Below are 57671 nucleotides of genomic sequence, written 5' to 3' on the forward strand. Positions count from 1 at the left end.
GCCGCCGGCCAGCGCCACCAGCAGGGGCAGCGGCAGGCGCAAGGCGGCATCGGCACGCGAGCTGGCGCGATCCACCGGTTCCTCGATGTGCAGGAGGCCGCAGGCGAGCGCAGCGCCGTCGAGCAGAGCGGTCAGAGAGGCGGCGGCTTCCAGGCCGCGTTGCGCATCCAGGCAGGCGATGAGGCCGAGCGTGGGCCGGGCCTCGCGCAACGGCGCCTGCAGCCAGGCCAGCGCGCGGCTGTGCATCACGTCACTGTCGGCCGCGTGGGACAGCGCGAGGGCGAAAGCCTCGCTCGCGTTGAGTCGAAGCGCCATCACGAGGCGATGCAGGCGGGCGTCGGCCGCGGGTGGACGCGCGCGCCAGTCGGACCACGCGCTCGGCAGGTCGAGCCAGGGCGAGGCGCCGGCCTGCGCCATCAGCCAGTGGGCCTCCGGCGCGGCGTCGGGCAAGGCGCTGCCGGGGGCGAGCATTGCCAGCAGGCGTTGCGCCAGCGGGAGGTCGTCGCTGGCAATGGTGGGCGCCGCGCCGGCCAGGGATTCGTCGCGTTTCATCGAAAGGTCTCGGGTTGCCTGCCGCTGAAATAGTGGAAGCGGACGATGCGCTGCAGCCAGGGCACCCAGCCGGGGTCGATGTCGAGGCCGGCGCGGCGTATGCGCAGGTCGACTTGCGCGAGTGGCAGGTGCACGTCGATGTGGGTGGGGCCCCAGTCGAGCCAGCCGGGGCGCAGGGCGAGGCTGGCCAGGCCGATGCCGCATTGCAGCCGCAGGTGGCGGCGAAGGGTGTTCAGCCAGTGCGTGGTGCGCGCGTGCAGATCGGCGGCGCGGGGGGCGTCGGGTGCGGCGAGTGCGGCAGCGAGCGACCAGGTGGCGTCGTCGCCGTGAAGGTCGAGCCGGGCGGCGATGCGTTGCAGGAGCCGTTGCGCCAGGGGCGCCAGCTCGCTGTCGACCGCGTCGATGCGCATTCGGGACAGCACGGGCACCAGGCACAGCAGGCCGCCGGCCGCAGTGAATTGGCCGATGGCTTCGAGGATGCGGGGGTGCGATGCCTCGCCGTCGTCGTGCAGACGCGAGGGCGGCGGCGAAGGCGCGTCGATGGCGGCCGATGGCGGCGCGTGAAGGCCCCGGGTCGCCGCGTCTGCGGCGGTGAGCGTCACGCCGCTTCGCGGCGCGACGGGGTCGGCGATCGCCGGGTCCGTCACCACGAATGCAGCTTGCATCGACGTATCGTCCGGCGCGGGCGGCGCAGTTTCGAAAGATGCCTGCGCCGCCAGGGACAGCCTTGGTGCGCTCGCTCGGGGTCGGGCGGGCGTGGCAGGCGTCGGTTGCGCGTGAGGTGCGTCTTGCGGAGCCGCTTTCATGGGGGTTGCAAACGCGGCCGTATCAGCTTCGGAGGCCACCGCTCCCGCAACTCGCTCGCGCGACGGCGTGCTTTCGGGACCGGCGGCCATCAGATGCCCCCCGGCCCACGACAGCGGCAGCCTGACCCCATGCTCCCGCAGCAGCGCACCCAGCGCAGGCAACGTCTGCGCGCGCGCCCAGCGGGCATGCCCCGCATCGGCCAATGCCTCCAGCAACGCCGGCACGGTGTTGACCGCGCCCGGCGACAACACCAGCTCCCGCACGATGCGGCGCAGGCGCTCACCCGCGTCGGCATCCGGCGCAAGCACTTCCGCAGGCAGCGCCAGACGCCAGTGCCACGCGGCAGCCCCGGCGCCGCTCGCCAGCCTCACGGCGTAGCAGCGCATCGCCTCGAAGGGGCTCGCGAACCACACCGCACTGGCCTCGGCTGCCTCCGCCGCGTCGCCGTGGACCCAATGCAAACCCGCCGCCTGCACGCACCGCTCGATGTGCAGGGACAGCCGCTGCGCGCCCCATCCCGCGGGCATGCGGCCCAGGTCGAGCCGTCGCACCAGCAGCAGGCGCTCGCCCGTGTCCGGCAGGCTTGCGCAGCGCAGCGCATCGTCCAGCCGCGCCTGCAATTGCCAGGCATGCGATTCGCTGGGAACGCGCATTCGCAGGTGGCGCACGGTGCGGGTCATGGCTTGCCCTTGTGGCTATCGCGCCGCGATCGCCGCGGTGCGCGCGGCCTTGGCGCTGACCACTTCACCGGCGGCGAACTGCACGCGCACGTCCAGCCCCAGGTCCACCGTGGCGCTTACCGTCGACAGCACGCGCGCCGACACCTCGCCGCTGCCCACGTCTTCGATCGCCGCGCGCGCCACCAGGCTGCTGCCGCGATAGAGCATCGCCTGCATGCCCACGCGCAGCTTGTCGCCGGCGTCGAGCGCGACCAGCGGGATGCGCACCCCCGGCCGCACGCCCACCGCGGGCCGCGGCATGCGGCCCGCCACGATGCGGCCGACGGGCGCATGGCTGGCCAGCAGCAGGCACATGCGCACCACGTCGCTGACCAGCGATTGCGCATCGTCCTTCGCCGGGTCGACCTGCGCGAACAGCCAGTCGATGTAGGCCTGCATCTGGCGGCGGTCGGTCGAGTCGATCTCGCTCCAGCGCGGCAGGTTGGCCCCGTTGCGCAGCGACGGCGCGGCGTCGTATTGCGACATCAGCTCGGCCCAGTCAAGCCGGATCGATGCGCTGACGCCGCAGAACTCGGCATGCAGGCAGGCGCAGACCTGCGCGATCGAACCGTAGAGGTCGGCCGCGCGCTGGCTCACGATGCTGCGGCCATGGTCGCCGTCGATGATGTCACCGAGCGAGACCACCTCGGTCGCCTGCGCATGCAGCGCCTGCCAGCTCAGCGATGCGGCGCGCACCAGGTCGATGCTGTTGACCGCGCTGACGCGGGCCGCGAGCAACGGCGTCTGCCTGGCGATGACGTTGCTCACCGACACGCCCAGGGTCGGCGTCGCGCTGCGCAACGCGCCGCCGAGCGAGGCCGTCATCGCCGCGCTGGCATTGACACGTTGCGCGACCAGCGTGGTGCGCAGTTGCGAACTCTGCAGCGTGCGCAGCAGCAGGTCGCTGCGGTCGAGTTGGCGCAGCAGGGTCGGCGCGTGCACGAACCAGCTCGCCGGCGCCTCGCGCACCACGCGCAGCATTTCCTCCAGTTCGTCGGGCACATCGGCATGGTCGCGCAGGCAGGCCGGCACCGGCGCCTCGGCCAGGGCCGGGTCGATGGCGCGGCGCGGCAGTTCCTGCATCGCGGCAGTCTCGCGCGGCCGCATGAAGGCGAGGAAGCGCACCTCCTCGGCCAGCACCTGCGCGCGGCGCGCGTTGACCGCGTCGATGCGGGCCTGCTCCTCCGCAATGAGCGCGCGGGCGACACCCACGTCATGGCGTGCCTCGGCCAGCCGGTCGCCTGCGGCGCCGACACGCAAGGCGGCGTCGGCACGGTCGCCTTGCAGCGCCGTCAGGGCCAGTTCGCAGCGCGTCAATGCGTTGCGATAGCCGTTGATGCGGCCTTCGAGCTGGCGCAGCATCGCGACGGTGTTGTCGGACAGGTCGGAAAGCTGCGAGAACAGCGTCGATTCGTCCAGCGTCAGCGTCGTGCCGGCTGCGTTGACCGGCAGCGGTGGCGAGTCGTCCAGCCTGCCTTGCAGGCTGGGATCGATGCGGAAATCCAGCAGCCGACGGCGCCGGTTCTTCACGTCGTCGTCGGATCCGCCCGTGAGGATGGGGTCCTTCTCCAGCCCGAACACATAGAAATAGTCGCTCACGCCCGGCACCGCGCTGAACAGTCCGGAGGGCGCGCCGCCGTCCTCGGCCATGAACTCGTTGAGCAGGCCCACCAGCTTCAGCACCGTGTCGCGCCGGGTCGCCAGCGCGTAGTCGCGTGCCTCCTGCGAGGCGGAAGCCTTCAGCCGCTCGGCGATGGCGGTGGTGCGGATCGGCGACTTGCCGATCACGGGCGCCGAAAGCACCACGTCGACCGGGCTGGGCATGTTGACCGTGTAGATCGGCTGGTAGGTCGCCAGCGCGGCGATCCGCTGCACCGGCGAGTCGGCCTTGGCGGACAGGTCGGCGCGCACGTTGATCCTTGGGGCGACGTCGACCTTCACCCCGAGATCGAGCTTCCCCGCGAGGTTGAGGTTGACCGCGCTCACCGCGCTCACCGCGCTCACCGCGCTGACCGCGCTGACGGCGGGACTGGAGAAGAAGCGCGATGCGGCCTGCGGCGGCGTCGCGACCAGGGGCGCGGCCGCGGCGGCTGCGGCGGGTGCAGCAGCGGCGCGCAGCACGGTCGCCGTCGTCTGCTTCAGGCCCGCGATGTAGCTCGCGATCTGCGCCTGCGAGGCGACCGCCGTCTCGGCCTTGGCAATGGACGCCAGCGTGGGCGACACGGCAATGCGCAGGGCATCGGTGCTGCTGAGCATCAACTGCCGCACACGGTAGATGTCGGTCTGCATCTTGACGAAGCCGTGGTCGGTCAGGTCGTCGGTGCGGTCGATGCGGGCGCGCAGGTAGTCGACGAAGGGGCCGAGGCCGCGCACCGTCAGTTGTGCGCGCTCCTGCTCGGACAGCACCGACAGCACTGGATCGGCCAGCAGGCTGGCCACCGACTCCACCCGGCCGATGCGCGATGTGTTCGTCGGTGCATAAAGGTCGCGCGCCTCGATCGGCACCCAGGGGCCGGAGGGACGGGCGTTCGGTGGCAGGGTGGAGGCGAACCACGGTCGCTCCACGACGTTGGTGAGGGTGGCGCCGGTGGAGGTCTGCGTCTGCGTGATCGTCGCCGCGCCGGTCGCCGCGAAAGCCGCGCTGCCGCCGTGCAGGGCGAAGGCCATGCCGTCGATGGGTGTGCTTGGTGCCAACCCGACATCGGCTGCAGCCACCACCAGTCGCACCCATTGCCCGGGCAGCGGCAAGCCGCCGCTGCGACGGCGCGAGACCGTGTCGGTGTTGCCCCAGCCGATCAGGTCGGCGCCCCAGAAGGCGCGGTGCTCCCAGGTGCCGGCGGCATGCCACTGCAGCATCACTTCGCGCGGCGGATCGTTCGGGTCGATGTAGACCCAGGCGTAGAGCTGTTCCGCCGCGCCCGGCGTGAAGGGCGGGTTGGCGCCTTCGAAGTAATGCTGGTGGACGCCGACGCCCGAAGGCTCCAGGAAGCCGCCGTTGGCGACGCCGGGCGCCGCCGGCACGCTGTCCGGTATGGCCGGCACCACGCCGCGCGCCGGTTCGAAGGGCGCCCAAAGGTCGTTCTGCGTGAGCAGGTCCCAGGGCTCGTCGCCCTGGCGCCGCGCACCCAGCGGCAGCACGTTGCAGAACCACTTGGGCTGCTGGTTGGCCGTGCGCGTGCCGGCCATGCCGTAGGCGGCGCGGCCGTCGAAGAGCGTGAAGGCCATGCCGTCGATGGCGACGCCGGCCGCGCCGACGAGCGCGGCTTGCACCTCGAGCTGCACCCAGCGCCCGAGGTCCGGCAGCGGGCCCATCAGGCGGTGGCCGGCCGTGTTGGGCGCGCCGTATTGCGGCAGCAGGTCCTCGCCCCAGATCGCCCGATGCTCCCAGTCGAGCCCGCGCACATGCCATTGCAGCATCAGCATGCGCGGCGGGTTGTCGGGGTCGAGGAAGACCCATTGCGACATCGCGTCGGCGGCACCGGGCGTGAGGATCTCCGTCGCGCTGTCGAAGTAGTGCTGGTGCGCGCCCGCGCGCAGCGTGCTGCGGTGGCCGCCACCGACCGGCGGCGGGCCCCAGGGCAGCAGGGTCTCGGTCTCCACGGCGAGCGGGTCGTCGTTGTAGGCCGGCACGGTCTGGGGCTGGCCGGTCAGCACGCGTGTGAGCAGCGCGAGTTCCTGGCGCAGGCCCTGGCGCGCGCCGAGTTCACGCGCGCGGCGCAGCAGGAAGCGGTTGAGCGTGGTGTCGAACTCGGGGTCGATCACATCGGTTTTCAGCAGGCGCGGTTCCCACGAGGCCTGCGGCACGGGCACCAGCATGCGGACGCGGTTGGGCGCCGACAGGTCGATCGTCGCGAGCGCCGCGGCATCGTGGAAGGCGGCATCGAGTTGCTCGATCGGCACCGGCACGGCGTCCAGCGTGCACAGCGGCGGAAAGAAGTCGCTGTGCCATGTGGAAAAGTTCAACGCATTGGTCGGCAGCAGTCCGCAGGGCGGCAGCGTGAGGAAAGGGTCGCCCATCTGGTCGGCCGGCGGTGCCGGGTCGCCCAGTTCCGCGATCTGCTCGGCGAACTGCTCGATGCGCGCCTGCCACAGCGCGGGCAGGCGGCTGTCAGCCAGCAGGGGCGTGCGGCCGTCGAGCGTGGCCCCGGACTGGAGACGGGCCTCGCGCGCACGGCCGCCCTGGCGCACCACGCTGGCGCGGTCGCTGAACAGCGGCATCACGCGGGTGGCATCGGTGGCCGTTGCAGCGGTGTCGAGCGCGATCAGGGCCAGCGGCACGCCGGCATCGGCCCAGGGCAGCACCTCGCCGGGCGCGAGCCTCGCCTCGGCCTCGAAGATGGCATGGGCCAGCGCATTGCGAAAGCGCAGCACGCTGGTCGGCAGCGGCTGCCATTCCTCGGGCCATGGGTACCAGAGCAGGCGCAGGCCGTCGCCGATGCGCACGTCCTCGTAGCTCGCGCCGTCTTCGGCCGAACCGCCGCAGGCGCAGAGGTCGCACGGGTCGTCGGGGTCGATGCTGGAGACATCGACCACCACCGGCTGCGCCACCAGGATGCCGACGCGGGACATGCGGGCGCCGGCCGTGGCGAGCAATTGCGACAGCGGCAGGTCGCCGATGCTGCGCGAGTTCAGCGTGGGCAGCGCGACGGGTGGCGTCGGGTCCGTGGGGTCCGTCGGGTCGGGTGGCGGGGCGGGCGGTGTCGGGCCTGCCGCTGTGGACCACTCGGCCGGGGCCAGCACCGGCAGGTCGGCCAGGCGCAGGGAGATCGGGCGCATCAGCGTCACGTCCTCGCCGCTGGCGGCCAGGGCCTGGCCGGGCTCGATGAACAGGCGCAACTGCGTGCCGCCGCCTTCGGCTTCGGGAACCGCCTCCAGCCGGTGGTTGACCTCGAGGCCGCCGACCACGCCGGCGGTGAACGCCTGCCCGCGTTGCGCGATGCGTCCGGCCGCCCAGGCCTGGCGCGCGGCGAGCGTGGCTGCGCTGAGGGTGCGGCCGGCGAACAGGTGCGGGCGGCGCAGCCAGTCGGTGGCGGCGTCGGACGCGTTGCCGGGCTGCAGCGCGATGACGCGCTCGCCGGGCAGCGGCGTGGCGATGGGGACGATGGTGCTCACCTCAGCCTCCCTTGCGCTTGGCCTTGCGGCCGCTGCGTGATGGCGAATCGCCCGGATCGGGCTTCGGCGTCTCTGCCGACACGGACCGGGCGGCGCGAACCACCGGCGACACCGGGGCGCCGCGGATGACTGGCGAGACGATGGGCGAGACGGGTGTGATGACAGGAGTGACCGGCGTCACGGGGAGGACAGGCGTGACGGGCCCCAGGATCGGCGGACGCGGCCCCGGCACCGGCGTGACGACGGGCGGGCGCGTGGGCGGCGGCGTTGGCGTTGGCGTTGGCGTTGGCGCGGGCGTTATCGGCGGGCGCGTGGGCGGTGGCACCGGGGCCGGTGGTGGCACGGGAGCCGGTGGCGGCACAGGCGCTGGGGTTGGCACTGGAGCTGGCACCGGAGCCGGCGGCACTGGGCTCGAAGGCGTCACCGGCGCCGGAGTCGGCACGGGTGCCGCGGGCGGCACAGGGCTCGGCGCGGGGGGCTCCGGAACCGGCGCAGGCGGCGACGCCGGCCCCCCAGGCGCACCCACCGGCGCATCGAAGACCCGCGCCAGTTCCGCCACCACCTGCGTCGGCGCCAGGGATGCGTTCTGGTCGAGCTTGCGCCACGTCACCCCAGTCGCGATGCGGCGCAGCGTGTCGGGCCGCAACTGGCCTTCGGGCGCAGCCTTCTCGACGCGCTCGAGCCCCTGGCCGGCGCCCCGCGCGGTGAGATCGGCGCTGACCTTCAGGACGGTTGCCAGGTCCAGCGAGGGCCGCGTGCCGGCTTGCGTCGCCGGCGCCGCCGCATCGGCATCGCGCGCGGCCTGGGTCAGCGCGCCGATGGTCGCAGCGCTCAATGCCGGCGACTCGGCCAGTCGCTTCGACGACAGCAGCGAAGTCAAGGTGCCCACCGCCGCCGGCGACGAGCGAGACACGAGGTTGTTGAACGAATCGCTCAGCCCCAGCATGCTCATGCGGGTGCGCAGCGACGTGTCGAGCGTGCGCTCGTCCACGCCGCTCACGGCCTGCCATGCGCCTGTGTAGTCGTCGCGCACCGCGAGATGGCGGCGCCGCACGAACCACAGGTTGGGCAGGCGCGCGAGCCGTTGCCATTCGGCGTCGGAGGGGCTGGTCGGGTCGAGCACCACGACCGGACCGCTCGGCAGCCGCAATTTCTGCAGCACCTCGAAGGGCTTGCGCTGCGAGATCAGGTTCGGCGCCGCCGGCTTGACGACACGGCTGGTGCTGGCCAGGCGCGCGGTGACGGCGCGCCATTCATTGCGCGGCACTGGCGCAAGGATCAGCACGGCCGTGGAATCCAGCGCGTCGGCCGAGGCCTGCAGGTCGATCGGTTGCAGCAGCAGCGCGTCCTCGATCAGCGCGGGCAGCTCGTCCTCCGGCACCGGGCTGAAGTCGACGTCGATCTCCGCCGGGAAGAAGCCCTGCGTGAAGTCGCGGATGTCGATCAGCCCCGCCGGCAGCGGCCCGGCGCCGGGCAGCGCAGGGAACCAGGAGGACGCAGGGAAAGTCCGCCCCCGCGTGTTCTCCACCACCGCGGCCAGATGGTCCTGGTACTGCATGAGGTGTGCAAGCCGCAATGCGCGTGGCGAAAAGCCCAGCCCCGGCAGGTCGCCGCGATCCGCGCCGAGTTCGCGCCGCACCATCGCCTCGTCCACCCATTCGACCGTGTTGTTGCGCAGTGCCACCAGTGCCAGCGGCAGCACGTTGGCCGACAGGCTCGCGCCGCCACCGGCCACGAACACGTCGCGCGCCACCCGGCCACGGCGCGCGTCCAGCGCGTCGGTCGCGCCGTCGTCGGGCCAGGGCACCAGCACGATGGCGGTGGCTTCGATGGTGTCGCCGTCCTCGACGGTGCGTTGCCCGGTCAGCGACGACGGGTAGGCGCCGATCGGGTTGGCGGTGTATTCGACCGGACGCAGCGCCAGCACGAACAGCCCGGTGCGGCTGCGCATCGGCGGGTTGGGGATGCGGCCGAGGCCGAAGCGCGCGGACAGCTGCTCGGCCTGCGCGATGTTGGCCAGCGCGATGTCGAGGTCGCGCGGCAGCAGCACCAGTTCGCCGGCGGGCGTGATGCCGTGTCCGGTTTCGATGTGAAGCGACTGCGAATCGCTGCTTTCGGTCACGCGCAGGCCCTGGGCGACGCCGCTGCCCGCCGCGCGGCCCAGGTCGGCTTCGCGCGTCAGCGTGTATTGCTGCTCGCGGATCAGGTCGCGCGCGGCCAGGAAGCGGCCGTCGAACCAGCGCGGGCGCTCGCGCCGCGGGTCTTCGACCAGTACGCCGGCCGTGCGCAGGCGTTGCACATCGGAGCGGGCCACGAGTTCGCGCGCGGCGCCCTGGGTGAGGTTGGGGAAGGGCATGGTGAGTCCTTAGAGGCCGATGGCGTTGGCCAGCAGGTTGACCGCCGGCAGGAAGCGGCGGCCGAAGTTGTCGACTTGCGGCGCCTCCGCACTGCGCAGCGGCGCACCGGTGGCGACCAGCGCCTGCACCGGGATGAAAAGGCGCGCGAGGAACACCGCGCTGTGGTCGAACACCAGCGGATGCTCGGGCAGGGCGTCGAGCGGGTCGGTGCTGCCGGAGCGGCCGGTCGCGGGGTAGGCGGCGAGCACGGCGTCCTGCGTCGCGGCACGGCGATCGGCCGGCGCCTGGCCGCTGAGATCGGCGCCTTGCAAGGGCAGGCCGGCGTTGGTGTCGGAGAGTCCGGCGCGCAAGGTCACCACCACCTCGTAGGCATCGCGCAGGCGCGACACCGAGACGGCGTCCAGCGCGTCGTACGGCCCGGACGCAAAGCTCGGCGTGTAGCCATGCGCGCAGGCGATGAAGCGCAGGTAGACATCGGCGACGACGGCGGCGGCGGGCAGGGGCGTCGCGTCGGCCTGGCGGCGCAGGCTGGCAAAGCGCGCCAGGTTGTCGTAGCTGGCCAGCCGCATCGCGCCGCCGCCCTGCGTCGCGGACTGCTGCGTGAACCACGGCACGAGGCGCAGGCAGGCAGGTCGCGGCACCTCGATGAGCCGGCCGAGCCGGTCGACCGCCACGCCGGGGTCGACGACGATTTCCTCCGGATGCGGCGCATTGCCGCCGATGACTTCCGGCTCGTAGTGCACGCGCAGCCCGGCCAGGGTGCCGTTGCCGGACAACTGCGCCAGGGCGCGCGCGAGCCGGCCGCGGTGGTAGGTCTGTTCGTCGCTGAAATCGTCTGCGGCGAGCATCATGCCGGTGGCATAGGAAGGTCGCTCGGGCAGCGGGCGGGCGTACAGCGGATCGGCGCTGGGGTCGCGGCTTTGCACGGTCATGGTCATGGCTCCTGGTTCAAGATGGGCGCGGTGCTGCCGCCGACGCGCGGGTCGAGTGCGGGCGACTGGCGCACCAGGTCGCCCATGCCGAGCACGCTGCGCTGCACGCGCACCGGCTGCGGCGCCGCGGGCGGCGCGAGGTAGGTGTCCACGGCGACCAGGCTGGAGACGCCGACCAGCAGCGGCTTCGACGCCGTCACCACGCGCACGTCGACGTGCGCCGGTGCTTCGAGTTCGACGATGCGGCGGATCAAGCCGAGGTCCTGCGGCTCGACTTCCTGGTGCACGAACACCGTGGCGCGGTGGGCCAGGCGGCCGTAGAAGGCGCGCACCGCGTCGTTCTCGGCGTCGGTGGCCTGGTCGTCGCGGAACAGCGCCATCAGCTCGGCCTGCTGCTGGTCGGCGAGGAACAGCGTGTCGCCGACGATGGAATTGCCGCTGTGGCCAAGGCCCGGCAGCAGCGGATCGTCTTCGTCCACGAGGTCGACGCCCAGCAGCGTGGCCAGCAGGCGGCGCAGGCGGAAGTCCTCGATCACGACGATCTCGCCGCCGCTCACGCCGCCGCCACTGGCCACGTCGAGCGCGAACGACAGGCCGCGCCGCGTGCCATGCCAGCGCGCCAGCCGGGGGGCTTCGCGCAGCCAGGCACGGCGGCGGTCGGCGGGCAGGGCGGCATCGAAGGCGACGCCGACCCACGCGCCGAGCCAGTCGAGTTGCGGCTCGGGCACGGTCGCCGGATGGGTCAGCACATGCGCGCTGGCGACGCGGTCTTCCAGCGTGGTCAGCACGCCCTCGTAGTTGGCGACCATGCGCGAGAGGAAGTCGGATGGGGTCGCCTTCGGCCTGTAGACGCCGATGTCGCGTGCGCCCAGCGGGTCGCGCACCAGGTGCCAAGTGGCCTGGCGCGAACTGTCGAACAGGCGCCAGCGCTGCTGCGGCTCGATGGGCGTGGCGGCCAGCGCGCCGGAGATGTCGGGGAGTTGCTGTTGCAGCGCCTGGACGACCGCGGCTGCCGCGGCGCCGCCCGCATCGAGCGACGCGATCGCGCTCGCCGGCAAGGTCGCGAGCCGCTCACCGGCGGCTTGCGCATCGGCGCCGAACTGCGTCTCGCGCAGGAAGCGCGGCAGGTAGTGGTCGACGTAGTCAAAGCGGCCGGCCCAGGCGCGCAGCGCGAGGATCTCGGGCGTGGCGCGGCCGTCGCCGAGCAACGTGCAGCGCACCCACAGGTAGCGTCCGACCAAGCGGCGCACCCGCCGTGTCGCGTCCTGGATCAGCACGCCGAACAGGCCGCGCCGGTCGCGCTCGGCGGTCCAGGATGCCAGCCCGGGGTGGCCGGGCAACTCGGACGGCGCGCGGTCCCATGCGGCGCGCGGCACCGGGCCGGCCATCGTGTCCGGCGCGAGCGCGGCGATGTCGCGGCCAAAGCCGTGCGGCTGCCAAGCGCCTGCATCGTCCAGCGGCGGCGGCGCGGGATCGGCCGTGGCCGCGAGCCAGACGATGAAGCCGGTGCCGGCCGGGATCGAGGCCTCGGCCATCAGGCGGTGCCAGACGGTGTCGGGCTGGCCGCTGTCGAGCCATTGGGCCGCGAGGCCATCGGCGGTGTCGGCCCAGTTCGTGGCCTCGCCTTGGCGCGCGGTGTTGACGAGCGAGAGCGGCAGCAAGGGCTCGGCCTCGTCGTCGTTCAACGGGTAGCGCGGTGGCATTTCCAGCGTATGGGCGAAGGAGGCCTCGACGGCGCCGGTGGCCAACGGGAAGACCTCACCGAGCACGATGCCGCCGTCGTCGAACGAGAGCGCGTCGGTGCGGCCGGGCAGCCGCACGGCGATGGCGCCGTTCGCGAGCCAGGCCAGGCTGTAGGCATAGCGGCCACCTGCGAGGGGCACGGCGGGCGTGAGGGTGCCGCTGGTGGCGTCGATGCTGCGCAGCCGTGCCGCACCATCCGGCCCCCAACTGAGCAGGCGCAACGCGGGGCCGGGGTACGCGGCCAGGGCGATCGGCTGTTCGTCGGCGGGCCAACTGATTTGCGTCAGCCGGCGCAAGGTGGGCGGGAAGCAGTTCTCCAGCTCGGGGCGGAAGACCTGCGGCGCGTATTCGTCGCGTGCCGGCGTCTGCAGCGAAAGCGGCCGGCCTTCGAGCCGCGCCAGCCGTCCGCTGGTGCGCTCCATCAGCAGCACGCCGCCGTCCGCGTGGGCCGCGAGGCGCCAGGGCACGAAGCCCTCCGTCGGGACGCGTGTCGTGGCGAAGCGGCCGCGCAGGTCGTGCATCAGCACGGCGTCCGGCAAGGCGGCGTACAGCACGCCATCGGTGCCGACGCAGATGTCGGTCGGTGCGACGTCCAGCGGCAGCGTGATCGCGTCGCCGGGGAGATGGCCGGTGTGCACGACCACCGCCATGGCCTCGCCATCCCATCGCGCGACGGAGCCGAAGCTGTCGACCGCGCGCGGCACCACGTCCAGCGCGGCCAGCGCCACGGCCTCCGCGGCGGCATCGATCGGCGAGACCACCTCGCGCTCGCTGGCCAGCCGCAGGGCCCGGCAGCCGCTGTCGTAGCGCGTGTGGTCATGGCTGCGCCAGTGACCGGCATTCGCCAGCAGGAAGAAGCGCAGGCCGTTGGCGTCCATGGCGGTTCAGCAGAGTTCCGGCACGACGGGCACCGCGACCTGGTTGGCCTTGGCGAAGGGGTTGGGCAGCGCGGCCAGCGAGGTGGGCACGGCCGTGTCCCCATCGACGACGATCACACCGAGCAATTCGGGCAACTGCCAGCGCGCCAGTTCGAGGCTGCGCGTGCCGTCCGGCTGGTTGCGCGGCAGCAGCGTCCATGCGGGGCCGCTTTCCGACACGCCCTTGCCGAACAGGTTCAGCCCCGACACCTCGCGCACGCCGGCCACGCGCGAGACCTCGACCTCCAGCTCGCGCTCGCGCACATGGCGGCCCAGCGTCCAGCCCTTGCCGTCGGCGCCGCCGGGCGGCAGCGGCCACAGCAGCCGCTTCAGGGCCTGGCGCACTTCGAGCAGCACGGCGTCGCGGCCGAAACCGTCGCGCAGCACCACACCTACAGCGAGTCCGAGCGGGATGTATTCGCAGCCGATCACGTACAGCTCCGACGCGAGCGGCGAGCGTGCGGCCAGGTGGCTGTACGTGCGCTCGAGGAACGGCCTGTCAGGACGCGGGTTGGGTGCCTGCGCGGTCGTCATCGGCTGCTCCGGCAGCACCATCACGCTGACCACGCCGGGCACTTCGAAGCGCCGGTCGCGCGGCTTGAAGCGCGGCATCACCTCGACGCGGCCCATGGCGATGCCGGGCACTTCGAAGGCCAGGCGCTGGTAGTCGAGCGGGGTCACGGCCCGGTCGCGGTGGCGCAGCAGCGCGGGAATACGCGCCTCGGCCTGCGCCATCGTCTCGGCATCGACGCCGCCTTGCATCGGCAGCGGCTGCTGGACCTTCAGGGGCGAGGATCGGCCGCCTTCGATGCGGGTGGCGCTGATGGCGGTCAGTGATTGCGGCGGCAGGTTGCCCACGACGCCGCCACCGAAGCGGCCGAAGGCCAGGCGCACGCGCATCTGGCGCTCCGGGATGCGGCCACGGATGCCGTCGCCGAAGCGCAGCGTGCCGGCGGCGGCATCGAATTCGAAGACCGCGGCTTCACGCGCGACGTTGGGATTGGCATCGATGGTTGCCAGGTCCTCGATGCGGCTCCATGTGCGGTAGCCCTGGCCAGGTTCCTCGACCTCGATCACCAGCGTGTCGGCATCGACCGATCCTTGCGGCAATGAAAAGCTTTGGTCCGCCGCACCGGTGGAACTGCCGAGCACGCTGCCGCGCAGGGTCGTGCGCTGGTCCACTTCGACCGCATTGGCGCCGATCCACGACAGCGCCAGGTGCTCGACCTGCGCACCGGGCCGCGGGCGCAGGCGCAGCCAGCCGACCAGGCGGGCGGCGCGGTCGGCATCGTCGATGCGCGGCGGCGTGTCGCCGACACCGGCGGACGGATTGGCCAGCACGTCGTTGGGCGGCACCCACAGGCGATCCTTGCCAGGCAAGGGCAATCTCAGCGTGCCCGCGCGGGTGAGGCCGGCGGTGGTGTTGCTGTCGGGCAGCGGATCGAGCGTGAGGTATTCGGTGCCGAAGGTGCCGGTGCCGCGCGTCGCCAGTTCCCACAGCACGGGCAGCGGCGCCGGTGCCTCGAGTTCGTCGAACAGCTCGGGCGTGCTGATGGTCGGCACCACGCCGAGCGACAGCAGCGTCGGCGTGCCGGCCGCGCCGCCGAGCGCGTTGCGCACGGATTCGTTGGTGCTTTCCTGTTCGGTGGGCCGGGCCGCGGTGGGCGCGAGCAGCGCGATCCACAGCACCCGGTCGATGCTGCTCGCGAAGACGTCGATGCCGTCGGGCTCGGCGCGGTCGGCATCGAACACGCGATGGGTTTCATACGGCTCGGCCGCACCGTTGACGCGATGGATGCGGGCCAGCCCCGCGACCACGTCGGCCATGCGGGCGCGTTCGCCATCGTCCAGCGCCCGCTTGATGTAGGCCTCGGCCACGATGGGCAGCACGCTGGTCTCAGACAGCGTCTCGAAGGGCGCGGGGCCGCTCAGCGTGGCGCCGGGTTGCAGCGTCTGCACGGTCAGGTCGTTGGGCGGCTGCGCGTAGGCCAGTTGCACGATGCCGCGCGCGGGCAGGGCGCCGCGCATCGGCGCACCGAGCAACTGCTGGAACACCAGCCGCTGCCGCTCCGGCACGAGGTTGGCGCGGTACAGCAGCGCATCGCCGAGCCATGCGAACAGCTCGACCATGGTGCGGCCGGGATCGCCCAGGCGCGGGTTGGTCCATTCCGGCGTGTGGGCCGGGATGCGGGCGAGCAGGTCTTCGACAAGGTCGTCGAAGCGCCGGTCGTCGAGGCGGGGTGGGGTGATTGCCATGGTGGGTCTACCGTGGTTCCTGGGTCATGGTCAGCGCGAGCGTGGCCGCCTCGCCGGTGCGTTGCAGCCGGTAGGCGATCTCGACGCGGATCTGGGTGGGTTCGCCGTCGACTTCGAGCACGTCGACGCGGTCGAGCACGATGCGCGGCTCCCAGCGCGTGACGGCCTCGGTCACCAGCACCTGGATGCGGCGGCGCGTGGCCAGCGTGTTGGGCTCATGCAGCAGGCGATCCAGGCCGGCGCCGAAGTCGGGCCGCATGAGTTGCTCGCCGGGGCGGGTTGCCAGCAGTGCCTGCAAGGTGTCGCGCACGCTGCGCTCGAGCACCGGCCAGTCGAGGCGGCCATGCGCATCGGGAACCGCGAACAGCGGCCAGCCGATGGCGGGGCGGCGGAGGTCGAACTCAGCCATTGCCGTCGCTCCGCTTGGGGAACGGGATGCAGATCTTGATGAACAGCATCCAGCGGAAGAACAGGTCGAACAGGCTCAGGAAGATGTTCAGCGAAATGAACGCGCAGATCGTGATGATCGGGATGTTGAAGCTGCAGATCCAGCCGAGCGTGAGGTTGCCGGTCGAGCCCTTGCCGTCCAGCATGTCCTTCGGGTTGCCCGACATCAGGTTCTGCAGCGAGGGCGGCACGACGAAGGAGACATTCGGCTTGAGGCCGGCGAGGAAGCCGCGATCGGTCGGGTCCGGCATGGCGATCTGCACCGGCGGGGCGCCTGCGCCTTCGTACCACGGGGCGATGACGAAGGCTTCGCTGGGCTCGGCCCAGACGGTGCGGGCGGGGCACGTTCCCTCTGGCTTGAGGCGGACGAAGGCAAGCAAGATGTACTTCGCGCCCGGCTCGTCGTAGCGGCCCGGCGCGCCCTTGACGGTGGCGAAGCGGGCGCGCATGGCGGAGGACAGGCAGGAGCGCAAGGCGCGCTTGTCGGCGTCGGACAGCGCGGGCCAGGCCCGTGGCATTTCGGGCGCCGGTGCGCCGGGGTCGCGTTCGATCACCAGGCGGACTGCGGCGCGCAGGAAGCTGCCGGCGTCGACGAAGTGGTCCGTGGTCTCGCCGTCCCGGCGCTTCAAGGGCAACTGGATGACTTGAAGCCGCGCATAGACGGCCGCGCTGGCCGGGCTGGTGCCGAACGCATCGAATTCGCTGGCCAACTGGCGCAGCAGCGTCACGAAGCGCTTCATCGCGAGGTTGCCGGGGTTGGCGTTGAGCACGGCCCAGTCCGCGTTGCTGATGCCTGGCGGCTGGATGCCACCGGGCTCGCCGAGCGCGTCGACCCAGGCTGTCTTGAGCGCGTTGCCGGCGAACGGGAAGTCCATTCCGTCGCCGCGCAAGGGCTCGACGAGGTGGTTGATGAAGTCGGCCGAGTCGGCGCCGAAGCTGTCGCCGAAGGTCTCGCTTTCTGGCGCTGGCGTTGCAGCCAGCTCGCCACTGCTGGTCGGCACGATGCCGCAGTAGAGCGTCTTGGCCGCGGCGGCGCAGACATCCGGGGGCGCGAGGAACAGCGGGTGGGTCTTTTCCTCCAGCCACGCGTCGGCCGGTTCGAGGGCGAGCTGCGTGAAGGCGCGGTCGAGCGCGGCGCCCAGGCGCGGCGCGGGCAGGCGGCGTTGCATGTCGGGGTCCGCACCCGCAGGGCCGAGGCGTTCGACCCGCGCCCAGCCTTGCAGCACGCCGCGCCGCGACATCCAGCCTTCGATCCAGGCGCCGTGCGCGTCGCTGCGCAGCCGCCGCACGACGAAGCCGGCCGAGGCGATGCGCTTCGGGTCCAGCCGCGGCAGGCCGGGCGTGTCGCACCAGGCTTCGATCAGGGCCAGGTGGAACTGCCGCTGCACCGGCTGGAACAGCTTGAGGACGCCCGACTTGTTGCGCTGCGCCGCGACGAGGCTGCGCAGCGTGGCATGGGCATCGGCATCGCGCAGTTGCGCGAAGGTGCTGGCGAGGAAGTCGTCGTCGCTGCGTTGCAGCAGGAAAGGCGCGCTGCCCCGGCCGGGGACCGGTGGCGGTTGCAGGTTGCGCGGCGCGCCGACCAGTACCGGATGGTGCTGCTGTTGGGGCGGCTGTTGCCGTTGAAGAGCTTGTGCCATGCCGGGCCTACCAGATGTTGCCCGCGCCGGGCGTATAGGCGGTGGAGATCACCGTGTTGCTGATCAGCGTGTCGCACTTGACGACGCCGCTGAAGGTCGACATGCCTGCGTCCACCGTGACCATGGCGGCGCTCACGGCCACCTGCGAGGCCTGCACCGTGACCTTGGCCGACGCGGTCACGGTGATGCCCGCGGTTTCGAGCTTGACGGAGTTGCCGTTGGAATCCTCCAGCGTCAGCGCACCGGGGCCGTCCTTCAGCGTGACGGTCTGGCCGCCGGGGGTTTCCAGCTTCAGCGTCTCCTGCCCACTTTCATCGGTGAGGGTGATGCGGATGCCGTTCTTCGACGCGATGCACTTGGTGACGTTGCGGCCGCCGCTGTCGATCGACGCAGGCGCGGCCGAGGCGCCGTTCCAGAGCCCGCCCACGACCAGCGGAAAGCGCGTGTCGCCGCCGGCGAAGACGACCAGCACTTCATCGTCCACGTCCGGAATGAAGAAGGCGCCGCGGTCGCTGCCGGCAAAGGCCGACACCACGCGCGCCCACAGCGGCGCGTCGTTGTCGGCGCCGTCGAAGGCGAACAGGCGGACCTGCACGCGGTTGGCGCTGTCGGGATCGTCGAGCGACACCACGCGGGCCAGGTGCGCACCCTGGTAGAGCGCGGCGGGGCGGTCGAAGGTGGAATGGCGCATGTTCATCTCAGGTGCCGAGGTACGCGCACTCGGCGCTGAATTCGGTGCGATAGCCGTGCTGCAGGTCGAACAGGTGGCAGGCCTGCGTGACGTAGTAGGTGTTGTCGAAGCGGGTGTCCAGGCCCGTCAGCGTGACGTGGCTGCCGACGCGCAACTTGGGGTTGCCTTCCGTCGTGCCGTCGACTTTCACGAAGCGGCGGGCGCGCTGGTCGAAGGCGGTCTGCGCGACGACGGTGGCTTCCTCGCTGGTGGCGACGCTGACCTGCGCGACGCGTTCATGGCGTGCGCCGAAGGCGTCCTTCAGCAGTTGCGCGCCGGTCTTGCCGGCGCCCGGGCCGAGATGCGCGCCGCTTTCCGCGGTGGACTCGGCGACGCTGCCTTGCCCGGCGTCCCAGCCACGCACGCTGACGCTGGTGGCCTGGTCGGCCAGGTCGGCCCGCACCCTGGCGCGGCCGAGCTGGCCATGCATTTGCAGTTCGATGGCATTGCGCTTCACGTCCTCGCGTGGCGAGACCTGCAGCTCCTCGCCGACGATCTGCAGATCGGCGTCGAAGCGCTCCAGCAGGCGGCGCAGGAAGGCGAGGTCGCTCTCGGCCAGCTGGGCCCAGGTGCCGCTCGGTGATGTCAGGCCGGCGATCACCGGGCGCAGGCCCAGGTCGCTGGCAATGGCCTTGACCACGTCGGCCGGCGTGGCATCGGTCCAGGTGCGGCTGCGGCGGGCGAGGCGGGCGCCCTGCAAGGCGTCTTCGGCCAGCGCGACGATGGTCGGTGGGTCGCCGGTCGCGTATTCGAGTTCCAGCGCGGTGATGCGGCCGCGGAAGATCTCGCAGGGGCTGGCCTCTTCGCCGAGGTACACGATCAAGGAGGCGCCCAGCGCCAGCTTCGAACCCGAAGGAAAGGCCAGGCTCGCGCTGCCATCCGGCGTGCTGGCCCAGTTCGAGAAGCGCAGCTCCATGCCGCTCAGGCCGCTTTCCTGCTCATGCATGCGCATCGACTGGATCAACTCGGCGGCGCGCTCGTCTTCCTGCCCATCGAAGCGCAAGGTCGGCCGCGCGCGGTAGATGGCGGCCTGGCTGACGGATGTCTCGGACATGGTGACGGGCTCCTCAATCGGCGTGCAGGCGGGCCTGGCGCTCGGCCATCAGCGCGAGTGCGTGGCGCATCGTTTCAAGTGGGTCGTGGCTCGCTTGCGCCTGCTGTGTGGGCGCGGTCTCGGCGGGCGCGGATGGCGGTGCGATTTCCGCGGTGACGTCTTCGAAAACGATGGCCATGGTGTTCAACCCTCGAAGTTGATCGAGGCGCGCAGCCCCGATGGAATGTCGACTTGCGCCGTGAGGCCCGCGCCCCCGCCGGCCTGGGCCTGGCCGCCGACGCCGATGGATGCGCCGGCCGAGATGCCTGCGGACAGTCCTCTGGCCGAGCCACCTGCGGTGAGGTTCAATACGGCGCCACTGCCGTTGAGCGACAGCGACGGCGCGGGCGGGACATCGACGCGCAGTCCGGCGAAGGCGCCGCTGGCGGCCGTGCCAAGCGAAAGGCTGGTGCCGGCCGTGGCGCCCGCGCTGGCTCCGGCGGAGGCGCCGAAACTGAACCCGGCGCCGGCGCTCGCGCCCAGACCGGCACCGGCACCGGCTCCGGCGCTGAGACTGAATCCCGCGCCCGCACCCGCACTTGCCCCCGCGCCCACCCCGAAACCGAATCCGGCGCTCGCCGAAGCCCCCGTCGAAAACGCCGCCGCCGCATTCAACGTGACCCCGGCGCCGCCCACCGCCAGCGTCCCGCCATCCGCGAAGCGCAGGCTTGCACTGCCGTTGGCGCTTGCGATGTCCCGCGCCGCGCGCGGCTGCCCGAGCTGGTTGGCCACGCTGGCGGGGTTCGGGGATCCGGGGCTGTTGCCCGCCGGCACCATCACCGGCGGCGCGTTGGTCGGCGCGGCGTCCACCGACGCGGCCGGCGCATGCTCCTTGTCCGCGAAGACCTTGTCCTGGCTCGCCAGCGTCAGGTTGATGCCGCAGCGCAGCGGCACGCCTTCGGGTGAGAAGTAGTCGAGCGTTTCCTTGTACTGCTCCACCATGCCGGTGAACTTGTAGGTGCCCCATTCGAAGGTCACCTGTGGCGGCACCTGCTTGCCCTTCGGCCCGTCGGGCTTCATGAGCTTCGCCATGCGGTCGCTGAGTTCGCGCACGTCGTGGCCGTTGTGCGTGGTGTCGAACACCAGGTCCATCGTCAGCTTGGCGCTGCTGTTGGCGACGTACTGCTTCTTGTTCGGCCCCTTGGCCTCGCCCATCGTGTTCGACACGCTGTACTGCAGCGACGCCGGGTTGAAGTGCACCGTGATGTCATCGCCACCATCGATCTTGAAGTGGGCGAGGGTGACCGCGCGAATGTCGGGTTGCAGAGCCATCACGGTGCCTCCAGCTGCAGGCCTTCATGGGCCAGGTGCAGCTCTTCGATGCCGATCTCTGCGGTGCGCGCGTTGAGGTCGGCGGCCTTGAACTTGACCGGCAGGGCCCGCGCGAGCCGCCACGTCATCGCGGTGTTGCCGGCCGCGTCCTGTACCGCGATCGAGACATCCAGCCGATAGGCACTGGCGCCGCCGGCCACCAGCGCGAACCACTCCCACGCGTGGCGGGTGCTGGTCACGCCGCGCTTGAGGATCACCGTCGAGAAGCTCACCGGCCCGACGCGCTGCGCCGCACCGTAGTTGGCGCCGCCGGACTTGATCACCTTCGGCTCCATCGTGGCTTCGAGCCCGGAACATTCCGCGAAGGCGCCCGAGCAGAGGTTGATCTCCGCCCCCGGCTGCCCCACGCCGCCCGGGATCACGGCTCGCTTGAACGTGACGTGGAAGCGGAACATCTGCAGCGGCTGCAGCAGGTTTTCCTGGAGGTCTTGTGCGTCGGCCATGGTGTGTCTTCGGTCAGGCGACCGCCTCCCCGAGCACTGCTTCACTGCCTTCGGCATGCTGTGCCGCGAGCAGCGAGAAGCTGACCGTGATGCGCTCGACCGAGGCGGCGGGCAGCAGCACGACTTCGACGATGAGCCGGCCGGCATCGAGGTCGGATTGCGTCATCGTCGTGCGGTCGCATCGCACTTCGAAGGCCTGATCCGGCGTATCGCCTCCGAGCCCGCCGGCACGCCAGTAGCCCATCAGCAGTTGTTCGAGCGAGAGGCGGGCCTGGCGCCACAGGGCCGGTCCGTTTAGTCCGAACGCATGGGCCTGGCCCAGCGCGCGCGCCGAGCGCAAGACGCTGGCCACCAGCCGCGAAGCCTGGCCGCCACGCCAGGCCGGCGCCGGCGAACCCGTGACATCGGACTGCAGCGCCCAGCCATCCGGTCCCGGTGCGAAGACGCACACGCGCTCGGCCAGCCGGGACCATGGATGTTCCGGCACCAGGCTGGTCGCGGAAGTGGGCTCTCCGCGAATGATTTCCGGCCGACGCGTGCCGGCCGCGCTGCGGAAGGTGCCCCGCGTCAGGGCATTGCGCGCCAGCGTGCCGGCCAGCAAGCCATCGGGCGGCATCAGCGCCTGCGGCATGTCCTGGCTCGCGGGGCTTTCCAGCCAGGGCGTGGCGAGTTGCACGAAGGCGCTGCTGGCTCGCGCCGGTTCGACTCCAGACGCGAGCAGCAGCGTGGCCTCCAACAGCGCACCGAGCGGGTCGGTGACATGGTGGCGTTGCCATCCCGTGCTGCCTTCGAACAAGGGCAGGGCGGCGACGAAGCCGCAGTCGCGCCGGTAGCGCAGCAGGAAGTCCCGCACCCGGCCGACCGCCTGGGCCCACGCTGCGGCGCCGGCCACGTCGAGCCGGGGCGCAGCGATGCGGCGCAAGCCCGGGTCTACCACCGGACCGACATCGTTGGCGCTGCATTCGACGAACACTTCCGGCGACGTGACGATCGGCCGCTCGCCGTCCGGCGCGGGTGTCGTCGACGCATTCAGCGCAGGGAGGTCGGGCAGGCACAGCAGCGCGACCTGCTCCAGGCCGATCAGGTGCTCCAGGCCCTGCCACGCAGCGGGGTCGAAGCGATCGACCGTGCGCTGCGGCAGCAAGGCGGCAAGGCGTGCCCGCACGAGCGCAACGCGCGCAATGGTCTCGGCGGCATCGCGCGGCGCGGGCTCCAACACCGGCCACGGATCGCCGACCCGCACGATGATGGCCCGCCGTCCACCCGCGATGAAGAAGCTGCGCACCGCGGCGCCCAGCATTGCCGCGCAACGCTGGCCGGCCTCGACGCTCACCGGCCGCGCCACGCTGTCGAACAGGCGGTCGAACTCCGACCAGCTCTCCACAGCGACGGGCACCTGTTCCAGCGCATCGAGCCGATCCGCCGGCAGCGCCCACGGCCCGTCGATCCAGCCGGCATCGCGCAGGTCGGCCCGCTGCGCCGCCGACAACGCGGTGCCCGCGCGCCGATGCACGAAGCCGATGAAGCAGGCGACATCGGTGCGCTCGGTCACGACGGTGGCCGGGATCTCGGCGGGGGCGAACACCAGCGGCATGTAGGGCCTCGTCCTCGTCAGGCTTCGATGGTCAGGCCTTCGGCACTGAGCACGATCTCTTCGAGCGCCAGGTCGCCGCCGCCCTTGCCAGCCAGCGTCGGCCCGGTGTACTTCATCGGGATCACGTTGCTCAGCACCCATTGCTGCACCGGCTGCTGCGCTTCGTCCAGCAGCTTGATGGTCACGCTCTTGCGTTGCGCATCCGGGCCGGCCACGCGGGTCTGCTTGATCCAGTCGAACAAGGTCTTGGAGTTGATGACGCCGCGCTTGAGCGTCACGTCGCTGACCTTGTGCACGCCGGCCACCTTGCGCACGTGGTTCTCGCGCTCGTTGCCGTTGCGGTATTCGGCGACGGTGACCTCGGTGCCGAGGCCCGATACGTCGGAGAAGCCTCCGAAGACCTCGCCGCCGTCGAAGTTGACGGTGAAATTGAAAGCGCCGTAGGGCGTGTTGCGGTTTGCCATGGCTGCAAGCTCCTGTGTTCCTGGGGGATGGAATTAGCCGCGTGCGTCAGCCGTCTTCTGGCCGATGCGGAAGATCACGAACTCGGCCGGCTTGATGATGGCCACGCCGATCAGGCAGATGAGCCGACCGTTGTCGAGGTCGTTCTGCGTCATGGTGCCGCGGTCGCAGCGCACGAAGAAGGCCTCCTCGACGGTGCTGCCCAGCAATGCGCCGCCGCGCCATTCGTTGTAGAGGAAGTCGCTGATGGTCTGCCGCACATTCGCCCACAGGCGCTCGCCGTTGGGCTCGAACACCGACCACTGCGTGCCGCGGTCGATCGAGGCTTCGAGGTAGTTGAAGTAGCGCCGGTCGCTCACGTATTTCCACTCGGGGTCGCTCGACACGAGCCGCGCGCCCCAGACGCGATAGCCGCGGCCCGAGAGGTAGCGCAGGCAGTTGATGCCGAGCGGGTTCAGCGCCTCCTGTTGCGCGAAGTTGATGTCCGTCTCGAAGCGCAGCGCGCCGCGCACCACTTCGTTGGCCGGCGCCTTGTACACGCCGCGCTCGATGTCGTTGCGCGCATAGATGCCGGTGACGAAGCCCGAGGGCGGCAGCGCGATCTCGCGCGGGATGTCGTCGCGGCCCGGGCGTGCCAGCGGGTTGGCGGCGATGACCCATGGGTAGTAGAGCGCCGCGCGTGTCGAATCGACGCGGCCGCGCAGGTCGCGCACCTGGCCGGGCGTCTGGGCGCGCGGCGTGTCGAGGACGGCGATGCGGTAGGCGCGCCGGTGCTCGGCATGCGAGATGAGCGCGTTCTGGATCGCCTGCGCATCGGCATACACGCTGCTGCCCGGCGCCGCGACGATGGACACGTCCTCGAGCCCGATCAGCTGCGCCAGGGCATGCGCATAGCTGCCGACGGTGGTCTCGTTGCCAACGCCGGGCGCGGCGCCATCGGTGCCGGTGGCAAGCATCACCTGGCGCCTGCCTTCGGTGTCGCCCGGCACCGCGTCCAGTCCTGTGATGGCCGCCTGCAATTCAAAGGCGCTGACGCCGCTGCCGACTTGCACCCACACCAGGTTCTGCAGGTCGTCGGCGCGGTTGCCTGGGGTCTGCGCCAGCACCGTGCCGATGAAGCGCGGATGCGCGCTGCCCAGGCCGATGTCATCGAAGACCTGGCCGTAGCCGTCGGCGTCGGTGAACTCGACCGACAAGGTCACGAGTTGCGCGACGATGCTGTCGTCGATCGTCAGGGCAGCGGCGGCGGCGTCGGCCCACGCGGTGGCCGTCGTCTTGGTGAACAAGGTGAAGACCGGCGCGGCCACGGTCCCCGTCGTCACGCGCACCAGGCTGCCGACCGGCGCGGTGGCGAGCGTGCGCGCCGTGGCGGGCCGCGTCGTTTCGCGGAACACCAGCCGTCCGTTGCCGGTGGCGCCAGGCGAACGGGCAAAGGCGGCAATGGCCTCGGCGCCCGCGCCGTTCCCGATCGCGGCAGTCGCCACGCCCCCGCCCGCTGCCGCAGTGCGCACCACGTACAGGCGCGAGCCGCCGTTGTCGAAGTAGCCATGAACCGCATGCGCCAGGAAATTGAGCTGGTGCCGTGCATCGGTCACGTCGCTGAACGCCAGGTTCTCGAAGCTGCCGTAGACGCGTTCGAAGTCGGTCAGGCTGGTCAGCAGTTCCGAGGCCACGCCCACCGGCCCGCGTCGTGCGGGGCCGACGAAAGCCGTGGTGCTGGTGCCCACGCCCTCGACGGACTTGGCACGGAAACTGGTCTCTTCGACGTAGACGCCGGGGGCAAGGTATTCAGGCATGGGGGGCTCCTTTGGACGGGGCGGTGGGTGGAGGAAACGGGAGGGTGGGCGGGGGCATCACGGCACGGCGAGTACCACGCGCAGGGATTGCGCGCGGCCTGCCGTCAGCTGGATGTCGATGGGGGCGGCAGCGACCGGCGCGGGCACGGCCGGCAGGTTGTCGGGATCGATGATCGGCAGCCGCGCGGGCGGCCGGCCCGCGGCGACAAGGTCCTGCGCGACACGCGTGCCGACCGTGCCGGGCCAGCGCGCCCGCACCGTTGCCGGGACACGGTCGACGACGACGGCGTCCTCGCCATCGCCCCAGGTGGTGACCGGGATGCCGACCACCGGCAGCACGCATTCGCCACGCCAGTCGCTGACGCCGCGTGCGAGCAATTGCGCGCCGGCATCGAACACGTCGATGAGCGCGCCGCCCAGCGCGTCTCCGTTGGCTGCGCTCACGTTGACGAACAGCGTCGACCAGTTGTGGCCCAGCGGCGCCATCGCGCTGCGCATCAGGGGCACGCGCTGCGGCCGGAACAGCGAGCCGGGCAGCGCGGCGTTGGCCGGGTCCGGGTCGCGCGGCAGCAGCATGCGGGCGTCGCGCGGCACGTAGAGGCCGGACGGGTCGGTGATGCGAACGTCAAGCACCTGGCTGCCGATGGCGGGCGTGGCCGGTGGGGTCGCGAAGGTATCGGCATGCGCCGCCAGGGGCGTCCACGAGACCAGCGCGTACAAGCCGCTGACGTTGCGCACGAAGCGCGCGTCCGGCGCCTGCAACTGCAACGGATTGCCGATGCGTGCACCCGTGCTGCCATCGACGCATTCGATGGCGCCGAGCACACGCCGTACATCGTGCTCGATGGCTTCCCACACAGCGCTCATTTCGACCCCCACGCTCGGCACTTCGTGTCCTCGCTGCCCCCCAAGGGGGTGCGAGCTTGCTTGGGGCGGCCCGGCGCTGCGCTCATGGCCGTCCCCCTGGCCCATACGCGAAGTGGCGCGCCACCACCGGTGCGAACGCCTGCTCATCCGTATCCGGATCCAGCCGCACCACGCGGGCCACATAGGCGGCCGAGAGCCGGTACGACGCCTCCAGCGCGTCCCAGATGCGCACCTGCTCCTCGATGCCGAGTTCCTGCGGCACGATCTGGATCACGTCGTCGCGTTGCCAGCCCGCTTCGGGCGACAGCGACGATGCGTCGAGCAAGGGATGCAGATGCAGTTGCCGCATCGCCCAGGCCAGCGGCACCTGCTCGTCCTCTGCGGTGGCCGCGAAGGCGGTCAGCAGGTAGTGCAGGTCGAGCGAGAGCGCGTTCGGGTTCTGGGCTGGCTGCGGGCGCCGGGCGTGCTCGCTGACCGTGACCCGGTACAGCAGCAGCCCGATGTGCGCAGCGTCATCCGACAGCGAGGTGGCCTGGCGCAGGGCCATCGACTCGAAGGTGCAAGGCGGCATCGACACGACGCCCACACCCGGCTGCGGATAAGCGCTGCGCAGGAGGGTGGCAATGGAGTTGCCAACCGCGTGAAGGGCTCTTGCATTTGCCACGATGACTTCATCTCCCCGAAAGACTTGATGGGACGGGGATCGAAGTTATCGGGCGAGCGATGTGAGCGCATCCTCACGAGTGATTACATCCTTTGGGATGCGCCAACCGGCCTAGGGAGAACTACGGCTGTGCTTGGGACGGACACTGCCATGGGCGCGCGCGAAGCTGACGGTCCGGTGCCGCAGGTTGTCCACGCCGAAGAAGCGGTCGTCTCCGATCATGTTGATCGCATAGGTGGTGGTCGCAAAGTAGTTCATGGGCAATGGCTGCCCGTCCTTGCGCGTGTACTTTCGCTTGAAGTTCGTGCCGTCGAAGGACCACTCCCCGCCGGTCCGCGTTTCCCTCGCCGTGCCCTTGCCGTCGTCGATCTTCTCGACCTCGTCGAACTCGCCAGCCTCGGCCAGCGCGATGACGGTGCGGGTCCTGATGCCTTCGTCATCGGACTCGCTGAGCCATGTGCCCACGAGATGCATGCGAATGTTCGCGGTCTCGGCGGGGCGCGAAGGCTCGCAGGCCGCAAGGCCAGCCGGGAGGAGGGCGAGGAGAAAGAACCTGGAGATGCGCATGGGTGGGGCGATTGTGACGGCGCCGTGTTAATGCTTTCGTTGCACCTGTGGCCCACCCTTGGCCCCGCGCGCACGAAGCCCGCGCGGGTGCGATAGGCTCCGGGTGCACAACATGTCATCCACGTCTTCCACAGCACCCGTCGTCCATGACGGCCTGCCTTCTCCAGCCCGCGGCCGGGCCATGCTGGTCATCATCCTCGGCATCATGGTCGCGGTGCTCGACGGCACCATCGTCAACCTCGCGCTGCCCGGCATCGCCGAGCAGCTGAAGGCCACGCCCTCGCAGTCGATCTGGGTGGTCAATGCCTACCAGATCGCCACACTGGTGATGCTGTTGCCGCTGGCCACGCTCGGCGACCTGGTCGGCTACCGGCGCATCTACATCGCGGGCATCGGGCTGTTCACGCTGGCCTCGCTGGGCGCCACCTTCGCCGATTCGCTGGGCACCCTGATCGCGGCGCGCGCGGCGCAGGGGCTCGGCGCGGCCGGGATCATGAGCGTCAACTCGGCGCTGGTGCGGCTGATCTATCCGTCCAACCGGCTCGGCCGCGGCATGGCGATCAACTCGATGGTGGTAGCCACCTCTGCCGTGGCCGGGCCGTCGGTGGCGGCGGCAATCCTGTCGGTGGCTTCCTGGCCCTGGCTGTTCGCGCTCAACCTGCCGCTGGGCGTCGTGGTGCTGGCCATGGCACGCCGCTCGCTGCCCGCCAACAGCGCGCCGCCCGCGCCAGGGGCACGGTTCTCGCTTGTCGACGTGGTGCTCAACATGCTCATGTTCTCGCTGATCTTCCTGGGCGCGGACCAGCTCGGCGTCGGCGACCCGTCGCGGCAGGGCGGCACTGCGCCGGGCTGGGCGACGCTGGTCGCGGGCCTGGCGATCGGCTACGTGTTCATTCGGCGGCAACGCAGGCTCGCGCTGCCGCTGTTTCCGGTCGACCTGCTGCGCATCCCGGTGTTCGCGTTGTCGATGTGCACCTCGGTCGCGGCCTTCGCGGCGCAGATGCTGGCCTACATCGCACTGCCGTTCCTGCTGCTCGGCGCCTATGGTCGCAGCCATATCGAGGCGGGGCTGCTGATCACCTGCTGGCCGCTGGCCATCGTGGTGGCCGCGCCGGTGGCCGGGCGCCTGATCGGCCGCTATCCGGACGGGATGCTCGGTGGCGTCGGCCTTGGCCTGATGGGCGCCGGGCTCGCCTTGCTCGCGGCCTTGCCGGCCAGTCCGGCCAATGCCGACATCGTGTGGCGCATGGGGCTGTGCGGGGCGGGCTTCGGGCTGTTCCAGTCGCCCAACAACCACACCATCGTGACCTCGCCGCCGCCGCACCGCAGCGGTGCGGCCAGCGGCATGCTCGGCACGGCGCGGCTCACGGGCCAGACGCTGGGCGCGGTGATCCTGGCGGGCCTGTTCAGCGTGTGGAGCCCGGTGGACGGGAAGGGCCCGGTCATCGCGCTGGTGCTGGCCGCATGTTGCGCCGGCATCGCGGCGGTGTTCAGCGTGATGCGGCTGAAGATGGCGCCGTCCGACATCGCGCACGGCGCGACCGGGTCATGATGTCGCCCCATGCGTGAAATGCCCGACCTGATCGCCTGCGAAGGCTGCGACGCCATCTACAAGCGTGCGCAGCTGCGCCCGCGCGACGTGGCGACCTGTCCGCGTTGCCACACCGAACTCGAGCGCCATGCCGGCCAGCAGCGCAAGCGCGTGCTGCCGCTGACGGTGGCGAGCCTGATCACCTTCATCATTGCCAATGCCTTCCCGATCGTCGAGATCGAGGTGCGCGGCCTGCGCAGCGAGACCACGCTGGCCGGCGCCGTGGTGGCGCTGGGCAGCGAGGGCATGTCGCCCGTGGCCTTGCTGGTGCTGGCCACCACCATCCTGTTCCCGCTGCTGCAGCTGTGCATCCTGGTGTGGCTGCTGATTCCGCTGGAGCGCGAGCGACAGGCGCCTGGTTTCGCGTGGCTGGTGCGCCTGATGCAGACGCTGCGGCCCTGGGGAATGATCGAGGTGTTCCTGCTCGGCGTGCTGGTGGCCATCGTCAAGCTGTCGAGCATTGCCACGGTGGTGGCCGGGCCGGCGCTGTGGGCCTTCATGGTGCTGACGGTGCTGCTGACCTCGGTGCTGGCGTTCGACCCGCGCGGTTTCTGGGAGATGGTGTTTCACCGGCAGCGCGGCGCATGACACCCCACACTCCCCCGGACGACGCCCCCCTGACCACGGCCGCCAGCCTCGGCCTGGTGGCATGCAGCCATTGCGCCACCGTCTGGGCGGACGCGCAGGACGGCGAGCCCTGCGGCCGGTGCGGCACACACCTGCATCGCCGCAAGCCCGACAGCCTGAACCGCACCTGGGCCTTCCTGATCGCCGCCGCGGCGATGTACATCCCGGCCAACTTGCTGCCGGTGATGATCACCTCGTCGCTGTTCGGCTCGCAGGACGACACCATCATGAGCGGCATCATCTATTTCTGGGTGAGCGGCGCGTATGGGCTCGCCGCCATCGTCTTCATCGCCAGCTTCCTGGTGCCGCTGTTCAAGCTGGCCGCACTGCTGGTCCTCGTCGTCGGGGCGCAGCGCCGCAGCGCCTGGCGCCGGCCCGAGCGGGCCAAGCTCTATCACATCATCGAATTCATCGGCCGCTGGTCGATGCTCGACGTGTTCGTGGTGGCGCTGCTCGCCGGCCTGGTGCGGCTGCATGGCTTCGCGGAGATCACGGCGGGCGTCGGCATCGCGGCGTTCGGTGCGGTGGTGGTATTGACGATGCTGGCCTCGCTGAGTTTTGATCCGCGCCTGACATGGGATTCCCCGCCAGGGCCCTCCGCCGACGAGAATGACGAGCCGCAGCAAACCGCCACCGCATGAGTGATCCAGAACAGTCCAATCCGCCCGTGCCTGAATTGAAGCCGCCCTCGGTGAAGCGGCGGCGCGACTGGCTGCCCTCGCTGGTCTGGCTGATTCCCGTCGTGGCGGCGCTGGTGGGCGTGTACCTGGTCGCGCGCATCCTCACGCAACGCGGCCCGGAAATCGTCATCAGCTTCAAGTCGGCCGAAGGGCTCGAGGCGGGCAAGACAGCCGTCAAGTACAAGGAAGTGCAGATCGGCGTGGTCAAGACCATCCGCCTCGCGCGCGACCGGTCGCTGGTGCGCGTCACGGTGCAACTGACCAAGGACTCCGACGGCTTCACCGCACCCGACACGCGCTACTGGGTGGTGCGCCCGCGGCTCGATACCTCGGGCATCTCCGGCCTCGGCACGCTGCTCTCGGGCGCCTACATCGGCGCCGACGCCGGCACGGCCGACGAGACCACCGACCAGTTCACCGGCCTGGAGACCCCGCCCATCGTCACGCGCGATGCGTCGGGCCAGCAATACCTGCTGCATGCCACCGACATCGGCTCGCTCGACGTGGGTTCGCCGGTGTACTTCCGGCGCATCAAGGTCGGGCAGGTGGCGGCCTATGAACTCGACGGCGACGGCCGCGGGGTCACGTTGCGGATCTTCGTGAACACGCCGTACGACAAGTTCATCGGACTCAACACGCGCTTCTGGCATGCCAGCGGCATCGACCTGTCGCTGAGCGCGGGCGGCGTCAACGTGCGTACCCAGTCGGTGGCCTCCATCGTGCTCGGTGGCATTGCATTCCAGGCGCCCGAGAACGTGATCGGACCGCTTGCCAGCGAGAACACGGCCTACGTGCTGGCCGCGGACGAGACCACCGCGATGAAGCCGCCGGACGGTCCCTCGCAGACGCTCCTGATGTACTTCAACCAGTCGCTGCGAGGCCTCGAGCCCGGCGCGCCGGTCGACTTCCGGGGCGTCGTGATCGGCGAGGTCAAGTCGATCGGCGTGGAGTTCGACCGCAGCGAGCGCGAGTTCCGCATGCCGGTACTGCTGCAGGTCTATCCCGACCGCCTGCGCCGCCGCGCCGGCATCAACGAGGTGGGGGCCAATGCGCCTTCGAGCCGGACGCAGGAGGAGCGCCTGCGCTTCCTCATCGGCAAGGGTATGCGCGCGCAGTTGCGCAACGGCAACCTGCTGACCGGCCAGATGTACGTCGCGCTCGACTTCTTCCCGAAGCAGCCGGTGGTGAAGGTCGACGTGGCCACCAACCCGATCGAACTCCCCACGGTGCCTGGCAGCTTCGACGACCTGCAGTCGCAGGTGCAGGAGATCGCGACCAAGGTCAACAAGATCCCGTTCGAGGAACTGGGCAAGGACCTGCGCGTGTCGCTGGCCACGCTCAACAAGACGCTGACCGGCGCCGAGAAGCTGGCCCACACGCTCAACAACGACGTGTCGCCCGAGATCACGGCAGCGCTGAAGGACGTTCGCAAGACCGTGGATGCCGCCAACCGCACGCTGCTGGAGGACGCGCCCCTGCAGTCAGACCTGCGCCAGACCATGCAGGAGCTGACGCGTGCGGCCGGCTCGATGCGCGTGCTGACCGACTACCTCGAGCGCCATCCCGAGTCGCTGCTGCGCGGCAAACCGGACGACAGGAAGAAATGAAAGCCCCGACTTCCCTGATTCCCCTGGCCGCGGCCATCGTAGCGGCGCTCGCGGGCTGCGCCGCTTCGTTGCCGCGCTTCTATACGCTGGCTTCCCCGTCGGCTGCCACCGCTGCGGTGGCGGGTTCTGCACCGCTCTGGATCGAGGTGGCGCCACTGGCGGTTCCCGAACGGCTGGCTCGCCCGCAAATGGTGGTGCGTTCCGCCGGTGTCGATGCGCAGGTCGAAGTGCTGGAAGACAGCCGGTGGGCATCCTCGTTCGAGAGCGAACTGCGCGATGCGCTGTCGAGCGGCATTGCCGGCCAGTTGGGGGCGCTCGACGGTACCCGCGGCGGCCGACCGGCCTCGGCGCCGGTCATGCGCATCTCGGTGCAGGTGCGGCGCTTCGACGCCGTGGAGGGCAGCCGGGTCGAGGCGAGCCTGGGCTGGTCGGCACGCCGGGCCGAACAACCGCGTGCCCTGGTCTGCCAGGTCAACCTGAGCGAACCGGTCAGCGGCCCGGGCATCGACGCCGTGGCGCAAAGCGCCCAGAGGCTCACAGCCAATGCCTCGGCCGCCATCGCGCGCGGCGTGGCAGCGCTGCAGTCGAATCCGGACGCGACGTGTCCGATTTAAGACATATCGCCCTGCGGCACCCGCGGGTCGGGTAGGCGCGCATGAACGGGATCGGCAAGTCGCCTTGCGATGACACGCTGATCCAGGTTGCGCCGCCGGCCGTGCCTTGCCCCGAAAGCGCCAGGCGCTGGGTGCTGGTGGCGGCGATCATCGGTTCCAGCATGGCCTTCGTCGACGGCACCGTAGTCAATGTCGCGTTGCCGGCGATCCAGCGCGATCTGCGGGCCACACCGTTCCAGGTGCAATGGGTGGTCGAGGCCTATGCGCTGTTCCTGGCGGCGCTGCTGCTGGTCGGCGGCGCACTGGGGGACCGCTTTGGTCGTCGTCGCGTCTTCGCCTGCGGCGTGACGGTGTTCGCCGCGGGATCGGCGGCTTGCGCATTCGGGAGCGAAGTGCAGCACCTGATTGCTGCAAGGGCCGTGCAGGGCATTGGCGCCGCCATGTTGGTGCCGGGCAGCCTGGCCCTGATCAGCGCAGCCTTCCCCGAGAAAGAGCGCGGCAAGGCGATCGGCACCTGGTCGGGCTTCAGCGGCATCACTGCTGCCATCGGGCCGGTGCTGGGCGGCTGGCTGGTGGACCACTATTCCTGGGCCTGGGCCTTCCTCATCAATCTGCCGATGGCCGCGCTGGTGCTCGTGCTGGTGTGGTGGCACGTGCCGGAAAGCCATGGCCCCGACACCCGCAGTCCCGTCGATTGGCCCGGCGCCGTGCTGGCGACGGTGGCGCTCGGCGGCATCGTCTACGCGTTCATCGAGGCGCCGACGCAGGGCTGGAGCGCCGCGCCGGTGTGCATCGCGCTCGCGCTGGGTCTCGCGGCCAGCGCGGCTTTCGTGCAGGTGGAGCGCAGGAGCGCCGCGCCGATGCTGCCGCTCGGGCTGTTTCGCATCGCCAATTTCAGCGCGGCCAACCTGCTGACCCTGTTCCTCTACGCGGCGCTGGGCGGGGGGCTCTACTTCATGCCGCTCAACCTGATCCAGGTCCAGGGCTATTCCGCTACGTCGGCGGGGGCGGCGCTACTGCCGTTCATCCTGCTCATGTTCCTGTTGTCGGGCTGGGCCGGGCAGCTGGTGGACCGGTTCGGGTCGCGTCTCCCGCTGGTGATCGGCCCGGCCATCGCGGCTGCGGGGTTCGCGTTGCTGGCCGCATTGCCGGGTGTGGGGGCGAGCTACTGGTCGGGCTTCCTGCCGGGTGTGGTGGTGCTCGGCCTCGGCATGACAGTGACAGTGGCGCCGCTCACCACCACGGTCATGAATTCGGTCGGGGCGGAGCTCGCCGGTACGGCTTCTGGCGTGAACAATGCCGTGTCCCGGACGGCCGCGGTGCTGGCGATTGCCGTATTCGGCGTGGTCATGGCGCTCGCCTCCGGTGCACACCCCTCCGATGGTTCGCTGGAATTCGGGACAGCCTTCGTCGCCGGGTTTCGCCGGGTCATGTGGATCAGCGCGGCGCTGGCGCTGCTCAGTGCTTTCAGCGCGTGGCGCTGGATCCGTGGCCCCGAAATAGCCTCGAAGCCGTAGACAAAGACCTGTATAACCCCACGCCTTCGAAATTGCCCAGGTATGGGAATTTGCGAGGCGGGTATCATCGGGGGTTCTCCGGTTGGGTCTCTCGCACTTGAACGCATCCCAAACCATCGCCTCGCATTTGATGCGTCCCCTGAACCCTGGAAACCATTAGATGGCAAAAGCCGACAGCAAAACAGCCGTGATCGAAGGCGGACTTCGCTATAAATCCAAGCCCTCGGGTTCACCGTACGCCGAGGTTTCGTCGTTCGGCGGCAGCACGATGTCCTGCTACATGTGCGGCAAGCATCGCGCCCGCGCCTCGCTGCAGATGAAGCGCCTGCTCGGCAAGTCCCAAGCTGTTTGTGCGCCTTCCTGCAAGGCACTCGACGAAGCCATCAAGGGCTGAGCCTTCTTCGGCGAGCCTGTTGAGAAGCTGCTTTCGGGCGGCTTTTTGTGTTTGGTTGGGTGTTCCCTGAGTGGATGCAACAGGCCCCACGACGGAGTTGGGACGCTCACGCATCTCTTCTTGTTCGTCGCTCAGTGTCGAATCGACAAGCCGCTCCGTTCGAACGATCGCCAAGGAGTAGTCGATGCACGATTCGAAATCCCACGACGTTGTAGTTGCAGGCGCAGGCCCGGTCGGCTTGTTCCTGGCCTGTGAACTTCGCTTGGCAGGCGTCTCTGTGCTGGTGCTGGAGCAGGCCGAAGACCTCGAGTCGCCGTTGAAGCGGCTGCCTTTCGGAATGCGCGGTCTTTCCGCCCCCACCATCGAAGCCTTTGACCGGCGCGGGTTGCTGAATGACATCGCGCTGGCCCAAGCCCGGAAGGACCGGTCGGACGCTGGTGGCGCTTCGCCCGCCGCACATTGGATGCAGCAAGGGCGCCGTCCGGGCGGCCATTTCGCAGGCATCCAGTTCTTTCTCGACGACGTCGAATTGTCCAAGTGGCCGCACCGATTGCCGAGTCCTGCCGGCACCCACATGGCAACCACGATGGAGCACATCGAATCCGTGCTGGCCGCTCGCGCCCGGGCATTGGGCGTCGAGGTCAGGCGCGGCTTTGCCGTAGATGGCTTTGACCAGTCCAGCGAGAACGTGGACGTTCGGGCTGGCGGCGAGACTTTTCGCGCACGATGGCTCGTCGGATGCGATGGGGGCCGCAGCACCGTGAGAAAGATCGGTGGCTTCGAGTTCGTCGGTACTGAGCCGGAATTCACCGGCTGCTCCGTGGAGGTCGAACTGGCCGATCCGGACAAGCTGTTGCCGGGCCGCCGGTACACCCCGACAGGCATGTACACCTACCAGGCGCCCGGGACCATCGCAATGGTCGATTTCGACGGGGGCGCCTTTCACCGTACGGACGCGATCACGGCGGAGCAGGTTCAGTCGGTGCTCCGGCGCGTTTCCTGCACGGATGTCACCGTGACGAATCTGCGACTTGCGACCACCTGGACAGATCGCGCCTTTCACGCCAAGGCCTATCGCAACGGGCGGGTCCTTCTGGCGGGCGACGCTGCACACATCCATTCCCCGCTGGGCGGCCAAGGGTTGAATCTGGGGCTCGGTGACGCCATGAATCTCGGTTGGAAGCTCGCCTCCGTTGTCCATGGCCAAATGCCCGACACCTTGCTCGACAGCTATTTCGCGGAGCGGCATTCAGTGGGATCACAAGTGCTTGACTGGTCGCGAGCTCAAGTTGCGCTCATGCGTCCGAGTCGCAGTTCCCGGGCGCTTGAAGCCATCATCCGCGACCTCATGGCGACACGCGACGGCGCGACATACTTCGCCGAGCGCGTCTGGGGCGTATCGCTTCGCTACGAGCTTGGCGGAGGTCACCCGCTGGTCGGCCGCAGTGCGCCCGACTTTGAATTCGCCGACGCGACGAGACTTGGCGAACGTCTCAGGAGCGGGAGAGGTCTTTTGCTGGATTTCAGTTCCGATGCCAGGCTGGAGACACTGGCAGCCGGTTGGCGAAATCGGATCGACTACACCGCACGGCACGCAGCAAATGACCTCGGCTTGAGCGCACTGCTCCTGCGCCCGGACGGTATCGTGGCCTGGGCCAGTGAAGGAAACCCCGACGAACAGGAAGTTGCGGAAGCCGCGGCGAGATGGTTCGGCAAGGCTTGAATCCGGAAGGGGCGAAACGCGAAAGACGTGAGTTGCACAAGGCGCCGCCATCGAATACCGGCGTCGGGCCCTCGCTACAGCAGGCTCTCGCTGATGAACGGAAACAACAGCAGCAACTGCAGTTTCGTGCCCAGGCTCACGCCGGGCTCGCTGTCGTAGACCTTCTCGACACCGTGGTCCACGCCGATCCACTGGACCCGGTCTCCCGGCTGCGCCAGTCGCAGCCGGAAGCTGCCCGTGTCGCGCACGCGATCCGCGAGGGTCAGGACGTTTTCAGCGAGCTCGGGCGAATAGACCAGCATGCCCAGTTCGGTATTGATGCGCGAAGAGCGCAAGTCCAGGTTCATCGAGCCCACGAACGTGGTCTGCCGGTCGACGACGATCAGCTTGGAATGCGATCGGCCGATGGTGGCGTGCAGTGCTGCGCCAATGAGCGAGTCGTTCTTGAGTTGGCTGGAGTCGATTTCGAACAGGTCGACGCCCATCTTCAACATGTCGAGGCGATAGCGCGCGTAACCGGCGCTGGCGAATGGTTCGTCGTTGGAAGCCAGCGAGTTCGTCATGACCTCGATACGTACGTCGTTGTTCAGCGCCTGGCCCAGGCCCTCCATGCCGAGCTTGCCGGGAACGAAATACGGTGAACTCAGCACCACCTCGGCCTTGGCCTCGCCAATCGTCCGCATGACGCGGGTCGTCACCGTGGTTTCATCATCGCCGCGCGAGGCGCGCCCGCTGACCTTTTCCGGATCGTCCGCAAAGGCATCGATGCGCCCGTAGAGCAGCTTCAGCGGCGGTTGCTTCAGGTCCGCACTCAGCGGGAGATAGCCGAGCAGGTCCCTGGCGTTGGGCGGCGGGCTCGGAAACGCGGACACGGCGTCCGCCGTGAGCTTCTCGAAGTCGTCCCGCAAGGCCGGGGGCTCCTTGAACCGGGGCTCCACCGAATGCAGCGGGAAGACGCGTTCGCTGTTCCAGTAGATGTCGAAGATGCCGGCCAATCGGAGCACGGCCTCGCCAGCGACCAGCAAGTCGAAGTCGACGAAGTTGCTGCCCTTGCTGTTGAAGAAGTATTCGTCGGCGATGTTGCGCCCGCCCGCGATGGCAAAGGCGCCGTCCGCAATCAACAGCTTGTTGTGCATGCGGTGATTGACGCGCGAGAAGTCGCCAGCCGCCAGGATCCACCGCGTCAACTGCCAGGCCCGCCCCGTCGGAAACGGATTGAAGAGCCGTATCTCCACGTTCGGGTAGGCGGCCAGGTCTGCCAGCAAGCGTTCCGTGTTGGCGGTGTAGAGATCGTCCACGAGCAGGCGCACCCGCACGCCGCGCAACGCCGCATCGCGAACCGCCCGCACCAGGGCGTGGCCGGTCAAGTCGTTTTGCAGCAGGTAGTACTGGATGTCGAGGCTCTTCTGCGCGTTGCGCACCAATGCGAGCCGCGCATCCATCGACCAGGCAGCCAAGGGCAAGGGCCTGAAGCCGGACCCCTTGCCCGCCGGCACGCTGAGGGCCGCGATACGCCCGAGCGCCTCCTGGCTGCTGGCAGGAATTGCCAGCACTGGCGTGCGGTCGACCATGGGAGGCAGGGAGGCGCAACCCTGCAGCAATGCCAGCATGGCGGCGAGGGCTGCAAGGAGAAGTGGCTTCATCGTCATGGGCCGGAAATTGTTTCAGGTTTCCGAAGTCCGTGGTCTGGCAGGCCCGGAAAGCGCGCTTCCTGGTCGCGGCCGGTCGCAAGACTCCTCGTTTGCATGGACAGACAAGTGCAAGCCGGCTCCATAGAGTGCCGCAGATGCATGCACTGCCGCGCTACCCGTTTCGCCGCCCCGCAGAACTCGATGGTGCGCCATCGCCTCGGCGCCCTGTCGTGGTGGTGGGCGGCGGGTTGACGGGGCTTACGCTGGCGCTGGACCTGGCGCGACGTGGCGTCCCGGTGGTGCTGCTGGACGATGACGACACGGTCGGCGTGCGCGGCCTCGCCTCGCGCGGCATCGTCTGGGCGCAGCGAACGCTGGACGTGTTCGAGCGACTGGGTGTCGCGCCGCGCATCGCGGCCAAGGGCGTGCGCTGGAACGTGGGGCGCGTGCTGTGCGCAGACCGGCCGGTCACCTCCTTCACGCTGCAGGACCAGCCCGATCTGCGCCACAACGGATTCGCCAATCTGCAGCAGTACTACGTCGAGCAATTCCTCGTCGAGGCTTTGCAGGCGCAGCCGCTGGCCGACTTGCGCTGGCGCAGCGAAGTGGTCGGCCTGCAGGCGCAGGACGTGCATGTGGCGTTGCAGGTGCGCACGCCTGAAGGCGACTACGCGCTGCAAGCCGATTGGGTCATCGCCTGCGATGGCGCCTTCAGTCCGTGCCGCAAGCTGCTCGGACTCGCGCCGCATGTGTTCGACCGCACGGAAGATCACTGGATCATCATCGACGTGACGCTGCGCGACTGCGCCTGGCCGGAGGAACGCTGGACCTGGCTCGACGCCAGCGCCAACAACGGCCGCGCGGTGTGGCGTCACAAGATGGCGGACGACACCTGGCGGCTCGACTTCCAGCTTGGCGAGGGCGAAGACCCGGTTACCGCCGCCACGCCCGAGGCCATGCGTCGAAGGGTCCGCGCGCTGATCGGCGGCGACATCGACTTCGACGTCGCATGGTCGGGCGCCTGGGCCTACCGGCACGAATGCCTCGAATCGATGCGCCACGGCCGGGTGCTGTTCGCTGGCGACGCGGCGCATCTGGTCGCGCCCTTCGGCGCACGCGGCGGCAATGGCGGCGTGCAGGACGCGGACAACCTGGGCTGGAAACTGGCGCTGGTGGTGAAGCAGGGCGCGGACGCGAGCCTTCTGGACAGCTACTCGCTGGAGCGGCGCGAGGCGGCGCTCGAGAACATCCGGCAGGCGCGGCGATCGTCGCGCTTCGTCTATCCGCGCGGGCTGGAATCGGTGCAGCTCTGGCGCGACGCGATCATGGCGCTGGCGCCTTCCTTGCCCTGGGCGGCGCGCTTGATCAATACGGGGCGGCTGTCGGCGCCCGCGGTGTACGGCGGCGATTCGCCACTGGTCGATGAAGGGGGCGGCGCTGCATTGCCCGATGTGATGCTGAATGCGAACGGCGTCAGCCTGCATCGCTTGCTCGGGCCGTGGTTCACGCTGCTGTGCTTCTCGGGCAGTGCGGCTGCGTGCGCACATCCCCTGGTGAAGGTGGTGGCGGTGGACCCGCACTGCGACGCAGCCGGTCGCGCAGCACTGCAGCGCCAACTCGGTGTGCCGGCGGGGGGCGGACAGGCATGGCTCGTTCGGCCTGACCAGCACATTGCGTCTCGTCGCGCGCACGATCCCGCATTCGATCTCGACCAGGCGCTTGCGTCCTGCATGCCCTCCCGCACGGAGCCTTCCCATGGCCAGCACCCAGCAACAGCATGACGACCTGCTCGAATCGCTGATCGCGTTCACGCACGGCATTCCAGCCGAGCAACAGGCCGCTTTGCTCGCGCGACTCGTGCTGGTGCTGGCGGCGAAGCTGGACGACGCGCCCGCCGTCGAAGCCGCCATCGCGCAGGTCGCGCAACAGGCCGGCCATCCACTGGAACGCAGCCTGCCTTGAGCGTTCGCGGGCGCAGGAGAGCGCCAACGGGATAGGCGTTTACCCGGCAACAGAGCGGGCGCGGCCGTCCGCGGGGCCGGGCCGCGGATGTGACATTTTTCCCAGGTTTCCCCAGTGAAATTGGGCAAATCACGCCGCTCCAATTTGGCCCGTGCGGGCGAATTTTTAGATCGCCCGTTGCGAAAAACGGTGCTTGGCAGCATCACCCCTCGCTTCTTACATTCGCCTCACTGGTCCTCAAGCCCCCGGCGCAAGGCACCCACAGTTGCCGCATTCACTCGTTTGCACACATCGAAAGGTTCCCTCCATGGCCCACGTTTGCGACCCAGGTCGCCGCAGTCTCCTCAAGACTTCCCTCGTTGCCGGAGGCCTCTCGGCCGGCGGCTTCCTGTCGATCGATGCATTCGCGCAGGGCAAGGCAAAGATCAACATGCAGCTCGGCTGGATCCCGAGCGTCAACCAGATCGGCGAAGTGGTGGCCAAGCGACTTGGCTTCTACGAGCAGGAAGGCATCGACTTCGCCATCCAGCCCGGCGGTCCGAACATCGACGGCGTGGCCATCGTGGCATCCGGCCGCTATGAAGTGGGGCAGGTTTCTTCAAGCCCTTCGGTGATGTTGGCGGTGTCGCAAGGCCTGCCGATCAAGTGCTTTGCTGTCGGCGCGCAGAAGCACCCCTTCACCTTCTTCTCGCTGGCCAAGAACCCGGTGAAGAAGCCGCAGGACCTGATCGGCAAGAAGGTCGGCATTCCGTCGACCGCGGCTATCCTGGTGCGCGCCTTGCTCGCCAAGAACAAGATCGCCGAGAAGGACGTGACCATCGTCACCGTCGGCTCCGACATGGCGCCGTTGCTGACGGGACAGGTCGATGTGGTGACCGGCTGGCTCACCAGCACCACCGCGCTCAAGGCGCTCGGCCCGGGACGTGTCGATTTGACGCTGTGGGATGGCGGCGTCCAGTTGTACGCATTGCCGTACTACGCGACCCACGCGACGCTGGAGAAGCAACCCAAGGTCATCGAGGCCTTCATGCGCGCCACGTCGCGCGGCTGGCACCACGTCAAGGCCAACCGCGACGAAGCGGCCGACCTGCTGGTCAAGGAATATCCGAACCTCAAGCGCGAGGACGAGCGCGCCGCGATCGACGTGATGCTCGAGTACGCGCTCGGCGGCATGGCGCAAACCCAGGGCTGGGGCACGATGGATCCGGCGGTATGGCAATCGCAGATCAGCATGTATTCGGAGCTGGGCCAGTTCACCGCCAAGACGCCGAAGCTCGAGGACGTGATCTCGCTGGACCCGCTCAAGGCCACAGCGGCTGCCCGCACGAAGGTGGCGTGAGCAAAGTCATGAACGCCGTCATGAACGCGACCCCCGCGATCAGCTGCCGCGACATCGGCATGCGCTTCTTCACCGAGCGCCGCGATGTCACCGCCATCAAGAGCCTCGATCTCGACGTGGCGCAGGGCGAATTCCTGACGCTGCTCGGGCCCTCGGGCTGCGGCAAGTCCACTTTCCTGCGTGTCGTGGCCGACCTGCTGGAACCCAGCCGCGGAAAGATCGAAGTGCTCTCGGGCACGCCGCAAGCCGCGCGGGAAAAGCGCGACATCGGCTTCGTGTTCCAGGACGCGGCGTTGCTGCCCTGGCGCACCGCCTTGCAGAACGTCGAACTGCCGTTGCAGGTGGGGAAGGGCGCGAGCCGCAAGGGCCGTCGCTCACCGCAGGAACTGCTCGAACTCGTCGGCCTCAAGGACCGCGCCAACGCGTGGCCGCATGAGATGTCCGGTGGCCAGCGCCAGCGCGTCTCCATTGCCCGCGCGTTGGCCAGCGATCCGAAGATCCTGCTCATGGACGAGCCTTTCGGCGCGCTCGACGAGATCACGCGCGACCGGCTCAACGAGGAAATCCGCAAGGTCTGGAAAGACACCGGCGTGACCATCCTCTTCGTGACGCACAGCATCCACGAGGCCGCCTTCCTCGGCCAGCGCGTGCTGATGCTGGCCGCCAACCCGGGCCGGGTGCGCGAGATCGTGCCCGTCAACCTGCCGGAAGACCGCACCCTCGACATCCGCGAGACGCCTGAATTCGTCCAGCTCACGGCGCACCTGCGCCGGGTGCTGGAAACCTGCTGAAAAGGCCATTGCCATGACAACCAGTTCCCTGGAGCCGCCAGTGGCCGTGATGCCCCAGACGCCCGTCGACGCCGAATACCTCAAGTGGGCGGCAGCGCGTCGCCGCCGCATGTGGCGCCGCCGCATCCTGCCGGCGCTCGGCATCGGCGGCTTGCTCGCCCTGTGGTGGGCCGTGATCACGATCTTCGAGGTCAAGCCCTTCATCGCGCCGTCCCCCTGGGCGGTGGTCGAGACGCTCTACGCCAAGCGCGCGGTGCTGCTCGACAACCTGATCCCCACGGCGCTCGAAGCGGCCGGCGGCTTTCTGCTGGGCAACCTGGCGGCGATCATCATCGCGACCATCTTTGTCCACAACAAGACGCTGCAGGACATCTTCTTCCCGGTCGTGCTGATGTTCAACGCCATCCCGCTGGTGGCCAAGGCCCCGGTGCTGGTGCTGATCATGGGCAACGGCATGGAGCCGAAGATCACGATCGCCGCGCTGGTCTGCTTCTTCCCGACGCTGGTCAACATGGTGCGCGGGCTGGAATCGGTGAACCCGCAAGCGATGGAATTGATGCGCGTGCTGTCGGCCAGCAAGATGGAAATCTTCTTCCGTCTTCGCCTGCTGAACGCGCTGCCGTACCTGTTCTCGGCGCTGCGCATCGCGGCTTCGATGAGCGTGATCGGCGCGGTCGTGGGTGAATGGGTGGGTGCCACGGTCGGCATCGGCGCGATGATTTTGCAAGCCACCTTCAACTTCGACTCGCCACTGCTCTATGCCGCGATCGTGATGAGCGCGACGCTGTCCGGACTGTTCTTCCTGCTGGTCACGGTGGCCGAGCGCTTGATCATCCGCTGGCATCCCGAAGACACATCGCACTGAACCCCGGTGCATAACGGGCGGCAGCCACTCGATACACGAGCTGCCGCCCACCTCGACATATCAACTGGAGATTTCTATGAGCCGTATTGGTGATTGGATGCAAGAGCCTGCCCACGACATTCGCGTGGCAGCCGAATCGGATGTGGTCGTCGTCGGCGGTGGCCCCGCTGGCCAGGCCGCGGCACTGGCCGCTGCGCGCAACGGCGCGAGCGTCACGCTGCTGGAGCGCTACAACCACCTGGGCGGCCTCGCATCGGGCGGCATGGTGCTGGTGCTCGACGACATGTGGGACAGTCACCAGCAGGAGATCTCGGTGCGCGGCATCTGCATGGAGATGATCGAGCGCATGGCCTCGCGCGGCCTGGCCGAATACCCGAGGCAGCAGGACTGGGGCACGCTGCCCGAATCCGTGCGCCGCTGGAAGCGCTGGGGCACCTTCGACTTCCACAGCAAGGAAAAGCCGCACCCCATCTGCTTCGCCGCCGCCTTCGACCCCGACGCGTTCAAGCGCGCGTCGCTGGAGATGGTGCAACAGGCCGGCATCAACCTGCGCCTGCACTCGTGGTTCTCGCGCACGCTGGTGGAAGACGGCAAGGTCAAGGGCGTGGTCTGCGAATCCAAGAGCGGGCGTGAAGCGATCCTCGGCAAGGTGGTGATCGACACCACGGGCGACCTCGACGTCGCCGCATCGGCCGGCGCGCCGCACATCAGCGGCGCCTACATCGTCACGACGGTGTTCCGCCTCGGCGGCGTCGACACCGACGAAGCCGAGCGCTTCGAGAACGAAGAGCCGGCCGCGTTCCAGGCCATCGACCGCGAAGTCAAGCACCTGCTCGGCGGTGCCTGGGACAGCTGGTGGCTCAAGACGCCGCTGCCCGGCGTCGTGTGGTGCAACTGCCCGCACATGGCCGGCCTCGACGGCCTGAAGGTGGCCGACCTGACCCGCGCCGAAGTGCAGGGCCGCAACACCATCCACAAGGTGATCGAGTTCATTCGCGGCAAGCTGCCGGGCTTCAGGAACTGCTTCCTGGTCGACTTGGCGCCGCAGACCGGCATCCGCCAGACGCGCCTGCTCGAAGGCGAGTACGTCATGTCGAAGGAAGACGTGGCCCAGCGCACGCGCTTCGAAGACAGCGTGGCCCGCGGCCGCGATTACTACTACCCGTACCGCACGCTGGTGCCGCGCAGCGTCGACAACCTGCTGGTCGCAGGCCGTCACTACTCGTCGACGTCCGCCGCGCAGAAGATCTCGCGCGAGATCCCGCCATGCATGGCCATGGGCGAAGCGGCCGGCGTGGCCGCGGCGCAATCGCTCGACGCCGGCGTGCTGGTGCGCAACGTCGACATCGCCAAGCTGCAGCGCACGCTGCGCGCCCAAGGCGCCGACCCCGGCGACCAGAAGGGCCCGAATGCCGATGTGCCCGAGATTGCCCGTTCCTTTGCGGAGGCCGTATGATGTCGAACCAACCAACCCTGCCGCTCGACGGCGTTCGCGTGATCGACTTCACGCAAGTGATGATGGGCCCCGTCTGCACGCAGATGCTGGCCGACCACGGCGCCGACGTGATCAAGGTCGAGCGCAAGGGGGCGGGCGACCTGAGCCGCTCGACCTTCGCGCCGGTCGCCGGCCATGACAACCCGATCTTCTGCAGCCTGAACCGCAACAAGCGCAGCGTCGAGATCGACCTGCGCGATCCGGCGCAAGTCGATCTGGTCAAGGCCTTGATCGCCGATGCCGACGTGGTCACCAACAACTTCCGCGCCGGCGTGATGGAGCGCCTGGGCTTGGGCTACGAGGACTGCAAGCGCCTCAACCCGCGCATCATCTACGCGGTCGGCACCGGCTTCGGCGAGACCGGCCCCTACGCCCACAAGGGCGGCCAGGACGTGCTCGCGCAAGCGCTCACCGGCGTGATGGCGCGCCGCGCCGACGATTCGATCCCGGTCTCGATCTACCCGACCGCGCTGGCCGACTACACCGCCGGCATGCACATGGTGCAGGGCATCCTGTTCGCGCTGTTGCAGCGCGAGCGCACTGGCGAAGGGCAGAAGATTTCCGTGTCGCTTTTCAACTCGATGCTGGCCATGCAGATGCAGGAGGCCGCGATGATCATGATGGAGGACTCGGAGGTCAACTGGGCCGCGATGCCGCTGTCCGGCACCTTCGAGACGCAGAACGGGCCGCTCGTGCTGGTCGGCGCCTTCAAGCAGCATCCGCTGCGCGACATCTGCACCGCGCTGCAGATCGACGACCTGTCGCAGGACCCGCGCTTCGCCGACCTGCCGGCGCAGTTCCAGCACAAGGCCGAACTGCACGCGATCTTCAGGGAGCGCTTCGCCAGCAACACGCGTGAATACTGGCTGGGTCGCCTGGAAGAGCAAGACCTGCTGTCGGCACCGGTGCGCGACATGCGCGAGGCCCTGGTCGACCCGCAGACGCTGCACAACAAGATGATCATGGAAGACAGCACGCTGTCGGACCGGACACTGAAATTCATCGCCAGCCCGATCCAGATGTCCGGCGCGGCGACTGGCATCCTGCGCGAACCGCCGCGGCTCGGGCAGCACACGGAAGAAGTGCTGGCAGAGGCACGCGCATTGATCGAGGTGGTGACGCTGTGAGCGCCGTACACGCCATGCCGAGCGAGCGCGTTGCATCGACCAGCGTTCGCTACGAGGTCGCGAACAACGTCGCCACCGTCACCATCGACCGCCCAGACGTGCTCAACGCGGTCGACCTCCCGACCGAGGCAGAGCTCATCCGCATCTGGGAAGACATCGAGAAGCGCAACGACATCCGCGTCGTGGTGCTGACCGGCACCGGCGAGCGTTCCTTCTGCGCTGGCGCGGACCTGAAGAACACGTCCAACCTCAAGGGCGTCGAGTACTGGGCGGCATCGCGGCCGGGCGGCTTCGGCGGCATCGCGCTGCGCGAGACGCTCAACGTGCCGGTGATCGCCAAGGTCAACGGCTTCGCGCTGGGTGGCGGCTTTGAAATGGTGCTGGGCTGCGACCTGGTCGTGGCTTGCGAGGAAGCGAGCTTCGGCCTGCCCGAGCCGCTCGTCGGCCGCCTGCCGCTCGATGGCGGCATGTTGCTGCTGCAGCGCCAGATTCCCTACCGCCAGGCGATGGGCATGATGCTGACCGGCCAGCGCATCAAGGCCGCGCGCGCCCTCGAAATGGGGCTGATCAACGAGGTCGTGCCGCGCTCGGAACTCGATGCGGCCGTCGACCGCTGGGTGCAGCAGCTGCTGGCCTGCGCGCCGCTGTCCTTGCGCGCCATCAAGCAGGTGGTGCGCCAGACCGGCCAGATGTCGCCGTCGCAGGCGCACGGCATGCGGCTGCCGGAGCTAGTCGCGGCACTGCGGTCCGAAGATTCCAACGAGGGCGTGCTGGCCTTCCAGCAGAAGCGCAAGCCACAGTGGCTGGGCCGCTGAGCCGAGCAAAGCCAAGAGGGTCCATGTCATGGCACACGTCATCACCACGGCCTGCATCGATTGCAAGGACGGCGCCTGCATCCCGTGCTGCCCCGTCGATTGCATCTACGAAGGCGCCCGCACTCTGTACATTCACCCCGATGAATGCATCGATTGCGGCGTTTGCGTGTCGGCCTGCCCGGTGCAGGCCATCTACGAGGAATATCGGTTGCCGCCCGAACTGGCCCATTTCACGGCGATCAACCGGGAGTTCTTCGACAAGGACGTCAGCGGGCTGGGCTCGCCGGGTGGCGCAGAAGGAGGGCGTGTCGCCTGCGACCACCCCGCCATCGCACGTGAAATCCCGATCGCCAAGGCCGCATGAAGGAGCAACTTCGAGGAGTGCAGCCTGATGCATGCCAGCGTCCTGAAGTACTTCATCGAGGTGGCGAGTTGCGGCTCGGTGCGCAAGGCATCGGAACGGCTCTTCGTGGCGGCCAGCGCGGTCAACCGGCAGATCCACAAGCTGGAAGACGAACTGGGCGTCGAGTTGTTCGACCGCCTGCCGACCGGCCTGCGCCTCAACCCTGCGGGCGAGCGATTGCTCAAGCATGCGCAGGAAACCCTGCACCAGTTCCAGGTGATGCGCACCGAGCTCGACGCGCTCAAGGGCGAACGCACCGGGCATGTGAAGGTCGCGGCGATGGACTCCTTCTTCGAGGAGATGCTGCCGTCAGCGGTCGAGGAGTTCCTCCAGATCTTTCCGGCCGTCACATACACCATCACGTCGATCCAGCCGATGGAGGTAGCGCAACTGGTCATGACGGGGCAGGCCGACGTGGGGCTGGCCTTCGTGGGCCGGATGCCGGGCGGCGTCAAGGTGATGAGCAATGCGAGGCTGCCCATCGGCATCGTGATGCCGCCCGGCCACCCGCTGGCAAGCCATGCCAGCCTGAGCCTGAAGGACTGCGCCAACTATCCCTTCCTGCGATCCAGCTCGCATCCCGTGCTGAGTGCGGCGCTGTCGCCCGAATTTGCCGCCTTCTGGGACGACATGGAACCAGCCGCCACCTGCAATTCGACGCCACTGCTCAAGCGCCTGATCATGGGCGGCAAGGGCATCTCCTGTTTCTCGAAGATCGCTTTCATCGAGGAACTGAAGCGCGGCGAACTGCTGTGGCGGCCCTTCGAACTGCCGGCGCTCAACGACTTGCAAGTCGGCATCCTGGTGCCGACGCAGCGCGTGCTTCCGCATGTCACGCAAAACTTTGTCGGGCGCATGGCCCGGCGTCTTTCTCAACTCGAAGCCACGGCCGCTGCGCTGTGAACACAAGAAAACCTGAAGCCCCATGAACGATCTGAAGAACAAGGCCGTCCTCATCACCGGCGCCAGCACCGGCATCGGCGCCGCCGTGGCGCGTGGACTGGGTCAGGCTGGCGCGCGCGTCGCCGTGCACTACCGCGGCAGCCGCAGTCAGGCCGAGGCGGTCGCACGCGACATCGACGCGGCCGGCGGCCAGGCATTGCTGGTGCAAGCCGACGTCACCGATTCCGCGTCGGTGGATCGCATGGTGGACCAGGTTCGCCAAAGCTTCGGCGGCATCGACATCCTCATCAACAACGCCGGCGGCTTCATCAAGCGCTCGCCCATCGTCGACGCGGACGACGACTACATCGATCAGGTGTTTCGCCTCAATGCGCGCTCGGTGGTCGCGGTCAGCCGCCGCGTGATCCCGCTGATGGCGGCCAACGGCGGCGGCAGCATCATCAACGTCACGACGCAGGCGGCGCGCACCGGCGGCGGGCCGGGCGCCGGGCTGTACGCCGCCTGCAAGGGTTTCGTCTCGACCATCACGCGCACGATGGCCAAGGAACTGGTGAAGGACAAGATCCGCGTCAATGCCGTGGCGCCGGGCGTCATCGAGACGCCGTTCCACGACGGCCATTCCAGCCCCGAGGTGTTGAAGAACTTTGCCAACGCCATCCCGATGGGCCGGCTCGGCACGGCGCAGGAATGCGTCGGCGCCTTCTTCTACCTGGCGAGCGAATCGGCCAGCGGCTATGTGACCGGACAGGTCATCGAGGTCAATGGCGGGCAGGTGATGCCCTGACCGCGCTTCACACCAAGCGCTTGAACGTCTTCTTCCGCCACACCAGCCGGTAGTAGGCAGTCTGCAGCACCAGCATCGCCACGAACGCGGCCGGGTACGCGACCCAGATGCCGTTCAGCCCGATGCGGTGGCTCATGAACACGGCCACCGGCACCTCGACCAGCACGATGCAGAAGATCGCGATGCCGGTCGGCACCAGCACCGAGCCGCTGGCCCGCATGATCCCCGAGAGCACCGAGGCCATGCCGAAGACGATGCTGCCCCACAGCATGATGTGCAGCAGCGTCTGGGCCACTTCGATCACCGGTTCGCTGGTGATGAACAAGGCCATCAGGTGGCGCGAGAACAGGTAGCCGACCAGCACCAGCGAGCCCGTCAGCACCAGGTTCATCAGCAGGCCGGTGCGCGCGATGGCGCCGAGCTTGTCGGAGCGACCGGCGCCGATCGCCTGCGCACCGAGGATCGACGAGGTGATCGCGATCGAGATGGCCGGGAACTGCACGTAGGCCACGATCTGGTTCACTGCGCCGTACGCGGCCGTGGCATTGGAGCCATAGGCGTTGACCAACGAGAGCAGGGCGACTTCTGCCAGCGAGATCACGATCATCTGCACACCGGTCGGCACGCCGACCTTCAAGACGGTCTTCAACACCCTCGGGTTGATGCGCATGTGTCGCGCAAACTCCGCGTCGGGCGCCAGCGGACTCTTTTTCGAGCGGAGGCGGAACGCCAGCCACACCGTCGACACGACGAAGGAGACCACGGTGGCCGCTGCGCCGCTGGCCACGCCGAGCCTTGGCAGTCCGCCCCAGCCGAGGATGAGCGCCGGTGTCAGCACCAGGCCGATGCAGGTCGATACCAGCAGCGTGAAGAGCGGCGTCACCGTGTCGCCCACGCCGCGCAGCATGGCTGTCGACAAGAGGAACACGAACAGCCCCGGCATCGCGATCAACATGATGCGGGCATAGCGCGTGGCCTCGGGCAGGATGTCCGCCGGCGTGCCGAGCGCCTCCAGCAAGTGGGTCGTGAAGGCGCCGCCGAACACGGCGATGACCAGACCGAAGGCGATCCCCACCGACAAGGTGGTGCCGGCCACGGTCTTGACCTTGTCGGTGTCGCGCGCGCCCCAGGCCTGGCCGATCAGCACCGACGCTCCCGCGCCCAGGCCGATGGTGAAGGCGATGAAGAAGAACATCACCGGGAAGAAGCTCGACACCGCCGCCATGGCGCCGACGCCGATCAGCTGGCCGACGTAGATGTTGTTGAGCGTGCCCGACAGCGACTGCAGGATGTTGCTGAGCAGCATCGGCGCGAGGAAGGCCGCGAAGATCTTCCAGAGCGGCTTGCCCTCGACGTAGCCGCGTCCTCGCGCCGATGCGACAGGTGGCGACACGGGCGCGGGCACCGGATCGGCCACGGCGGCGGGTGGCGCCGCGATCTCACCGGCGATGCGCACGTCTTCCGGCTCCAGTTCGTCGCGCCGGTTCATGCGACCACCCAGGCATTCGCCGACAGGCGCGCAAGGTGGGCCTTGACGTCCTGGGGCCAGCCAGCCACAAGCCCTTCGAAGCGGACCTGCTCGCCGGCAAACAGCGCACGGCTAGCTTCCTCGAAATCAGGCAGATGACCCGCGATGGCGCTCATGAATCGGTACGCGGTTTCGCGGGAGGCGCGCACCGTGTCGCGCTCGGCGTTGACCTTGCGCGCGTCTTCCACCAGCTTGCGCAGCGCGACCGAGGCGCCGCCTGGCTGGCGATTGAGCCAGTCCCAATGACGGGGAAGCAGCGTGACCTCGCGGGCCACGACACCCAGCTTCGGTCGGCCGACGGTACGCGTCGGTGGCTCCGGGGCGGTCGCATGGGGGAGCGCGTCGTCGCGAAGGTCGAGATCGATCGGCTCGCCGGTGGTGTCGTCGAAGACGAACAGCGGCTGGGAGTCGGTGCGGGATCGCAGTTGCGCGATGACCTCGGCGCGCGGACCTGCCGCAATGCGGTGGAATCCCGCGAAAACGGTCAAGGAGTCTGGAGGGGTGTCAGTGTCAACATGTGGCATTCCAGCATTCTATCCGGGCAAAATTCAATATTCGCATATTACCCGGATAAAAAATATTCAGCGCACCGTGCCCGCTGTGGCAGCCACCGTCAGCTACCAATTTGATAGCAGACTTACTCGGCACGCTGCCGCAAGGCACGCCACCGACGCCGCATGTCAACCCTGAACGCGCGGACGGCGCGCCACGGCGCACTCTGGCGGACATGCGACAAGACGCGGTCTTTCCATGCCTTCCATCGCGGATACCAGGTGGCGAAAACCGGTATTTCCATCAACGCCGGCAAGGTGAGCTGGAACAGGCGCGCGACGATGGCCGTGCCTGCGATCTTGGCGCCGATCAGCAAGGCAAACCCGGTGGTGAAGTGACCCTCGCCAAAGAGGTAAAGGGCCATCAGCTTGACCGGAAACAGCACAGCCATCGGCACGACAAGCACCACCAGCGCGCCCCACGGCGGCAAAGCGCTGACCTTGCGCTCCAGCCGGGCCCACTGCGGCAGCCGGCCAAGTTGGGCCGCCAGTGCCGCCAGCGGTCCCCAGCCCCATTCCTCGAACAGCAACACAGGTACCAGCAACGCCGTGACGATGCCGCGCAGCAGGATGCGCAGTCGTGGACGGAGAGGGGCGTTCATCGAGGGCAGCATAGCCCTGTTGCGCTGTGGATTACCGTCCAGGACGACCGTGGACCCTGTGGCAAACTTCGCCGCTTTATTCGCGCCGCCCTCGGCGGCGCTGCCGGAGACACGGTTCAGACATGCAGAAAATCATTCGCCAGCTGGCTGCGGAGATCAAGGTCGGCGAGCACCAAGTCAAGGCCGCCGTCGATCTGCTCGACAGCGGCGCCACGGTTCCCTTCATCGCCCGCTACCGCAAGGAGGCCACCGACGGCCTCGACGACATCCAGTTGCGCGAGCTCGAAGCCCGCCTCAGCTACCTGCGCGAACTCGAAGACCGCCGCGCCGCGGTGCTCAAGAGCATCGAGGAGCAAGGCAAGCTCACGCCCGAACTGCGCTCGGCCATCGAATTCGCACCCACCAAGCAGGAACTGGAAGACCTCTACCTGCCCTTCAAGCCGAAACGCCGCACCAAGGGCCAGATGGCGCGCGAGGCCGGCATCGAACCACTGGCCGAAAAGCTCTTTGCCAACCCCACGCTCAACCCGCAGGAAGAAGCGGCTGCCTTCGTCAAGCCGGCCGCAGACGGGCTCGATTTCTCCACGGTGCAACTGGTGCTGGACGGCGTGCGCGACATCCTTTCGGAGCGCTGGGCCGAAGACGCTGCGCTCGTGCAGTCGCTGCGCCAATGGCTTTGGAGCGAAGGCCTTTTCAAGTCCAGCCTGATGGCAGGCAAGGACGAGAACAATGCAGATGTATCGAAGTTCCGCGACTACTTCGACTACGACGAGCCCATCGGCCGCGTGCCCTCGCACCGCGCGCTGGCCGTGTTCCGTGGCCGTACGTTGGAGATCCTCGACGCCAAGCTGGTGCTGCCTGTGGAACCCGAGCCGGGCAAGCCGTCGATCGCCGAAGGCAAGATCGCGCTGCACCTCGGATGGAGCCATGCGGGCCGCGCCGCCGATGACCTGATCCGCAAGGCGGTCGCCTGGACCTGGCGGGTCAAGCTGTCGCTCTCGACGGAGCGCGACCTGTTCACCCGGCTGCGTGAAGAGGCCGAGAAGGTCGCGATCAAGGTCTTCGCCGATAACCTGCGCGACTTGCTGCTGGCCGCGCCGGCAGGTCCGCGCGTCGTGCTGGGGCTGGACCCCGGCATTCGCACCGGTGTGAAAGTCGCCGTGGTCGATGCGACCGGCAAGCTGGTCGAAACGGCCACCGTGTTCCCGCACGAGCCACGCAAGGACTGGGAAGGCTCGTTGCACACGCTCGGCAAGCTCTGTGCAAAGCATGGCGTGAACCTCATCGCCATCGGCAACGGCACCGCCAGCCGCGAGACCGACAAGCTGGCCGCAGACCTTATCAAGCTGCTCGGAAAGATGGCCACGCAAGCCGGCGCACCAGCCCTGGCCATCGACAAGGTCGTCGTCAGCGAAGCCGGCGCCTCGGTCTATTCGGCAAGCGAGTTCGCGTCGCAGGAGATGCCCGATGTCGATGTGAGCCTGCGCGGCGCCGCGAGCATTGCGCGCCGCCTGCAGGACCCGCTGGCCGAACTCGTGAAGATCGACCCGAAGAGCATCGGCGTCGGCCAATACCAGCACGACGTGAACCAGAGCGAACTCACGCGCACGTTGCATGCGGTGGTGGAAGACTGCGTGAATTCCGTCGGCGTGGACCTCAACACCGCCAGCGTGCCGCTGCTGAGCCGCGTGTCGGGTCTTTCGGCCAGCGTGGCCAAGGCCGTGGTGCGCTGGCGCGAGGCCAACGGCGCCTTTTCGACGCGCAAGCAGTTGCTGGAAGTGACCGGCTTCGGTCCCAAGGCTTTCGAGCAGAGCGCCGGCTTCCTGCGCGTGCGTGGCGGCAGCAATCCGCTCGACATCACCGGCGTGCACCCCGAGACCTATCCGCTGGTCGAGCAGATCATGGTCAAGACCGGCAAGCCGATCACCGAGCTGATGGGCCGCGCCGAGATGCTCAAGTCGCTGAAGCCCGAGCTGTTCGCCAACGAGAAGTTCGGCGTCATCACGGTCAAGGACATCCTCGGCGAACTCGAGAAGCCCGGCCGCGACCCGCGCCCGGACTTCAAGGTCGCCCGCTTCAACGACGGCGTTGAAGACATCAAGGATCTGGTCGAAGGCATGGTGCTCGAGGGCACGGTCAGCAACGTCGCGCAGTTTGGCGCCTTCATCGACCTGGGCGTGCACCAGGACGGCCTCGTCCATGTGAGCCAGCTCTCCCACAAGTTCGTCAACGATGCACGCGAGGTCGTGAAGACCGGCGATATCGTCAAGGTCAAGGTGATGGAAGTCGACGTGGCGCGCAAGCGCATCGGCCTGTCGATGAAGCTCGACGCCGCGCCCAAGTCCCGCGATGGCCGAGACGGTCCGCGCGACAACCGCTTCGAAGGCGCCGGCCGCGGCCAGCAGCAACACGGTTCGCGCCGCGACAACACGCCGCAGCCCTCCAGCCAGATGGCCAATGCCTTCGCCAAGCTGCAGGGGTTGCGCAAGTAGGCTGCCGGGTGCCTGTCTTGATGCTTGTGGGCGCACGGATTTTGCTTGATTTCCCGGCATGAAAGCGCTGCGTATTCATGCCGGCCCCCTCGCACGCGAGCACATCGCGCGGCACGGCATGCTGCCTCAACATGTGCGCACGATCCCCGGCGCGGCAGGCGGGCCGAAGGGCCTGATCCTGGGGCCGCTCGACCGCTTCACATTCGGCGAATGGCTGCCCCGCTCGACACAGCCGGTCGACCTGGTGGGCGCCTCCATCGGCGCCTGGCGCCTGGCCAATGCGTGCCTCGACGACCCGGTTGCCGCCTTCGAGCAGTTCGAACACGGCTACATCCACCAGCACTTCGACGTGCCCGAGGGGCAGAAGCGCATGACCGCGCAACAGGTGAGCCGCCAGTTCGGCAATGACTTGCGCGGCTTCTTCGCGGGCCGCGTGGCCGAAGTCACGCACCATTCGCGCTACAGGCTGCACGTCATCACGTCGCGCGGTCGCCACATCCTCGGTCGCGAAGGTCGCGCGCGAACGCCGGTGGGATACCTCGGCGCGTTCGTCACCAACAGCGTGCATCGGCGCAGCCTCGGCGCATGGCTGGAACGCGTGGTGTTCTCCAGCCCCGGTGCAACGCTGCCCTTTGCCACGCGCGACTTCCGAACGCGCCAGGTGCCGCTGGACGACGCCAACTTCGCGCCGGCACTTCAGGCCTCGTGTTCCATTCCCTTCATGCTCGAAGCCGTGCATGACATCCCTGGCGCGCCCCCCGGGGCCTATTGGGACGGCGGCATCACCGACTACCACCTGCACCTGAACTACAGCAATGCCGAGGGCATCGTGCTGTATCCGCACTTCCAGAAGGCGGTGGTGCCAGGTTGGCTCGACAAGGGCCTGAAGTGGCGGCACAAGTCGACACACTTTCTCGACCGCATGGTGTTGCTCGCGCCCGACGCGGACTGGGTCAGGAGGCTGCCGAACGGCAAGTTGCCCGACCGCAATGACTTCCTGCGCTACGGCAACGACGTACAGGGCAGGGTGCTGGCCTGGCGCAAGGCCGCGGCCGAGGCGCACCGGCTTGCGGACGAATGGCAGGAGTGGCTCGCGCGGCCCGACCTGGCCGAGGTCGGCGCGCTGTAGCGGTTTCCAGGTCGAGGCGGCTCGGCAGCTCGCCTTGACACTTCGCCTGACCCCTCGGGCGGCGGCCCGGGCCTGGGCCCGGAAAGAGTCTGCTCAATCCTTGTTGAGTGAGCGATTGATGCGCAGCGCCAACAGCGTGCCGATCACACCGGACAGCAGGTAGCCACTCAGGGCAACCAGGCCAAAGCGGGACGACAGTCCAATTGCGACAAGCGGCGCGAATGCCGCCCCGATCAGCCATGCCATGTCAGACGTCAGGGCTGCACCCGTGTAGCGGTACTTGGGTTCGAGATTGCCGGTCGCGGCGCCCGCGGACTGGCCATAGGACAGGCCCAGCAGAGCGAATCCGACCAGGATGAAGATGTTCTGGTGGATGATCTGGCCGCCAAGCATCAGGGGAGAGAGCGCAGCGAAGATGCCGATCAATACGGCCATCGTGCCGAGCGTGTTGCGGCGGCCGATGCGGTCGGCAATCCAGCCTGAAGCCATCACGCCGAAGAAGGCCAGCACGCCGCCACAGATTTGCACGATCAGGATGTCGTCGATGGCCTGGGAAGAATGCACGATCAGCCAGGACAGCGGGAACACCGTCACGAGGTGGAACAGCGCATAGCTGGCCAGCGCGGCGAAGGCACCGATAACGATACTGCCACCGCTGGTGTCCAGAAGCTCGCTGACGTTCTCGACCGGGTGCAACTGGTACTTGTCGAGCAGCCTTTCATAGTCGTCGGTCACCACGATCCGCAGGCGTGCGAACAGGGCCACCACGTTGATCGTGAAGGCGACGTAGAACGGATAGCGCCAGCCCCATTCCATGAAGTCGGCACTGGTCAGCTCGGAATAGAGATACAGGAACAGGCCCGCTGCGATGACGAAGCCGATGGGCGCGCCGAGTTGCGGGATCATGGCGTACCAGCCATGGCGCTTGGGCGGCGCATTGAGGGCCAGCAGCGACGGCAGGCCGTCCCACGAGCCACCCAGGCCGAAACCCTGGAAGCATCGCAGGATCGACAGCAGCACGATCGACCAGGGTCCGACGCTTTCGTAGCCCGGCAGGAAGGCGATGCCCGCTGTCGCGAAGCCGAGCATGAAGAGCGCCGCCGTCAGTTTGACGCCACGGCCCCAGCGTCGCTGGATGTCGAAGAAGACGATCGTCCCGATCGGCCGCGCAATGAACGCGAGGGCGAACACGACGAAGGAATACAGCGTGCCTTCCAGCGGTTCCTCGAACGGGAAGAAAACGCCCGGAAACACCAGCACCGAGGCGATGCCGTAGACGAAATAATCGAAGTATTCCGAGGCCCGGCCGACGATCACCCCGACGGCGATTTCGCTCGGAGCAACGCCGGAATGCCCGGCATTGAGGTTGCTCACGTCGTGCTCCATGCCACGGGGCGACAAGTCATTTTGTTGTTGGCTGATGCTGGACATCGTGCTCGCTTGTGATTAGGGTGTGGTCACTCAAATACGGAGGGTCGCATTGCTTGATAAATCTTGCCATAGGACAAAACGTCCAATGCCCTTCGCGCGCCATTGGACTTAGATTCTGCGCGTTCTGGCCCACGCTTACCACCCTTCCGCACGGCATGCCTTCAATCAAGTACCTTCGTGGTCTCCTTCTGCTCCCGGCCGGCGCCTTGCTGGCCGGTTGCGACTGGGTGACGATGAGCCCTTCAGGCGACATCGCACTGCAGCAACGAGACCTCATCATCGCTTCGACCGTGTTGATGCTGCTGATCATCATCCCGGTGATCGTGCTGACGCTGGTCTTCGCATGGCGCTACCGTGCGTCCAACAAGGATGCCGACTACCAGCCGGACTGGGATCACTCCTCCCAGCTCGAACTGCTGATCTGGGCAGCCCCGCTGCTGATCATCATCGCGCTCGGCGCCATCACCTGGATCAGCACGCACACGCTCGACCCCTACCGCGAACTCAAGCGCCTCGACAAGAAGCGCGGCATCGCGCCCAACCTCACGCCACTGGTTGTCGAAGTGGTCGCGCTCGACTGGAAGTGGCTGTTCATCTATCCGGAGCAAGGCATCGCCACTGTGAATGAGGTGGCGGCGCCCGTCGATCGGCCCATCCAGTTCAAGATCACAGCTTCCTCGGTCATGAATTCGTTCTACATTCCGGCGCTGGCTGGCCAGATCTACGCCATGCCCGGCATGGAAACCAAGCTTCATGCCGTCATCAACAAGCCGGGCGAATTCGAAGGCTTCTCCGCGAATTTCAGCGGCGCCGGCTTCTCGCACATGAAATTCAAGTTCCATGGCCTGGCTGCGGATGGCTTCGATGGCTGGGTGCAGAAGATCAAGGACGGCGGTGGCGGCGCGCTCGACAGGCCGGGCTACCTCCAGCTCGAAAAGCCCAGCGAGGCCGTGCCGGTGAAGCGCTACGCGACCGTGGCGCCGGACCTCTATGAGGCCATCCTCAATCGCTGCGTCGAAGCCGGCAAGATGTGCATCAAGGACATGGTGGCCATCGACCAGGGCGGCGGACTCGGCAAGCCAAGTGCCTTCAACCTGACCTCGGAACCGGCCGTGCCCGGCGGAAAGCCAGCTCGCACTTTCGTCGCCGCCATGTGCAGCATCAACGATCCGACAGATCCCGTCGTGTCGACCGCATCTCCCCGCTCCAACTGATCAGGCGTCCGCAATCCTTATGGATCTCACCAAGCTCATCTTCGGCCGACTGACGCTGGAGGCCATCCCTTACCACGAACCCATCCTGCTCGCGACCTTTGCGGCCGTCGTTCTGGGCGGCGTCGTCGTGCTGGGCGCGCTGACCTATTTCAAGCTCTGGGGCTACCTCTGGCGCGAATGGTTCACCAGCATCGATCACAAGAAGATCGGTGTCATGTACGTCATCCTCGGCATCGTGATGCTGCTGCGCGGCTTCGCCGACGCCGTCATGATGCGCTTGCAGCAGGCCATCGCGTTCAACGGCAATGAAGGCTACCTGCCCCCCCATCATTACGACCAGATCTTCACGGCGCACGGCGTCATCATGATCTTCTTCGTGGCCATGCCGCTGGTCACGGGCCTCATGAATTTCGTGGTGCCGCTGCAGATCGGCGCACGCGACGTGGCATTCCCATTCCTCAACAACTTCAGCTTCTGGATGACCGTCACGGGCGCCGTGCTGGTGATGGCGTCGCTGTTCGTCGGCGAGTTCGCACGTACCGGCTGGCTGGCCTATCCGCCGCTGTCGGGGCTTGCGTACAGTCCTGATGTCGGGGTCGACTACTACATATGGTCATTGCAGCTGGCGGGGATAGGAACGCTTCTATCGGGCGTCAACCTGGTCGTGACCATCCTGAAGATGCGCGCACCGGGCATGGGCCTCATGAAGATGCCGGTCTTCACCTGGACCGCGCTGTGCACCAATGTGCTGATCGTCGCCGCATTCCCGGTGCTCACCGCCGTGCTTGCGCTGCTCTCGCTGGATCGCTACCTGGGCTTCAACTTC

At 68.5% G+C, this 57671-nt stretch carries 48 protein-coding genes (1 of these 48 running past the window's edge); 23 read left to right on the forward strand and 25 right to left on the reverse strand.

Annotation, left to right across the window (positions count from 1 at the left end; genetic code table 11):
- From HB681_RS15600 to HB681_RS15695, 20 genes are all read right to left on the reverse strand, one after another.
- Positions 1–552: hypothetical protein (locus HB681_RS15600; RefSeq protein ID WP_213955766.1), on the reverse strand; the 552-nt coding region annotated here is incomplete at its 3' end.
- Positions 549–2039: a hypothetical protein gene (locus HB681_RS15605; protein WP_213955767.1), complete on the reverse strand. Its 1491-nt coding sequence runs from the start codon at positions 2037–2039 to the stop codon at positions 549–551. The genes HB681_RS15600 and HB681_RS15605, both read right to left, overlap by 4 nt.
- 15 nt (positions 2040–2054) lie before the next feature.
- On the reverse strand, positions 2055–7190 hold the full coding sequence (locus tag HB681_RS15610) for a hypothetical protein (RefSeq protein WP_213955768.1): 5136 nt from the start codon (positions 7188–7190) through the stop codon (positions 2055–2057).
- Between the two features lies 1 nt (position 7191).
- Positions 7192–9546 carry a hypothetical protein gene (locus HB681_RS15615; protein ID WP_213955769.1) on the reverse strand — a complete coding sequence of 785 codons (2355 nt, stop codon included), beginning with the start codon at positions 9544–9546 and terminating at the stop codon, positions 7192–7194.
- Between the two features lie 9 nt (positions 9547–9555).
- A complete protein-coding gene (locus HB681_RS15620; RefSeq protein WP_213955770.1) occupies positions 9556–10479 on the reverse strand; it encodes a hypothetical protein in 924 nt (307 codons plus the stop codon).
- 2 nt (positions 10480–10481) lie between these two features.
- Complete coding sequence (locus tag HB681_RS15625; RefSeq protein WP_213955771.1) at positions 10482–13100, reverse strand: phage tail protein; 2619 nt, start codon at positions 13098–13100, stop codon at positions 10482–10484.
- Between the two features lie 6 nt (positions 13101–13106).
- Complete coding sequence (locus HB681_RS15630) at positions 13107–15395, reverse strand: putative baseplate assembly protein (protein ID WP_213955772.1); 2289 nt, start codon at positions 15393–15395, stop codon at positions 13107–13109.
- A 7-nt stretch (positions 15396–15402) separates the two neighbouring features.
- The gene (locus tag HB681_RS15635; RefSeq protein ID WP_213955773.1) at positions 15403–15804 is read right to left on the reverse strand and encodes a GPW/gp25 family protein; all 402 of its coding nucleotides are present in this window, start codon (positions 15802–15804) and stop codon (positions 15403–15405) included.
- Positions 15797–17482, reverse strand: coding sequence for a hypothetical protein (locus tag HB681_RS15640; RefSeq protein WP_213955774.1), 1686 nt, complete (start codon positions 17480–17482; stop codon positions 15797–15799). The genes HB681_RS15635 and HB681_RS15640 overlap by 8 nt, the downstream gene beginning before the upstream one ends.
- A 7-nt stretch (positions 17483–17489) precedes the next feature.
- On the reverse strand, positions 17490–18173 hold the full coding sequence (locus tag HB681_RS15645) for a phage baseplate assembly protein V (RefSeq protein WP_213955775.1): 684 nt from the start codon (positions 18171–18173) through the stop codon (positions 17490–17492).
- Positions 18174–18180: 7 nt separating this feature from the next.
- On the reverse strand, positions 18181–19266 hold the full coding sequence (locus tag HB681_RS15650) for a contractile injection system protein, VgrG/Pvc8 family (RefSeq protein ID WP_213955776.1): 1086 nt from the start codon (positions 19264–19266) through the stop codon (positions 18181–18183).
- A gap of 13 nt (positions 19267–19279) precedes the next feature.
- Complete coding sequence (locus tag HB681_RS15655; protein ID WP_213955777.1) at positions 19280–19444, reverse strand: hypothetical protein; 165 nt, start codon at positions 19442–19444, stop codon at positions 19280–19282.
- Positions 19445–19449: 5 nt separating this feature from the next.
- Positions 19450–20577: a hypothetical protein gene (locus HB681_RS15660; protein WP_213955778.1), complete on the reverse strand. Its 1128-nt coding sequence runs from the start codon at positions 20575–20577 to the stop codon at positions 19450–19452.
- Positions 20577–21080 carry a phage tail protein gene (locus HB681_RS15665; protein WP_213955779.1) on the reverse strand — a complete coding sequence of 168 codons (504 nt, stop codon included), beginning with the start codon at positions 21078–21080 and terminating at the stop codon, positions 20577–20579. Before HB681_RS15665 ends, HB681_RS15660 begins: the two co-directional genes overlap by 1 nt.
- A gap of 13 nt (positions 21081–21093) precedes the next feature.
- On the reverse strand, positions 21094–22674 hold the full coding sequence (locus HB681_RS15670) for a phage tail protein (RefSeq protein WP_213955780.1): 1581 nt from the start codon (positions 22672–22674) through the stop codon (positions 21094–21096).
- Between the two features lie 17 nt (positions 22675–22691).
- Entirely contained in the window at positions 22692–23138 is a 447-nt protein-coding gene (locus tag HB681_RS15675; RefSeq protein WP_213955781.1) for a phage tail protein, read from the reverse strand.
- A gap of 33 nt (positions 23139–23171) precedes the next feature.
- Positions 23172–24932, reverse strand: coding sequence for a phage tail sheath subtilisin-like domain-containing protein (locus HB681_RS15680; protein WP_213955782.1), 1761 nt, complete (start codon positions 24930–24932; stop codon positions 23172–23174).
- Between the two features lie 57 nt (positions 24933–24989).
- A complete protein-coding gene (locus HB681_RS15685) occupies positions 24990–25799 on the reverse strand; it encodes a hypothetical protein (protein WP_213955783.1) in 810 nt (269 codons plus the stop codon).
- Between the two features lie 82 nt (positions 25800–25881).
- Positions 25882–26463 carry a DUF4255 domain-containing protein gene (locus HB681_RS15690; protein WP_213955784.1) on the reverse strand — a complete coding sequence of 194 codons (582 nt, stop codon included), beginning with the start codon at positions 26461–26463 and terminating at the stop codon, positions 25882–25884.
- A gap of 111 nt (positions 26464–26574) precedes the next feature.
- Positions 26575–26928, reverse strand: coding sequence for a hypothetical protein (locus HB681_RS15695; protein ID WP_213955785.1), 354 nt, complete (start codon positions 26926–26928; stop codon positions 26575–26577).
- A 214-nt stretch (positions 26929–27142) separates the two neighbouring features.
- Here HB681_RS15695 and HB681_RS15700 point away from each other — a divergent pair, with 214 nt between their 5' ends.
- The 8 genes from HB681_RS15700 to HB681_RS15735 all read left to right on the forward strand — a co-directional run bounded on the left by HB681_RS15700 (position 27143) and on the right by HB681_RS15735 (position 35783).
- Positions 27143–28582 (forward strand): MFS transporter, encoded by a 1440-nt coding sequence (locus HB681_RS15700; RefSeq protein WP_213955786.1) that lies wholly within the window; start codon positions 27143–27145, stop codon positions 28580–28582.
- A 9-nt stretch (positions 28583–28591) separates the two neighbouring features.
- Positions 28592–29209 carry a paraquat-inducible protein A gene (locus HB681_RS15705; protein ID WP_213955787.1) on the forward strand — a complete coding sequence of 206 codons (618 nt, stop codon included), beginning with the start codon at positions 28592–28594 and terminating at the stop codon, positions 29207–29209.
- Positions 29206–29889, forward strand: coding sequence for a paraquat-inducible protein A (locus HB681_RS15710; protein ID WP_213955788.1), 684 nt, complete (start codon positions 29206–29208; stop codon positions 29887–29889). The genes HB681_RS15705 and HB681_RS15710 overlap by 4 nt, the downstream gene beginning before the upstream one ends.
- Positions 29886–31535, forward strand: coding sequence for an MlaD family protein (locus tag HB681_RS15715; protein ID WP_213955789.1), 1650 nt, complete (start codon positions 29886–29888; stop codon positions 31533–31535). Before HB681_RS15710 ends, HB681_RS15715 begins: the two co-directional genes overlap by 4 nt.
- Positions 31532–32149, forward strand: coding sequence for a PqiC family protein (locus HB681_RS15720; protein WP_213955790.1), 618 nt, complete (start codon positions 31532–31534; stop codon positions 32147–32149). The genes HB681_RS15715 and HB681_RS15720 overlap by 4 nt, the downstream gene beginning before the upstream one ends.
- Before the next feature lie 41 nt (positions 32150–32190).
- Positions 32191–33666: an MFS transporter gene (locus tag HB681_RS15725; protein ID WP_213955791.1), complete on the forward strand. Its 1476-nt coding sequence runs from the start codon at positions 32191–32193 to the stop codon at positions 33664–33666.
- A gap of 160 nt (positions 33667–33826) precedes the next feature.
- Complete coding sequence (locus HB681_RS15730; protein ID WP_213955792.1) at positions 33827–34060, forward strand: hypothetical protein; 234 nt, start codon at positions 33827–33829, stop codon at positions 34058–34060.
- A 184-nt stretch (positions 34061–34244) separates the two neighbouring features.
- Positions 34245–35783 (forward strand): FAD-dependent monooxygenase, encoded by a 1539-nt coding sequence (locus HB681_RS15735; protein WP_213955793.1) that lies wholly within the window; start codon positions 34245–34247, stop codon positions 35781–35783.
- 74 nt (positions 35784–35857) lie between these two features.
- On the opposite strand, the gene HB681_RS15740 is transcribed toward HB681_RS15735, so the two are convergent.
- Positions 35858–37426: a phospholipase D family protein gene (locus HB681_RS15740; RefSeq protein ID WP_256734956.1), complete on the reverse strand. Its 1569-nt coding sequence runs from the start codon at positions 37424–37426 to the stop codon at positions 35858–35860.
- Between the two features lie 143 nt (positions 37427–37569).
- Between HB681_RS15740 and HB681_RS15745 the strand changes: the two genes are divergently transcribed.
- The 11 genes from HB681_RS15745 to HB681_RS15795 all read left to right on the forward strand — a co-directional run bounded on the left by HB681_RS15745 (position 37570) and on the right by HB681_RS15795 (position 47898).
- Positions 37570–39195, forward strand: a complete 1626-nt coding sequence (locus HB681_RS15745) for an FAD-dependent oxidoreductase (RefSeq protein ID WP_213955794.1) — start codon at positions 37570–37572, stop codon at positions 39193–39195.
- Positions 39170–39376 (forward strand): DUF2783 domain-containing protein, encoded by a 207-nt coding sequence (locus HB681_RS15750; protein WP_213955795.1) that lies wholly within the window; start codon positions 39170–39172, stop codon positions 39374–39376. Before HB681_RS15745 ends, HB681_RS15750 begins: the two co-directional genes overlap by 26 nt.
- Positions 39377–39683: 307 nt before the next feature.
- A complete protein-coding gene (locus HB681_RS15755; RefSeq protein ID WP_213955796.1) occupies positions 39684–40715 on the forward strand; it encodes an ABC transporter substrate-binding protein in 1032 nt (343 codons plus the stop codon).
- A gap of 20 nt (positions 40716–40735) precedes the next feature.
- Positions 40736–41506: an ABC transporter ATP-binding protein gene (locus HB681_RS15760; protein WP_256734957.1), complete on the forward strand. Its 771-nt coding sequence runs from the start codon at positions 40736–40738 to the stop codon at positions 41504–41506.
- A 13-nt stretch (positions 41507–41519) separates the two neighbouring features.
- Positions 41520–42371, forward strand: a complete 852-nt coding sequence (locus HB681_RS15765; RefSeq protein WP_213955797.1) for an ABC transporter permease — start codon at positions 41520–41522, stop codon at positions 42369–42371.
- Between the two features lie 97 nt (positions 42372–42468).
- Positions 42469–43827: an FAD-dependent oxidoreductase gene (locus HB681_RS15770; protein ID WP_275946411.1), complete on the forward strand. Its 1359-nt coding sequence runs from the start codon at positions 42469–42471 to the stop codon at positions 43825–43827.
- The gene (locus HB681_RS15775) at positions 43827–44993 is read left to right on the forward strand and encodes a CoA transferase (protein ID WP_256734959.1); all 1167 of its coding nucleotides are present in this window, start codon (positions 43827–43829) and stop codon (positions 44991–44993) included. Before HB681_RS15770 ends, HB681_RS15775 begins: the two co-directional genes overlap by 1 nt.
- Positions 44990–45808: an enoyl-CoA hydratase-related protein gene (locus HB681_RS15780; RefSeq protein WP_345944687.1), complete on the forward strand. Its 819-nt coding sequence runs from the start codon at positions 44990–44992 to the stop codon at positions 45806–45808. The genes HB681_RS15775 and HB681_RS15780 overlap by 4 nt, the downstream gene beginning before the upstream one ends.
- A gap of 28 nt (positions 45809–45836) precedes the next feature.
- Complete coding sequence (gene fdxA, locus HB681_RS15785) at positions 45837–46172, forward strand: ferredoxin (RefSeq protein ID WP_213955800.1); 336 nt, start codon at positions 45837–45839, stop codon at positions 46170–46172.
- A 27-nt stretch (positions 46173–46199) separates the two neighbouring features.
- Positions 46200–47114: a LysR family transcriptional regulator gene (locus tag HB681_RS15790; protein ID WP_213955801.1), complete on the forward strand. Its 915-nt coding sequence runs from the start codon at positions 46200–46202 to the stop codon at positions 47112–47114.
- Between the two features lie 22 nt (positions 47115–47136).
- Positions 47137–47898 (forward strand): SDR family NAD(P)-dependent oxidoreductase, encoded by a 762-nt coding sequence (locus tag HB681_RS15795; protein ID WP_213955802.1) that lies wholly within the window; start codon positions 47137–47139, stop codon positions 47896–47898.
- A 7-nt stretch (positions 47899–47905) separates the two neighbouring features.
- On the opposite strand, the gene HB681_RS15800 is transcribed toward HB681_RS15795, so the two are convergent.
- From HB681_RS15800 to HB681_RS15810, 3 genes are all read right to left on the reverse strand, one after another.
- Entirely contained in the window at positions 47906–49204 is a 1299-nt protein-coding gene (locus tag HB681_RS15800) for an MATE family efflux transporter (protein ID WP_256354403.1), read from the reverse strand.
- A 179-nt stretch (positions 49205–49383) separates the two neighbouring features.
- A complete protein-coding gene (locus HB681_RS15805) occupies positions 49384–49950 on the reverse strand; it encodes a DUF2239 family protein (protein ID WP_213955804.1) in 567 nt (188 codons plus the stop codon).
- Positions 49951–50063: 113 nt separating this feature from the next.
- The gene (locus HB681_RS15810; RefSeq protein WP_213955805.1) at positions 50064–50579 is read right to left on the reverse strand and encodes a hypothetical protein; all 516 of its coding nucleotides are present in this window, start codon (positions 50577–50579) and stop codon (positions 50064–50066) included.
- A 122-nt stretch (positions 50580–50701) separates the two neighbouring features.
- Here HB681_RS15810 and HB681_RS15815 point away from each other — a divergent pair, with 122 nt between their 5' ends.
- Positions 50702–53071, forward strand: coding sequence for a Tex family protein (locus HB681_RS15815; RefSeq protein ID WP_213955806.1), 2370 nt, complete (start codon positions 50702–50704; stop codon positions 53069–53071).
- Between the two features lie 58 nt (positions 53072–53129).
- Positions 53130–54200, forward strand: a complete 1071-nt coding sequence (locus HB681_RS15820; RefSeq protein WP_213955807.1) for a patatin-like phospholipase family protein — start codon at positions 53130–53132, stop codon at positions 54198–54200.
- A 93-nt stretch (positions 54201–54293) separates the two neighbouring features.
- Here HB681_RS15820 and HB681_RS15825 read toward each other — a convergent pair whose 3' ends face one another.
- Positions 54294–55586: an MFS transporter gene (locus HB681_RS15825; RefSeq protein ID WP_213955977.1), complete on the reverse strand. Its 1293-nt coding sequence runs from the start codon at positions 55584–55586 to the stop codon at positions 54294–54296.
- A gap of 200 nt (positions 55587–55786) precedes the next feature.
- Here HB681_RS15825 and cyoA point away from each other — a divergent pair, with 200 nt between their 5' ends.
- Both cyoA and cyoB read left to right on the forward strand, forming a co-directional pair.
- Entirely contained in the window at positions 55787–56845 is a 1059-nt protein-coding gene (gene cyoA / locus HB681_RS15830; protein ID WP_213955808.1) for a ubiquinol oxidase subunit II, read from the forward strand.
- A gap of 19 nt (positions 56846–56864) precedes the next feature.
- Positions 56865–57671, forward strand: partial view of a cytochrome o ubiquinol oxidase subunit I gene (gene cyoB / locus HB681_RS15835; protein WP_213955809.1) — the 5' portion only. It continues 1185 nt past the right edge of the window; the window shows 807 of its 1992 coding nt (coding positions 1–807); the start codon lies at positions 56865–56867; its stop codon lies off the right edge, out of view.

The organism is Variovorax sp. dw_954 (assembly GCF_018449755.1).
In the GTDB taxonomy this organism is placed as follows: Bacteria; Pseudomonadota; Gammaproteobacteria; order Burkholderiales; family Burkholderiaceae_C; genus Variovorax.

Excerpts from the sequence above, each read along its gene's own strand:
- HB681_RS15670 (WP_213955780.1), bottom strand. The coding sequence starts at position 22,674 with ATGCCGCTGGTGTTCGCCCCCGCCGAGATCCCGGCCACCGTCGTGACC.
- cyoA (WP_213955808.1), top strand. The coding sequence starts at position 55,787 with ATGCCTTCAATCAAGTACCTTCGTGGTCTCCTTCTGCTCCCGGCCGGC.
- HB681_RS15760 (WP_256734957.1), top strand. The coding sequence starts at position 40,736 with ATGAACGCGACCCCCGCGATCAGCTGCCGCGACATCGGCATGCGCTTC.
- HB681_RS15615 (WP_213955769.1), bottom strand. The coding sequence starts at position 9,546 with ATGCCCTTCCCCAACCTCACCCAGGGCGCCGCGCGCGAACTCGTGGCC.
- HB681_RS15815 (WP_213955806.1), top strand. The coding sequence starts at position 50,702 with ATGCAGAAAATCATTCGCCAGCTGGCTGCGGAGATCAAGGTCGGCGAG.
- HB681_RS15665 (WP_213955779.1), bottom strand. The coding sequence starts at position 21,080 with ATGGCCGACGCACAAGACCTCCAGGAAAACCTGCTGCAGCCGCTGCAG.
- HB681_RS15730 (WP_213955792.1), top strand. The coding sequence starts at position 33,827 with ATGGCAAAAGCCGACAGCAAAACAGCCGTGATCGAAGGCGGACTTCGC.
- HB681_RS15745 (WP_213955794.1), top strand. The coding sequence starts at position 37,570 with ATGCATGCACTGCCGCGCTACCCGTTTCGCCGCCCCGCAGAACTCGAT.
- HB681_RS15765 (WP_213955797.1), top strand. The coding sequence starts at position 41,520 with ATGACAACCAGTTCCCTGGAGCCGCCAGTGGCCGTGATGCCCCAGACG.
- HB681_RS15770 (WP_275946411.1), top strand. The coding sequence starts at position 42,469 with ATGCAAGAGCCTGCCCACGACATTCGCGTGGCAGCCGAATCGGATGTG.
- HB681_RS15715 (WP_213955789.1), top strand. The coding sequence starts at position 29,886 with ATGAGTGATCCAGAACAGTCCAATCCGCCCGTGCCTGAATTGAAGCCG.
- HB681_RS15605 (WP_213955767.1), bottom strand. The coding sequence starts at position 2,039 with ATGACCCGCACCGTGCGCCACCTGCGAATGCGCGTTCCCAGCGAATCG.
- HB681_RS15655 (WP_213955777.1), bottom strand. The coding sequence starts at position 19,444 with ATGGCCATCGTTTTCGAAGACGTCACCGCGGAAATCGCACCGCCATCC.
- HB681_RS15705 (WP_213955787.1), top strand. The coding sequence starts at position 28,592 with ATGCGTGAAATGCCCGACCTGATCGCCTGCGAAGGCTGCGACGCCATC.
- HB681_RS15740 (WP_256734956.1), bottom strand. The coding sequence starts at position 37,426 with ATGAAGCCACTTCTCCTTGCAGCCCTCGCCGCCATGCTGGCATTGCTG.
- HB681_RS15660 (WP_213955778.1), bottom strand. The coding sequence starts at position 20,577 with ATGGCTCTGCAACCCGACATTCGCGCGGTCACCCTCGCCCACTTCAAG.
- HB681_RS15635 (WP_213955773.1), bottom strand. The coding sequence starts at position 15,804 with ATGGCTGAGTTCGACCTCCGCCGCCCCGCCATCGGCTGGCCGCTGTTC.
- HB681_RS15625 (WP_213955771.1), bottom strand. The coding sequence starts at position 13,100 with ATGGACGCCAACGGCCTGCGCTTCTTCCTGCTGGCGAATGCCGGTCAC.
- HB681_RS15680 (WP_213955782.1), bottom strand. The coding sequence starts at position 24,932 with ATGCCTGAATACCTTGCCCCCGGCGTCTACGTCGAAGAGACCAGTTTC.
- HB681_RS15640 (WP_213955774.1), bottom strand. The coding sequence starts at position 17,482 with ATGGCACAAGCTCTTCAACGGCAACAGCCGCCCCAACAGCAGCACCAT.
- HB681_RS15725 (WP_213955791.1), top strand. The coding sequence starts at position 32,191 with ATGAACGGGATCGGCAAGTCGCCTTGCGATGACACGCTGATCCAGGTT.
- HB681_RS15795 (WP_213955802.1), top strand. The coding sequence starts at position 47,137 with ATGAACGATCTGAAGAACAAGGCCGTCCTCATCACCGGCGCCAGCACC.
- HB681_RS15755 (WP_213955796.1), top strand. The coding sequence starts at position 39,684 with ATGGCCCACGTTTGCGACCCAGGTCGCCGCAGTCTCCTCAAGACTTCC.
- HB681_RS15805 (WP_213955804.1), bottom strand. The coding sequence starts at position 49,950 with ATGCCACATGTTGACACTGACACCCCTCCAGACTCCTTGACCGTTTTC.
- HB681_RS15645 (WP_213955775.1), bottom strand. The coding sequence starts at position 18,173 with ATGCGCCATTCCACCTTCGACCGCCCCGCCGCGCTCTACCAGGGTGCG.
- HB681_RS15820 (WP_213955807.1), top strand. The coding sequence starts at position 53,130 with ATGAAAGCGCTGCGTATTCATGCCGGCCCCCTCGCACGCGAGCACATC.
- HB681_RS15775 (WP_256734959.1), top strand. The coding sequence starts at position 43,827 with ATGTCGAACCAACCAACCCTGCCGCTCGACGGCGTTCGCGTGATCGAC.
- HB681_RS15620 (WP_213955770.1), bottom strand. The coding sequence starts at position 10,479 with ATGACCGTGCAAAGCCGCGACCCCAGCGCCGATCCGCTGTACGCCCGC.
- HB681_RS15700 (WP_213955786.1), top strand. The coding sequence starts at position 27,143 with ATGTCATCCACGTCTTCCACAGCACCCGTCGTCCATGACGGCCTGCCT.
- fdxA (WP_213955800.1), top strand. The coding sequence starts at position 45,837 with ATGGCACACGTCATCACCACGGCCTGCATCGATTGCAAGGACGGCGCC.
- HB681_RS15675 (WP_213955781.1), bottom strand. The coding sequence starts at position 23,138 with ATGGCAAACCGCAACACGCCCTACGGCGCTTTCAATTTCACCGTCAAC.
- HB681_RS15735 (WP_213955793.1), top strand. The coding sequence starts at position 34,245 with ATGCACGATTCGAAATCCCACGACGTTGTAGTTGCAGGCGCAGGCCCG.
- HB681_RS15810 (WP_213955805.1), bottom strand. The coding sequence starts at position 50,579 with ATGAACGCCCCTCTCCGTCCACGACTGCGCATCCTGCTGCGCGGCATC.
- HB681_RS15750 (WP_213955795.1), top strand. The coding sequence starts at position 39,170 with ATGGCCAGCACCCAGCAACAGCATGACGACCTGCTCGAATCGCTGATC.
- HB681_RS15650 (WP_213955776.1), bottom strand. The coding sequence starts at position 19,266 with ATGTCCGAGACATCCGTCAGCCAGGCCGCCATCTACCGCGCGCGGCCG.
- HB681_RS15825 (WP_213955977.1), bottom strand. The coding sequence starts at position 55,586 with ATGGAGCACGACGTGAGCAACCTCAATGCCGGGCATTCCGGCGTTGCT.
- HB681_RS15685 (WP_213955783.1), bottom strand. The coding sequence starts at position 25,799 with ATGAGCGCTGTGTGGGAAGCCATCGAGCACGATGTACGGCGTGTGCTC.
- HB681_RS15790 (WP_213955801.1), top strand. The coding sequence starts at position 46,200 with ATGCATGCCAGCGTCCTGAAGTACTTCATCGAGGTGGCGAGTTGCGGC.
- HB681_RS15720 (WP_213955790.1), top strand. The coding sequence starts at position 31,532 with ATGAAAGCCCCGACTTCCCTGATTCCCCTGGCCGCGGCCATCGTAGCG.
- HB681_RS15710 (WP_213955788.1), top strand. The coding sequence starts at position 29,206 with ATGACACCCCACACTCCCCCGGACGACGCCCCCCTGACCACGGCCGCC.
- HB681_RS15630 (WP_213955772.1), bottom strand. The coding sequence starts at position 15,395 with ATGGCAATCACCCCACCCCGCCTCGACGACCGGCGCTTCGACGACCTT.
- HB681_RS15800 (WP_256354403.1), bottom strand. The coding sequence starts at position 49,204 with ATGCTGCTCAGCAACATCCTGCAGTCGCTGTCGGGCACGCTCAACAAC.